The sequence below is a fragment of the Streptomyces sp. Y2F8-2 genome (genome assembly GCF_014905555.1).
Lineage (GTDB): Bacteria > Actinomycetota > Actinomycetes > Streptomycetales > Streptomycetaceae > Streptomyces > Streptomyces cynarae.
Genome location: NZ_BNGS01000016.1, coordinates 57,177 through 111,281 on the forward strand (window position 1 = coordinate 57,177; position 54,105 = coordinate 111,281).

58 protein-coding genes, 1 rRNA gene and 1 riboswitch (1 of these 60 cut by a window edge) are annotated in these 54,105 nt (G+C 71.0%); of the genes, 22 read left to right on the forward strand and 37 right to left on the reverse strand.

What is annotated here, in order from left to right; genetic code table 11:
• On the reverse strand, positions 1-532 hold the 5' end (the start) of the coding sequence (locus SY2F82_RS37090) for a thiolase family protein (protein ID WP_200423494.1). It extends 638 nt beyond the left edge of the window; 532 of the gene's 1,170 nt are visible here — the first part of the coding sequence; it begins with the start codon at positions 530-532; its stop codon lies off the left edge, out of view.
• 115 nt (positions 533-647) lie between these two features.
• Between SY2F82_RS37090 and SY2F82_RS37095 the strand changes: the two genes are divergently transcribed.
• On the forward strand, positions 648-1,118 hold the full coding sequence (locus SY2F82_RS37095) for a helix-turn-helix domain-containing protein (RefSeq protein WP_200423495.1): 471 nt from the start codon (positions 648-650) through the stop codon (positions 1,116-1,118).
• Between the two features lie 6 nt (positions 1,119-1,124).
• On the opposite strand, the gene SY2F82_RS37100 is transcribed toward SY2F82_RS37095, so the two are convergent.
• Genes SY2F82_RS37100 through SY2F82_RS37110 form a run of 3 tightly spaced genes read right to left on the reverse strand, consistent with a single transcriptional unit; the run spans position 1,125 to position 4,035 of the window.
• A complete protein-coding gene (locus SY2F82_RS37100; protein WP_200423496.1) occupies positions 1,125-1,847 on the reverse strand; it encodes a cupin domain-containing protein in 723 nt (240 codons plus the stop codon).
• Entirely contained in the window at positions 1,841-2,770 is a 930-nt protein-coding gene (locus tag SY2F82_RS37105; RefSeq protein WP_200423497.1) for a PmoA family protein, read from the reverse strand. Before SY2F82_RS37105 ends, SY2F82_RS37100 begins: the two co-directional genes overlap by 7 nt.
• Positions 2,767-4,035 carry a Gfo/Idh/MocA family protein gene (locus SY2F82_RS37110; RefSeq protein ID WP_200423498.1) on the reverse strand — a complete coding sequence of 423 codons (1,269 nt, stop codon included), beginning with the start codon at positions 4,033-4,035 and terminating at the stop codon, positions 2,767-2,769. The genes SY2F82_RS37105 and SY2F82_RS37110 overlap by 4 nt, the downstream gene beginning before the upstream one ends.
• A gap of 352 nt (positions 4,036-4,387) precedes the next feature.
• Here SY2F82_RS37110 and SY2F82_RS37115 point away from each other — a divergent pair, with 352 nt between their 5' ends.
• From SY2F82_RS37115 to SY2F82_RS37125, 3 genes are all read left to right on the forward strand, one after another.
• Positions 4,388-5,263: an undecaprenyl-diphosphate phosphatase gene (locus tag SY2F82_RS37115; protein ID WP_200423499.1), complete on the forward strand. Its 876-nt coding sequence runs from the start codon at positions 4,388-4,390 to the stop codon at positions 5,261-5,263.
• A 96-nt stretch (positions 5,264-5,359) separates the two neighbouring features.
• On the forward strand, positions 5,360-6,064 hold the full coding sequence (locus SY2F82_RS37120; protein WP_200423500.1) for a hypothetical protein: 705 nt from the start codon (positions 5,360-5,362) through the stop codon (positions 6,062-6,064).
• Positions 6,065-6,206: 142 nt separating this feature from the next.
• Entirely contained in the window at positions 6,207-6,386 is a 180-nt protein-coding gene (locus tag SY2F82_RS37125) for a hypothetical protein (RefSeq protein ID WP_200423501.1), read from the forward strand.
• 42 nt (positions 6,387-6,428) lie between these two features.
• Here the strand turns inward: SY2F82_RS37125 and SY2F82_RS37130 are convergent, their stop codons facing one another.
• Complete coding sequence (locus tag SY2F82_RS37130) at positions 6,429-7,169, reverse strand: glucose 1-dehydrogenase (protein ID WP_200423502.1); 741 nt, start codon at positions 7,167-7,169, stop codon at positions 6,429-6,431.
• Positions 7,170-7,451: 282 nt separating this feature from the next.
• On the opposite strand from SY2F82_RS37130, the gene SY2F82_RS37135 reads away from it, so the two are divergent.
• The 3 genes from SY2F82_RS37135 to lnt all read left to right on the forward strand — a co-directional run bounded on the left by SY2F82_RS37135 (position 7,452) and on the right by lnt (position 10,364).
• Complete coding sequence (locus SY2F82_RS37135) at positions 7,452-8,090, forward strand: hypothetical protein (RefSeq protein ID WP_200423503.1); 639 nt, start codon at positions 7,452-7,454, stop codon at positions 8,088-8,090.
• A 95-nt stretch (positions 8,091-8,185) separates the two neighbouring features.
• The gene (locus SY2F82_RS37140) at positions 8,186-8,662 is read left to right on the forward strand and encodes a nuclear transport factor 2 family protein (protein ID WP_200423504.1); all 477 of its coding nucleotides are present in this window, start codon (positions 8,186-8,188) and stop codon (positions 8,660-8,662) included.
• 103 nt (positions 8,663-8,765) lie between these two features.
• On the forward strand, positions 8,766-10,364 hold the full coding sequence (gene lnt / locus SY2F82_RS37145) for an apolipoprotein N-acyltransferase (protein ID WP_374707242.1): 1,599 nt from the start codon (positions 8,766-8,768) through the stop codon (positions 10,362-10,364).
• Here lnt and SY2F82_RS37150 read toward each other — a convergent pair.
• Together SY2F82_RS37150 and SY2F82_RS37155 are read right to left on the reverse strand one after the other, a co-directional pair.
• Positions 10,282-11,193, reverse strand: a complete 912-nt coding sequence (locus SY2F82_RS37150; protein WP_200423505.1) for a Gfo/Idh/MocA family protein — start codon at positions 11,191-11,193, stop codon at positions 10,282-10,284. The two genes, lnt and SY2F82_RS37150, sit on opposite strands and share 83 nt — an antisense overlap.
• A gap of 9 nt (positions 11,194-11,202) precedes the next feature.
• Positions 11,203-12,387: an FAD-dependent monooxygenase gene (locus SY2F82_RS37155; protein WP_200423506.1), complete on the reverse strand. Its 1,185-nt coding sequence runs from the start codon at positions 12,385-12,387 to the stop codon at positions 11,203-11,205.
• Positions 12,388-12,492: 105 nt separating this feature from the next.
• Between SY2F82_RS37155 and SY2F82_RS37160 the strand changes: the two genes are divergently transcribed.
• The 3 genes from SY2F82_RS37160 to SY2F82_RS37170 all read left to right on the forward strand — a co-directional run bounded on the left by SY2F82_RS37160 (position 12,493) and on the right by SY2F82_RS37170 (position 14,219).
• Complete coding sequence (locus SY2F82_RS37160; protein ID WP_200423507.1) at positions 12,493-13,083, forward strand: TetR/AcrR family transcriptional regulator; 591 nt, start codon at positions 12,493-12,495, stop codon at positions 13,081-13,083.
• Positions 13,084-13,144: 61 nt separating this feature from the next.
• Positions 13,145-13,657: a DinB family protein gene (locus SY2F82_RS37165; protein ID WP_200423508.1), complete on the forward strand. Its 513-nt coding sequence runs from the start codon at positions 13,145-13,147 to the stop codon at positions 13,655-13,657.
• A 112-nt stretch (positions 13,658-13,769) separates the two neighbouring features.
• Complete coding sequence (locus SY2F82_RS37170; RefSeq protein WP_200423509.1) at positions 13,770-14,219, forward strand: hypothetical protein; 450 nt, start codon at positions 13,770-13,772, stop codon at positions 14,217-14,219.
• Between the two features lie 79 nt (positions 14,220-14,298).
• Here SY2F82_RS37170 and SY2F82_RS37175 read toward each other — a convergent pair whose 3' ends face one another.
• The 9 genes from SY2F82_RS37175 to SY2F82_RS37215 all read right to left on the reverse strand — a co-directional run bounded on the left by SY2F82_RS37175 (position 14,299) and on the right by SY2F82_RS37215 (position 22,829).
• Positions 14,299-14,892 carry a hypothetical protein gene (locus SY2F82_RS37175; RefSeq protein ID WP_236042036.1) on the reverse strand — a complete coding sequence of 198 codons (594 nt, stop codon included), beginning with the start codon at positions 14,890-14,892 and terminating at the stop codon, positions 14,299-14,301.
• 167 nt (positions 14,893-15,059) lie between these two features.
• The gene (ung, locus tag SY2F82_RS37180; RefSeq protein ID WP_200423510.1) at positions 15,060-15,743 is read right to left on the reverse strand and encodes a uracil-DNA glycosylase; all 684 of its coding nucleotides are present in this window, start codon (positions 15,741-15,743) and stop codon (positions 15,060-15,062) included.
• 91 nt (positions 15,744-15,834) lie between these two features.
• Entirely contained in the window at positions 15,835-17,418 is a 1,584-nt protein-coding gene (locus tag SY2F82_RS37185; protein WP_200423511.1) for an ABC transporter substrate-binding protein, read from the reverse strand.
• Positions 17,419-17,618: 200 nt separating this feature from the next.
• Positions 17,619-18,377, reverse strand: coding sequence for an SDR family oxidoreductase (locus SY2F82_RS37190; protein ID WP_200423512.1), 759 nt, complete (start codon positions 18,375-18,377; stop codon positions 17,619-17,621).
• 17 nt (positions 18,378-18,394) lie between these two features.
• Positions 18,395-19,156, reverse strand: coding sequence for a 3-oxoacyl-ACP reductase FabG (gene fabG, locus SY2F82_RS37195; RefSeq protein WP_200423513.1), 762 nt, complete (start codon positions 19,154-19,156; stop codon positions 18,395-18,397).
• A gap of 170 nt (positions 19,157-19,326) precedes the next feature.
• Positions 19,327-19,710 (reverse strand): DUF3037 domain-containing protein, encoded by a 384-nt coding sequence (locus SY2F82_RS37200; protein ID WP_200423514.1) that lies wholly within the window; start codon positions 19,708-19,710, stop codon positions 19,327-19,329.
• Entirely contained in the window at positions 19,707-20,480 is a 774-nt protein-coding gene (locus tag SY2F82_RS37205; RefSeq protein WP_200423515.1) for a HipA family kinase, read from the reverse strand. The genes SY2F82_RS37200 and SY2F82_RS37205 overlap by 4 nt, the downstream gene beginning before the upstream one ends.
• Before the next feature lie 43 nt (positions 20,481-20,523).
• The gene (locus SY2F82_RS37210; RefSeq protein ID WP_200423516.1) at positions 20,524-22,362 is read right to left on the reverse strand and encodes an MFS transporter; all 1,839 of its coding nucleotides are present in this window, start codon (positions 22,360-22,362) and stop codon (positions 20,524-20,526) included.
• Complete coding sequence (locus SY2F82_RS37215; protein ID WP_200423517.1) at positions 22,362-22,829, reverse strand: MarR family winged helix-turn-helix transcriptional regulator; 468 nt, start codon at positions 22,827-22,829, stop codon at positions 22,362-22,364. Before SY2F82_RS37215 ends, SY2F82_RS37210 begins: the two co-directional genes overlap by 1 nt.
• Positions 22,830-22,958: 129 nt before the next feature.
• On the opposite strand from SY2F82_RS37215, the gene SY2F82_RS37220 reads away from it, so the two are divergent.
• Together SY2F82_RS37220 and SY2F82_RS37225 are read left to right on the forward strand one after the other, a co-directional pair.
• Positions 22,959-23,183, forward strand: coding sequence for a hypothetical protein (locus SY2F82_RS37220; protein WP_200423518.1), 225 nt, complete (start codon positions 22,959-22,961; stop codon positions 23,181-23,183).
• Between the two features lie 188 nt (positions 23,184-23,371).
• Positions 23,372-23,869 (forward strand): Rieske (2Fe-2S) protein, encoded by a 498-nt coding sequence (locus tag SY2F82_RS37225; protein ID WP_200423519.1) that lies wholly within the window; start codon positions 23,372-23,374, stop codon positions 23,867-23,869.
• A gap of 6 nt (positions 23,870-23,875) precedes the next feature.
• Here the strand turns inward: SY2F82_RS37225 and SY2F82_RS37230 are convergent, their stop codons facing one another.
• Positions 23,876-24,526 carry a cysteine hydrolase gene (locus tag SY2F82_RS37230; RefSeq protein WP_200423520.1) on the reverse strand — a complete coding sequence of 217 codons (651 nt, stop codon included), beginning with the start codon at positions 24,524-24,526 and terminating at the stop codon, positions 23,876-23,878.
• Positions 24,527-24,660: 134 nt separating this feature from the next.
• Here SY2F82_RS37230 and SY2F82_RS37235 point away from each other — a divergent pair, with 134 nt between their 5' ends.
• Positions 24,661-25,128 (forward strand): pyridoxamine 5'-phosphate oxidase family protein, encoded by a 468-nt coding sequence (locus SY2F82_RS37235; protein ID WP_200423521.1) that lies wholly within the window; start codon positions 24,661-24,663, stop codon positions 25,126-25,128.
• A 6-nt stretch (positions 25,129-25,134) separates the two neighbouring features.
• On the opposite strand, the gene SY2F82_RS37240 is transcribed toward SY2F82_RS37235, so the two are convergent.
• Entirely contained in the window at positions 25,135-26,052 is a 918-nt protein-coding gene (locus SY2F82_RS37240; RefSeq protein ID WP_200423522.1) for a LysR family transcriptional regulator, read from the reverse strand.
• 74 nt (positions 26,053-26,126) lie between these two features.
• Between SY2F82_RS37240 and SY2F82_RS37245 the strand changes: the two genes are divergently transcribed.
• A complete protein-coding gene (locus tag SY2F82_RS37245) occupies positions 26,127-27,074 on the forward strand; it encodes a DMT family transporter (protein ID WP_200423523.1) in 948 nt (315 codons plus the stop codon).
• A gap of 211 nt (positions 27,075-27,285) precedes the next feature.
• Here the strand turns inward: SY2F82_RS37245 and SY2F82_RS37250 are convergent, their stop codons facing one another.
• Complete coding sequence (locus tag SY2F82_RS37250; protein WP_200423524.1) at positions 27,286-28,617, reverse strand: aminotransferase class I/II-fold pyridoxal phosphate-dependent enzyme; 1,332 nt, start codon at positions 28,615-28,617, stop codon at positions 27,286-27,288.
• A 51-nt stretch (positions 28,618-28,668) separates the two neighbouring features.
• Between SY2F82_RS37250 and SY2F82_RS37255 the strand changes: the two genes are divergently transcribed.
• Entirely contained in the window at positions 28,669-29,352 is a 684-nt protein-coding gene (locus tag SY2F82_RS37255) for a pyridoxamine 5'-phosphate oxidase family protein (protein WP_200423525.1), read from the forward strand.
• Positions 29,352-29,999, forward strand: coding sequence for an FMN-binding negative transcriptional regulator (locus tag SY2F82_RS37260; protein ID WP_200423526.1), 648 nt, complete (start codon positions 29,352-29,354; stop codon positions 29,997-29,999). The genes SY2F82_RS37255 and SY2F82_RS37260 overlap by 1 nt, the downstream gene beginning before the upstream one ends.
• 54 nt (positions 30,000-30,053) lie before the next feature.
• On the opposite strand, the gene SY2F82_RS37265 is transcribed toward SY2F82_RS37260, so the two are convergent.
• The 3 genes from SY2F82_RS37265 to SY2F82_RS37275 all read right to left on the reverse strand — a co-directional run bounded on the left by SY2F82_RS37265 (position 30,054) and on the right by SY2F82_RS37275 (position 32,782).
• Positions 30,054-31,007 (reverse strand): DMT family transporter, encoded by a 954-nt coding sequence (locus tag SY2F82_RS37265; RefSeq protein ID WP_200423527.1) that lies wholly within the window; start codon positions 31,005-31,007, stop codon positions 30,054-30,056.
• 181 nt (positions 31,008-31,188) lie between these two features.
• A complete protein-coding gene (locus tag SY2F82_RS37270) occupies positions 31,189-32,193 on the reverse strand; it encodes a DMT family transporter (RefSeq protein ID WP_200423528.1) in 1,005 nt (334 codons plus the stop codon).
• 46 nt (positions 32,194-32,239) lie between these two features.
• Positions 32,240-32,782 (reverse strand): Clp protease N-terminal domain-containing protein, encoded by a 543-nt coding sequence (locus SY2F82_RS37275; protein ID WP_236042037.1) that lies wholly within the window; start codon positions 32,780-32,782, stop codon positions 32,240-32,242.
• Between the two features lie 271 nt (positions 32,783-33,053).
• Between SY2F82_RS37275 and SY2F82_RS37280 the strand changes: the two genes are divergently transcribed.
• Positions 33,054-33,482 (forward strand): SRPBCC family protein, encoded by a 429-nt coding sequence (locus SY2F82_RS37280; protein WP_200423530.1) that lies wholly within the window; start codon positions 33,054-33,056, stop codon positions 33,480-33,482.
• 70 nt (positions 33,483-33,552) lie between these two features.
• Here the strand turns inward: SY2F82_RS37280 and SY2F82_RS37285 are convergent, their stop codons facing one another.
• The gene (locus SY2F82_RS37285; RefSeq protein ID WP_200423531.1) at positions 33,553-34,215 is read right to left on the reverse strand and encodes a PadR family transcriptional regulator; all 663 of its coding nucleotides are present in this window, start codon (positions 34,213-34,215) and stop codon (positions 33,553-33,555) included.
• Between the two features lie 269 nt (positions 34,216-34,484).
• Between SY2F82_RS37285 and SY2F82_RS37290 the strand changes: the two genes are divergently transcribed.
• Both SY2F82_RS37290 and SY2F82_RS37295 read left to right on the forward strand, forming a co-directional pair.
• Positions 34,485-34,817 carry an SMI1/KNR4 family protein gene (locus SY2F82_RS37290; RefSeq protein WP_200423532.1) on the forward strand — a complete coding sequence of 111 codons (333 nt, stop codon included), beginning with the start codon at positions 34,485-34,487 and terminating at the stop codon, positions 34,815-34,817.
• A gap of 9 nt (positions 34,818-34,826) precedes the next feature.
• Positions 34,827-35,636, forward strand: a complete 810-nt coding sequence (locus SY2F82_RS37295) for a PhzF family phenazine biosynthesis protein (RefSeq protein WP_200423533.1) — start codon at positions 34,827-34,829, stop codon at positions 35,634-35,636.
• Positions 35,637-35,685: 49 nt separating this feature from the next.
• On the opposite strand, the gene SY2F82_RS37300 is transcribed toward SY2F82_RS37295, so the two are convergent.
• Together SY2F82_RS37300 and SY2F82_RS37305 are read right to left on the reverse strand one after the other, a co-directional pair.
• The gene (locus SY2F82_RS37300; RefSeq protein WP_200423534.1) at positions 35,686-36,486 is read right to left on the reverse strand and encodes a CPBP family intramembrane glutamic endopeptidase; all 801 of its coding nucleotides are present in this window, start codon (positions 36,484-36,486) and stop codon (positions 35,686-35,688) included.
• Between the two features lie 148 nt (positions 36,487-36,634).
• Complete coding sequence (locus SY2F82_RS37305; RefSeq protein ID WP_200423535.1) at positions 36,635-38,152, reverse strand: glutamate-cysteine ligase family protein; 1,518 nt, start codon at positions 38,150-38,152, stop codon at positions 36,635-36,637.
• A gap of 544 nt (positions 38,153-38,696) precedes the next feature.
• On the opposite strand from SY2F82_RS37305, the gene SY2F82_RS37310 reads away from it, so the two are divergent.
• Both SY2F82_RS37310 and SY2F82_RS37315 read left to right on the forward strand, forming a co-directional pair.
• Entirely contained in the window at positions 38,697-39,281 is a 585-nt protein-coding gene (locus SY2F82_RS37310) for a hypothetical protein (protein ID WP_200423536.1), read from the forward strand.
• Positions 39,282-39,684: 403 nt separating this feature from the next.
• Positions 39,685-39,891 carry a DUF5999 family protein gene (locus SY2F82_RS37315; RefSeq protein ID WP_200423537.1) on the forward strand — a complete coding sequence of 69 codons (207 nt, stop codon included), beginning with the start codon at positions 39,685-39,687 and terminating at the stop codon, positions 39,889-39,891.
• Positions 39,892-39,981: 90 nt separating this feature from the next.
• Here SY2F82_RS37315 and gcvP read toward each other — a convergent pair whose 3' ends face one another.
• Positions 39,982-42,867 carry an aminomethyl-transferring glycine dehydrogenase gene (gene gcvP / locus SY2F82_RS37320; RefSeq protein WP_200423538.1) on the reverse strand — a complete coding sequence of 962 codons (2,886 nt, stop codon included), beginning with the start codon at positions 42,865-42,867 and terminating at the stop codon, positions 39,982-39,984.
• A 177-nt stretch (positions 42,868-43,044) separates the two neighbouring features.
• Positions 43,045-43,140, reverse strand: a riboswitch (glycine riboswitch).
• A gap of 126 nt (positions 43,141-43,266) precedes the next feature.
• On the opposite strand from gcvP, the gene SY2F82_RS37325 reads away from it, so the two are divergent.
• Positions 43,267-43,635: a PRC-barrel domain-containing protein gene (locus SY2F82_RS37325; protein WP_200423539.1), complete on the forward strand. Its 369-nt coding sequence runs from the start codon at positions 43,267-43,269 to the stop codon at positions 43,633-43,635.
• A gap of 37 nt (positions 43,636-43,672) precedes the next feature.
• Here SY2F82_RS37325 and SY2F82_RS37330 read toward each other — a convergent pair whose 3' ends face one another.
• From SY2F82_RS37330 to rrf, 11 genes are all read right to left on the reverse strand, one after another.
• Positions 43,673-45,058, reverse strand: coding sequence for a DNA polymerase IV (locus SY2F82_RS37330; RefSeq protein WP_200423540.1), 1,386 nt, complete (start codon positions 45,056-45,058; stop codon positions 43,673-43,675).
• A 54-nt stretch (positions 45,059-45,112) separates the two neighbouring features.
• Complete coding sequence (locus tag SY2F82_RS37335; protein WP_200423541.1) at positions 45,113-45,748, reverse strand: MerR family transcriptional regulator; 636 nt, start codon at positions 45,746-45,748, stop codon at positions 45,113-45,115.
• A gap of 392 nt (positions 45,749-46,140) precedes the next feature.
• The gene (locus SY2F82_RS37340) at positions 46,141-46,614 is read right to left on the reverse strand and encodes a bifunctional nuclease family protein (RefSeq protein WP_004002801.1); all 474 of its coding nucleotides are present in this window, start codon (positions 46,612-46,614) and stop codon (positions 46,141-46,143) included.
• Positions 46,615-46,697: 83 nt separating this feature from the next.
• Positions 46,698-47,453 carry a MerR family transcriptional regulator gene (locus SY2F82_RS37345; RefSeq protein WP_200423542.1) on the reverse strand — a complete coding sequence of 252 codons (756 nt, stop codon included), beginning with the start codon at positions 47,451-47,453 and terminating at the stop codon, positions 46,698-46,700.
• Positions 47,454-47,472: 19 nt separating this feature from the next.
• A complete protein-coding gene (locus SY2F82_RS37350; RefSeq protein WP_200423543.1) occupies positions 47,473-48,345 on the reverse strand; it encodes an FHA domain-containing protein in 873 nt (290 codons plus the stop codon).
• A 61-nt stretch (positions 48,346-48,406) separates the two neighbouring features.
• Positions 48,407-49,288: a DUF881 domain-containing protein gene (locus SY2F82_RS37355; RefSeq protein ID WP_200423544.1), complete on the reverse strand. Its 882-nt coding sequence runs from the start codon at positions 49,286-49,288 to the stop codon at positions 48,407-48,409.
• A gap of 5 nt (positions 49,289-49,293) precedes the next feature.
• Entirely contained in the window at positions 49,294-49,626 is a 333-nt protein-coding gene (locus tag SY2F82_RS37360) for a small basic family protein (protein WP_019708255.1), read from the reverse strand.
• A complete protein-coding gene (locus SY2F82_RS37365; protein WP_236042039.1) occupies positions 49,623-50,519 on the reverse strand; it encodes a DUF881 domain-containing protein in 897 nt (298 codons plus the stop codon). The genes SY2F82_RS37360 and SY2F82_RS37365 overlap by 4 nt, the downstream gene beginning before the upstream one ends.
• A gap of 108 nt (positions 50,520-50,627) precedes the next feature.
• Positions 50,628-53,123 (reverse strand): mannose-1-phosphate guanyltransferase, encoded by a 2,496-nt coding sequence (locus tag SY2F82_RS37370; RefSeq protein WP_103840191.1) that lies wholly within the window; start codon positions 53,121-53,123, stop codon positions 50,628-50,630.
• Between the two features lie 105 nt (positions 53,124-53,228).
• Positions 53,229-53,846, reverse strand: a complete 618-nt coding sequence (locus tag SY2F82_RS37375) for a CDP-alcohol phosphatidyltransferase family protein (protein ID WP_200423546.1) — start codon at positions 53,844-53,846, stop codon at positions 53,229-53,231.
• 160 nt (positions 53,847-54,006) lie between these two features.
• Positions 54,007-54,105: ribosomal RNA gene (gene rrf, locus SY2F82_RS37380) — 5S ribosomal RNA — on the reverse strand; the annotation flags it as partial.

A 54,105-nucleotide genomic window follows, 5' to 3' on the forward strand; every position in this document is an offset into this window, starting at 1 on the left:
GCGAGGAGACGGCGAAGGCGTCCATCTGCTCACGGTCGATCGAATACTTGGCGGCGATCAGCTCGGCGCTGATGCCCTGCGGTACCAGGCCCTCCGGGTAGCGCTCGGCGACACCGGGCCCGAAGGGGTCCTTGCCGGGGGGCACGTTGGACCACATCGGTACGCGGCTCATGGACTCCACACCGCAGGCCACGACGATGTCGTACGCGCCCGACATCACGCCCTGCGCCGCGAAGTGCACGGCCTGCTGGGAGGAGCCGCACTGGCGGTCGACGGTGGTCGCAGGCACCGTCTCCGGGAACCCCGCGGACAGGACGGCGTACCGGGTGGTGTTCATGGCCTGCTCGCCGACCTGGTCGACGGTGCCGCCGATGACGTCGTCGATGAGCGCCGGGTCGATGCCGGAGCGCTCGACGAGGGTGCGCAAGGTGTGCGCGAGGAGTTCCACGGGGTGGACGTGGGCGAGGGCGCCGTTGGGCTTCCCCTTGCCCACCGGGGTGCGTACGGCTTCGACGATGACGGCGTCACGCATGGTGCGGGCCTCCTTGCCCGGCGGCTGCCGGTGCGGTGATTACCGGTGAGTAGGAAATCTGGACCCACCATAACGCGCAGAGTTGGAAAAACAAACCCTCGCCTAGACTGGCCTCATGGCCGCCACCAAAGACCCGCGCCCCTGCTCGATCGCCGACACCCTGGCCCTGGTCGGCGAGAAGTACTCCCTGCTCGTCCTGCGCGAGGTGTGCCTCGGCAACGGGCGGTTCGACCAGCTCGTGCGCAACATCGGCGCGCCGCGCGACATCCTGGCCGCGCGGCTGAAGCGGCTGGTGGAGGCGGAGATCCTGACGAAGAGGCTCTACAGCGAGCGCCCGCAGCGCTTCGAGTACCGGGCCACGGCGGCGGGTCTGGAACTGGAGCCGGTCCTGATGACCCTGAAGGAATGGGGCGACCGCCATCTCAGGAAAGACGGCGATCGCCCCATGGTGGTCGAACACATCTGCGGCAACGAACTCGTCCCGGTCGTCACCTGCTCCGTCTGTGGCGAGGAAGTGCGCCACGAGGACCTGACGGCGCACCCGCAGACGCCGGGCTGGACGGTGTCCGGCCCGGCGGCCGCGTAGGCCTGCCTACACGGTCCCCTTGTAGACGTCGAGCCGTCCGCACATCCCGAACTTCCCGTACGCGGACGGCTGCTCGGACCGTACGACCGCGTCCGCGAGGTGGGAGGCGTCGCCGCGCTCCAGGCGGTCGAGCTGGTCGCCGGTCACCGCCGCGGCGGCCCGGGCGCCGCGCTCCCACCGCTCGCGCCACTCGGCCAGCCGCGGCCGCACCAGCGCGGCGGCGGCCCGGTGGAAGGCGGCGAGCGGCTCGGGGCCGTCCGCGTCGCGCAGCGCCCGGTAGCCCTCGAGGGCCAGGTCGCGACGCGCCCTGGCGATCCGCTCCTGCTCCTCCTCGGGAGCGTCACCGGGGATCGCGGTCGCGGCGGCGTACGTGTCCGGGTCGGTCAGGTACTGCGGGGGCAGGGTCAGGACTGCGTCGCCCGCCTCGGGCAGCCCGTTGTTCTGCATGAGGACGGTGATCCGCAGGTCGTCCTCGTTGACCAGCCGGTGGATGGTGCCCGGCGTGAACCAGGCGACCGTGCCGGGCTCGAGCGGTGTGACCTCGAACCCGGACGTCGTCAGCGTCTGCACCGCGCCGCGCCCGCCGGTGACGACATACGCCTCCGAGCAGGTCAGGTGCATGTGCGGGGTCCCGCCGCACACGCCGTCGGCCGCCGGCCAGTCGTAGACGGACAGGTGGGAGACGGCGACGGCGCCCGGCAGCCCCGTGAACTCCGCTGCGCTCACCACGGATGCTCCTCGAGGTACTTGGTCACCTCTTCACGCTCCCACGCCCCGTCCGCGACCACGACCCGGTAGCGGCGGCGCAGGGTGTCGCCCGGGGCCAGTTCCAGCTCGTCGTAGAACGCCCAGGAGGGAGCGACGGCGGCGAAGGGGTCGTTGCGGACGAACCAGTGGGCGGGATGGGCGCCCCGCTCACCCAGGTGGTCGTTCTCGGGCGCGTGCGCGAAGACGAGAGTGGCGTGCCCGTCGGTGCCGTCGTGCTCGCCCGAGTACGCGAGCCAGGGGGCCTGCTGCCCCATCAGAGCGGGGCCCTCCCCGTCGGGCGCGACGACCCGTCCGTCACGGAAGGCGCGCGGACCGCGCCAGAAGAGACCCGTGTAGCCGGCCATCTCCCGGCCGGCCGTCGTCGGGCTGCCGAACAGCAGCGGCTCGTCACGGCGGTTGGTGATCGCGGACGTCCAGGTCAGCGCCCAGCTCCGGGAGGCGACGTCGACGTCGTGCACCTCGATGCGGCGCTCCTCCTCGGCCCACAGCTCGCCGGTGTACGGGTGCCAGGTGAGCCGCTCGGCGATCACCGCGCGGTCGCCGTCCGCGTCGACCTCGTCGAAGGCGACGTGCGCCATCGAGCCGATGCGTTCGGGCAACTCCAGGTAGCCCTCACCGTGCACGTAGGTGTTGCCGCCCCACAGGTTCTGCCCCGACAGATGGGAGGCGGTCAGCTGCAGGCCCTTGTGCCAGCGGTGGTCGTTGGGCCGGTAGTCGGTGACGACGTCGCCGGCGAGCGTACGGACCGGGTGCAGATACGGCTTGGGCGCCTCCCAGGCCGCCTCGGGGCCGTACACGTAGGAGAAGAGTTCGACGCCGGTGGTCGGTTCCGTCAGGGTGATGCGGTCGCCGTGCGCGTGCACGATGCGCAGGGTCGCGGTCATGCGGACACCTCCTCGCTCGACGCCGCCGAGGACGCCTGAGCCACCACGGGCGCCCAGCCGGGAGCGCCTCCGTGCAGGGCCGTGTAGTACGGGTCGCCGGGGCCGATCTCCCCGGCGCGGACGGTCGTGTCGGTGAACGCGGACTTGTACAGCGCTGTGATCAGCTCCAGGCTGGTCCGCCCGTCGGTGCCGCTGCTGCGTGGCCGCTCGCCCGCGCGCATGCTCGCGACCAGCTCGCGCAGCTGCTCCAGGTGCGAGCTCGGCACGTCCTCGCCGAAGTCGCCCCAGGCCGCGGCCTCCTCCTCCGGCACGTCGGGGGCCGGGGTGATGCGCCAGTTGTCGTTGCTGTGGCCGTACAGGTGCTTGAGTTCCACGGTGGCGCGCTCGCAGTCGATGCGGATGCGGCTGACCTCGTCCGGGCTGAGCACGCTGTTCACGATGGTGGCGAGGGCGCCGTTCTGGAACCGCACGAGCGCCGTCGAGACGTCCTCCGTTTCCACGTCGTGCACCAGCCGCCCGGCCATGGCCCGCACCTCGCTCCACGGTCCGAGCAGGTCGAGCAGGAGGTCCATCTGGTGGATGCCGTGGCCCATGGCGGGTCCGCCGCCCTCGGTGTGCCAGCGGCCGCGCCACGGCACGGCGTAGTACGCGGCGTTGCGGTACCAGGTGGTCTGGCAGTGCGCGACCAGCGGTCGGCCCAGGGCCTGCTCGGTGAGCAGCCGCCGCACGTGCCGGGAGCCGGAGCCGAAGCGGTGCTGGAAGACGATCGCCGCGTACGGGCCGCCGTCCGTGCCCTCCTCCGCCTCGACGGCGTCGAAGTCGGCCAGCGTGGGCACCGGCGGCTTCTCGCACCACGCCCAGGCGCCCGCCCGCAGCGCGGCGACGGTCTGCTCCCGGTGCAGGGTGGGCGGCGTGCAGATGCTGACCAGGTCCGGCCGCTGCTCCTCCAGCATGCGGTGGAGGTCGGTGTACGCGTGCGGGATGCCGCCCTCGGCGCAGAAGCGCTCGACCGCGTCGGCGTCGATGTCGACGGCAGCGACGATCTCGGTCTCGCCCTCCTCGGCGAGACGGGCCAGCGCGGCGATATGGGAACGTGCGATGCCGCCCGTGCCCACGATCGCGGCCTTGATGCGGCGGCCTGCGTACGGCGACACCGGGCGGTCCGCGCGCGGCTTCGGGATCACCGCGCGGTGAGGCTCCGGATCGGGCGTGCTCTGAGGACTTGTGGCATCGTCGGTGGCGGACGCGTTGTGGTCTGTGGGCATGAACGTGATCAGCGCTCCATCGGACGTGACGTCTGACGTTGGCCAACGCGTGGTGACTCCCGAGGACCCGGGGGGCAGCAAGCGCTTTCCCTGCGCTTGAACGTAAGCGGCGCCCAAGTGGCGGGTCAACACCACGGACGTGTGACGTTCGACCAGGAGACGAGGTCCGGGCGCGGCGGCCCGCCGAGCCGCCCCAAGCGCAGGCAAAGCCCCGGTGAAGGAACCGTCATGCCGCGACGCTACGCTGCCCTCCACCACACCCGTTCACCGGCCGCGCCCAGGGCCTGGGGCATGCCCCGGCTCTCTGCGCCCGTCGGCACGCCCACGATCAGCTCTTGGACCACATCACGTCATGTCTTGGCTTGAATCCCTCATCCTCGGACTCGTCCAGGGGCTGACCGAGTTCCTTCCCGTCTCCTCCAGCGCGCATCTGCGACTGACCGCGGCCTTCGCGGGCTGGGAGGACCCGGGGGCCGCCTTCACGGCGATCACGCAGATCGGCACGGAGTCCGCGGTGCTGATCTACTTCCGCAAGGACATCGCGAACATTCTCTCCGCCTGGTTCCGGTCCCTGTTCGACAAGACGATGCGGCAGCACCCGGACGCACGGATGGGCTGGCTGGTGATCGTGGGTTCCATACCCATCGGTGTGCTCGGAGTGACCCTCAAGGACCAGATCGAGGGCCCGTTCCGCGATCTTCGCGTGACGGCGACGATGCTGATCGTCATGGGCGTGATCCTCGGCATCGCGGACCGCCTGGCGGCACGCGACGAGACCGGCGGCCGGCACCGGGCGCCGAAGCAGCGCAAGACACTTCAGGACCTCAGCATCAGGGACGGCCTGACGTACGGCGTCTGCCAGGCGATGGCCCTGATCCCCGGAGTCTCCCGCTCCGGCGCCACGATCAGCGGCGGCCTCTTCCTCGGCTACCGTCGCGAGGCCGCCGCCCGCTATTCGTTCCTCCTGGCCATTCCGGCCGTCCTGGCCTCGGGCGCGTTCGAGCTCAAGGACGCGGCGGAGGCAGGGCATGTCAGCTGGGGGCCGACGCTGTTCGCGACGGTGATCGCCTTCGTGTCGGGGTATGCGGTCATCGCCTGGTTCATGAAGTTCATCTCGTCGAAGTCGTTCATGCCGTTCGTCTGGTACCGCATCGCGCTGGGCATCGCGATCATCGCGCTGGTGGCCGCGGGGGTCCTGAGCCCGCATGCCGCGGAGTCCGCGGGCTGAAAAGGGGCACGTGCACAGCCTGGCGTGCACGGGGCAGTTCACGCCACTGTTCGTCCGTGGCCGATCTACGGTGGCCTGGCATGGCAGAGTCATGCCATGTCCTCCTCGATGTCCGGCCGACGCGGCACGGTGGCCGTCACGGCACTGCTCCTGCTCGCCACCCTGTCCCTCGAGGCCTGCGGTCAGCAGCGGGCCACGAGCTCGACGGCCGGAGCCGCCCCCAGCACGTCCCGTAGTTCCGCCCCGGACGCCGTGAGCACGTCCCGTAGTTCCGCCCCCAACACCCCGAACACGCCTCGGAGTTCGGCGCCGGTCGCCACGAGCATCCCGCCAGGTGCCGTCTCCGCCACAGGGGGAGCCCCGGCGTACGTGGAGCCGGGGGCAGGCGACGGCGCTCCGCACTACAACGAGAACAACGGCTATCGCCGGCCGCGCGCCATGTCCCCCGCCGACGCCAAGGACGCGCAGCGGGAGGCCGATCGCATCGAGCCGGTACTCAAGAGGCTGTGGGAGGAGAGGAAGTGGGACCCCGCGACGGTGCGCGCGGCACTTCTCCGGCTCGGCTACAAGGAGGAACGGACCGGGCCGAAGGGGGAACGCCTCGGCGGGTCACTGACCGTCCGGGCGATGGACTCACGCTACACGGACGGTCATTACGTCACGCCTGAGGGTGCGCTGGTCGGCCTTCGCGTCCATGACGACGCCTGCGTCACCGCGTTCGTGCAGAAGACCAACTACCAGGTGAGCACCAACGGCCCCTACGTGGAGACCGGATGTTTCGAGCCGCCCTTCGCCCACTGAGCCGGCCGGACGGCCACTCAGCCGGCGCCAAAGCGACAAGATCCCCCAATTCCCCAGCTCGGAAAGGACCGTGACCAACCACATACCGCACGCGTAGCCGTGCGGTAGCGCGCTGTCAGTCCCTGCCCCTAGGCTTGTTCGCATGTCCCCCGAATCCATGAGCCCTGGTTCCATGCGCTCTGCCGAGGACTTGAACGAGCGGATCCGCGCGCTGTGGATGCGTGCGGGCGGTTCCCTGTCGGCCGAGGAGCGCGCGGAGTACGAGCTGTTGGTCGTCGAGTGGGCGGCGGCGATACGCGGCGAGGTCATAGAGGCGGCCTGACGCGAGCCGCCGCCGCGCGGAGACGGAACGGCGGTCGACAGGTCACCGCCCGCCGGCCACCCTCAGCACGGCGCCCGTCGTGTACGAGGACTCCGGGGACATCAGCCAGGCGATCGCCGCGGCGATCTCCTCGGCGCTGCCGGCCCGGCGCAGCGGGATCGCCGCCGCCATCCGCCGGGGCCGGTCCGGGTCGCCCATCGCCGCGTGGATCTCGGTGTCGACCAGTCCGGGTGCCACCGCGTTGACGCGGATGCCGTCCGGTCCCAGTTCCTTGGAGAGGCCCATCGTCAGGGTGTCCACCGCGGCCTTGGACGCCGCGTAGTGGACGTACTCACCGGGACTTCCCAGCGTCGCCGCCCCCGACGACACGTTGACGATGACACCGCTCCCGCGTGCCGCCATCTCCCGCGCGGCGCGGCGCGAACACAGCAGCGTACCGAGGAGGTTGACCTCCACCACCCGGCGCAGAACGTCGGTGTCCGTGTCCGCGAGCCGGCCCAGCGGTCCCGTCATCCCGGCGTTGTTCACCAGACCCGTCACCGGTCCCAGGGCGTCGGCGGCCGTATCGAAGAGCCGGTCGACAGCGGCCTCGTCGGACGTGTCCACGCACACGGTGACACACCGCGCCCCCGCCGCCCGTACGGCCTCGGCGGTCCGCTCCGCGGCCTCGGCGTCGCGCAGGTAGCCGAGCACCACGTCGTGCCCGTCCGCCGCGAGCCGCACGCAGGTGGCGGCACCGATCCCGCGGCTGCCGCCCGTGACCACCGTCACCGGACGCGTCATCTGTGGTCTCCCCCTCCCGAGCCCCAACGGAGTGGATCATCCTACGCTCGTACCCGTACGCCCGAGCCCTACCTGTCTGGCGGTCAGTTCTGCGCACGCGCCTCGCCTTTGACGGAGAAACAGACAGAGAGCCATCGGTATGCGCCTGGTGCGGCGTTTACACCCGACCGGCCCCGTCGGATCACACCTTGCGCTCGTCCGATATGACAGTTATGTGCCGTGTCTATACGTTCATCGCAGTTCGGCTGCCCGGCCGGCGTCTCTGCGACAGAAGGAAATGACATGCCCACGCGTACCTTCGCCGTGGCCGCCGCCCTAGTAGGCGCGACCGCCCTCGCCACCACCGGCCTCACCTATGCATCGGCAGCCGGACCCGACCGGCCCGCCCCGGCCGCCAAGCCGGCCGCCAAACCGGCCGTCGCGCACGTTCACCGTGCGGCTCCGCCCGCCCGGCATCCGGCCGCCCCCGCCGCACCGGCTCCCCAGGGCAAGACGGACGAGAAGCGGGACGAGGGCCGCGACGGCGGCCATGAGCACGGTGGGGGCCACGGCCACAGGCACGAGGGCAGGATCCACTTCAACGAGCGGACGTACTCCGCGGCCGAGGAGGGCTGCATCGTCGCCGCGAGCGGACTCGGCTCCAGCAGCTTCAGCGTCTTCAACGACAGCGACAAGACCGTCGAGGTCTTCCGCGGGTTCACCTGTGACAACGGAGCCCCGGTCGCCGTCGTCGGCCCGCACGGCGACACCTTCGGGGTGGTGACCCGCACCGCTCACGAGGGCTACGGCGAGCAGGAGGACCACGAGGGCTTCGGCGGATTCGGCGGTTACGGGGGCTCCGGCGGCTTCGGGGGCCTGTTCCCGGACGACGGTGTCGTGGGCAGCTTCCGGGTGATCGGCCACCACGACGACGAGTGGTGACGACACCCCCCGCGATACCCGCCTGGCGGGCCCGCGCCCGAACCCGCCCCTGCACACCTCTTGGCTACGCCTCCCCCGTCCCCAAAACTGAGCCGATGACCCAGCGCGTGGAGCTCGCGACCGTGATGGACCGGCTGGCCGTCGACGGACTCGTCACCGAGTACGCGGCGGCCGTGGACGACGGGGACTGGGAGGCGTACCGGGGATTGTTCACGGGCGACGGGCGCGCCGACTACCGCTCGGCCGGCGGGATCGAGGGTGATGCCCGGCAGGTCGCCGGGTGGCTCGAGGAGACCATGCGGCTGTTCCCCATGCGCCAGCACCTGATCGTCAACCGGCGCATCCGGTTCGGCGTGCTGGAGCGGGACATCGGCGACACGGCCGGGGTGTGGGCCGACTACGTCAACCCGATGCGGTTCGCGAGCGGGGACGGCGACGGCGGGACGCCCGAGCCGGACTTCGTCTGCGGCGGGCGCTACGCGTTCACGTTCCTGCGCACGGACGACGGCTGGCGGCTGCGCGCGGTGGTCGTCCAGGAGAAGTGGCGCCGCGCCCCGCGCCCGTCCACCTGAGCGGTAGCGCTGAGCAGTACCGCCCACGCCTCCGGGCGGGCCCCACGCGCCGCACACCGAGGCCCCCTGTCCAAGATTCCTCCGGGGCGCGCACACTGGAGACATGATCTGGGGAGGGAAGCACCGCATCCGGAGGCTCGACGACTGGCTCGCCTCCCGGTGGTGGCGCGGTGCCGCGGCCGTGATCGCCGGTGCACTGCCGGTGCTCACCTTCCCGGCGCCGTCCTGGTGGTGGTTCGCGTACGTCTGCCTGGTCCCGTGGATCCTGCTCGTGCGCACGGCCCCGACCGGCAAGCGGGCCGCGTACGACGGCTGGCTCGGCGGCTTCGGCTTCATGACGGCCGTGCACCACTGGCTGCTGCCGAACCTGAACGTGTTCACGTTCGTCATCGCGGCACTGCTCGGAGCGCTGTGGGCGCCCTGGGGCTGGCTGGTGCGGCGGTTCCTGGCCGGGGTGCCCTCGCCGGGGCGGGTCTGCGCCGCCCTGGTCGTCCTGCCGTCGGGCTGGCTGATGGTGGAGCTGGTCCGCTCCTGGCAGGGGCTCGGCGGCCCCTGGGGGCTGCTGGGGTCGAGCCAGTGGCAGGTGGAGCCCGCACTGCGGCTCGCCTCCATCGGCGGGGTGTGGCTTCTGAGCTTCCTCGTCGTGGCCGTCAACGTCGCCCTGGCGCTGCTGATGTCCGTGCGCGCGTCGCGCGTGCCGGCCCTGGCAGGGCTCGTCGCGACGGCCGCTGTGACCTCGGCGGCCTGGGCCTGGTCGCCGCGGCCCGATGTCGACGGACGGGTGCGGATCGCGGTCGTGCAGCCCGGCATCGTAGATGGCACCGACAGCGGCATGAAACGCTTCGACCTTCAGGAGCGGCTCACCCGCGAACTCGCCGGGCAGGATGTGGACCTGGTCGTCTGGGGCGAGAGCAGCGTCGGCTTCGACCTCGGGCAGCGGCCCGACCTGGCTCGCCGGGTCGCGGCGCTGTCCCGTCAGGTGAAGGCCGACGTCCTCGTCAACGTCGACGCCCGCCGCTCCGACCACCCCGGCATCTACAAGAGTTCCGTGCTCATCGGCCCGGACGGCCCGACCGGCGACCGCTACGACAAGATGCGGCTCGTCCCGTTCGGCGAGTACATACCGGCGCGGTCGCTTCTCGGCTGGGCCACCTCGGTCGGCAAGGCGGCCGGTGAGGACCGCAGGCGCGGCACCGAGCAGGTGGTGATGAACGTGGGGCACGGGCTGCGCGTCGGCCCGATGGTCTGCTTCGAGTCCGCCTTCCCGGACATGAGCCGGCACCTCGCCGAGGACGGCGCCGACGTGCTGCTCGCCCAGTCGTCGACGTCGACCTTCCAGCACAGCTGGGCGCCGGAGCAGCACGCCTCGCTGGCCGCGCTGCGCGCCGCCGAGACCGGTCGCCCGATGGTGCACGCCACGCTGACCGGGGTCTCCGCCGTCTACGGTCCGAGCGGCGAGCGGATCGGCTCCTGGCTCGGCACCGACCGGAGCACGTCGGCGGTCTATGAGGTGCCGACCGCCCACGGCGTCACCCCGTACGTCCGCTTCGGCGACTGGCCGGTGCACGGCGCCCTGCTGGTGATCGCCGGGCTCGGTGTGACCGAGGGGCTCCGGGCGCTCAGGGCGCGACGGCGCGCTCCCGCACCGCGGTCACAACCCGCTCGCACAACTCGTGTGTCGCCAGTGCGTCCCTGGCGCTGAGCACCTTGCCGGCGCGGACGGCGTCGAGGAAGGCGAGCGCGGCTTGCTCGATGCCGCGCTGCCGGGCCACCGGCACCCAGTCGCCGCGCCGACGCACGGTCGGCTGGCCCTTGTGGTCGACGATCTCCGCGAGGTTGAGCACCTGCCGCTTGGAGTCCTGCCCGGAGACCTCCAGGATCTCCTCGGCGGAACCGCTCAGCCGGTTCATCACGCCGAGCGCGGTGAATCCGTCACCGGACAGCTGGAGCACCACGTGGTGCAGCAGTCCGCCCTCGACACGGCCCCGCACGGTCACGTCGTCGACCGTGCCGGGCACGAGGAACCGCAGTGTGTCGACGACGTGGACGAAGTCGTCGAGGATCATCTTGCGCGGCTCCTCGGGCAGTCCGACCCGGTTCTTCTGCATCAGGACGAGGTCACGCGGGTGGTCGGCGCACTGCACGTATCCGGGTGCGTAACGCCGGTTGAACCCGACCGCGAGGCTGACGTTCCGCTCCTCCGCGAGCCGTACCAGCCGCTCGGAGTCGGCGAGTTCGTAGGCGAGCGGCTTGTCGACGTACGTCGGTATCCCCGCCTTGAGGAGCCGGGTGACGACCTCGGGGTGAGTGGTGGTGGGCGTGTGCACGAACGCCGCGTCGAGGTCCTGTGCGAGCAGCGCGTCCAGATCGGCGTGCCTCTGCCCGTGCGGGAGGTGGAGGCTGTCGCCGACGCGGTGGAGGGTGGCGGGGGTGCGTGTCTGGAGGTGCAGGTCGACCCCGGGTTGCAGGGCGAGCACCGGCAGATAGGCCTTCTGCGCGATGTCGCCGAGTCCGATGCAGCCGACCTTCACGGGGTGCTCCTAGGAATTGCCGACGGGTGCCTGGTCCGAAGCATACGGCGGCTGCGGTGGCCGCCAGTCGGCGATGCCTTCGAAGCCGCGCAGGAGCAGCGCGGGTGATGCCTTCGACAGCGCGGCGATCGCGGCGTCGCGTACGGCGATCCCGACGCGGCCGCGCATCATGTTCAGGCGGGCGGCCCGGACGGCCTGGCGGGTGAGGGCGGTCGTCCGGGGCAGCCGGGCGGCCGTGTACGCGGCGAGGTCGTCGCAGTGGTGGGCGAGCACGATCGCGTCCTCGATGGCCTGGTTGCCGCCCTGACCCAGCGTCGGCGGCATGGCGTGCGCGGCATCGCCGAGAAGGGCGACCCTGCCGCGGTGGTGGGCGGGCAGCGGCTCGGCGAGGTGGTGGACGTCGTGGCGCAGCACGTCCTCGGGGCGGGCGGCGGCGAGGACGGCCGGGATCGGGTCGTGCCAGTCGCCGAACCGCCGCAGGAGTTCGGCCTTCTCGTCGTCGGACGCGCGCTGCCCGGCGGGCACGACGGCCGCCGCGTAGGCGTAGACCCGGCCGTCCTTGAGCGGATGGGTGCCCCAGATGCGGCCTCGGCCCCAGGTCTCGTGGGAGGCGAACGCGGGTCCGGGCACGGGGACCATGACGCGCCAGGTGGTGAATCCGGAGTAGACGGGCCCCGGGTGGTGCGGGAACAGTGTCCGTCGTACGCCGGAGTGGATGCCGTCGGCGGCCACGACCAGTTCTGCCTCCAGGTCTCCGTCCAAGGTGGCGACCCGGGCCGGGCGCTCGATGTCGCCGGGGTCGGCGAGGCGAGCGGCGGCGGCCGTGCGGATGGCGTCCGGCGGCAGCAGGGCGGCCAGGCTGTCGATGAGGATGGCCCGGGGCAGCAGGACGAGCGGTCCGCCGAAGCGCTCGGCCGCGGCAGCGGCGCTGGTCCGGGTGAGCCAGCGTCCGCCGGGGGTGCGCAGCCCGCCGTCCCCCTGCCAGGCGGCGAGGTCGCGGAGCGCGTGGCCGATGCCGATGACGTCCAGTGCACGCAGGGCGTTCGGAGCGAGGGAGATGGCCGCGCCGACCGGCTCGAGCGAAGGAGCGCGCTCCAGCACGGTGACCCGGAGCCCGCGCAGGTGCAGGGCCGCGGCCGCGGTGAGGCCACCGATGCCGCCGCCGATCACGATCGCACGCGACTGCTGTGCCATGGCTGCTCCTCACGTCCCACGATGCTCCGACCAGGACACTACAGGCGTAGTGCAAGCGCGTGTCGAGCGTACTACAGGAGTAGTGCGCCGGGTAGGTTGACCTTCATGTCCGCACGCACCACGGGCGCCCCTCGCGCCGACCTCGTCGCCGACACCGCGCTCGCCCTGCTCGCCGAGCGCGGGATGCGGGGACTGACCCACCGCGCCGTCGACGAGGCGGCGGAGCTGCCCCAGGGCTCGACCTCGAACCTCGCCCGGACCCGGCTGGCGCTCCTGGAACTGGCGGTGCGCCGCCTCGCGGAGCGGGAGGCCCGGGTGCTCGCCCCGGAGGAGATGCCCGATCCCGAGGACGAACTCGGCGCGCTGGTGGACGGCCTGGCCCTGGCGGCCCACCGTTCCCTGACCCGCAACCGGGATCTCACGCTCGCCCGGTACGAACTGGCCCTGGAGGCCACCCGGCGACCCGAGTTGCGGCGGTACTTCGACGCGGCCGGAGCCCGCTTCCGCGACCAGCTCGCCGCTCTGCTGACGGCTCTGGGCTCGGCCGACCCGGCCCGGCACATGCTGTCGCTGGTGGCCTGGCTGGACGGGCTGATGTTCTCGTGCGCGGCCGGGACCTTCACCGCCGAGGTGCCGACCCTGGAAGAGGTCCGCGCCGGGCTGCGGGAACTGCTCGACGGGATGCTCGGCGGCTGACCCGGCCGGCCCGGCGGAAATGCGATGGTGGGAGGCGCTCGGGCCGGGTGAGGATGGGGGCATGACTGCCGAACGCCGGGAACCCGCCCTGAACGCCGACGAACGCACCATGCTGGAAGGCTGGCTCGACTACCACCGCCACACGCTCGCATGGAAGTGCGAGGGCCTGACCGACGCCCAGCTCAGGACCGCCTCGGTGGAGCCGTCCGAGCTCTCGTTGATGGGGCTCGTACGGCACATGGCGGAGGTGGAGCGGGGCTGGTTCCGCAAGGTCCTGGTGGGCGACGATCCGGGGCCGATCTACTACAGCGACGAGGACAAGGACGGAGAGTTCCACCTCACCGAGGCCGACACCTGGCAGGAGGCGTACACCACCTGGCAGACCGAGGTCGAGATCGCCCGGCGCAATGCGGCCGGCTTCGGCCTGGACGACCTCTCGCGGGGCACCAGCAGGTTCACCGAGGAACGCTTCAGCCTGCGCTGGATCTACACCCACATGATCGAGGAGTACGCCCGCCACAACGGCCACGCCGACCTGATCCGCGAGCGGATCGACGGCGCCACCGGCGACTGACGTCACCCCGGGCGGGCGCGGGGCACTCCGTACGGGGCCTCGGATCACCCGTGCGGGGCATCCTGCGCCCGTCCGCTCCCCAAAGCGGCGCCGACACAGCAGAGTTGCGCGCGTGCACCGAACGACGACGACCGCAACGCTCCTGGTCTCCGTGGCCGTCTCGGCCCTCGCCGGCTGTGTGACCGTCCAGCGACCGCCGAATCCCGGCCAACCGCCCGCGTCCTCGCGTCCCTCATCGCCGCGTCCCGACGGCAGCGGGGAACCACGCGTCGTCCAGGCGCCGGCGCGGGAGGCGCTGGAGATGGTCGGCCCCTCCCCCCGCCCGTCGCCGCCCCCGGCCGCCCCGGACCGCGCGGCCCGCCCGGCGCCGACCGCGCCGCACCGCACCGCGGCGGCCCCGCCCCCGCAGCAGACCCGCCCAACCCCCCACGTCGAGGTACCGCCGGCCGTCTCCAACGCGTTCCCCAAGGACACGGGCGTGTGCGCGCTCGGCCGCAGGTACGGGGGATGGAAGCCGGACAGCCCCGAGGCGACCATCTGCCGGGACACATACGGGCGTTGAGCCCCGGGCCCCTGCCGCCGAATTCCCACCTGCCGCGCGGCCGCCCTCCGAGTGGACGACGGGAGTGTGGCGGCAGGGCCTACGGCCGCTGCCTCGGCGGCCCCGGAGTGCCGTCTCCCGGGCCGTCCCTGGGAGCGGGTCCGGGTCTGCCGGACGGCGGTTCCTCCGCCTCCTCCGCCGCGAGCCGTCGCTCCAGGCGGCCGATCGCCGCTCTGATGCCCTCGCCGTAGCCGTCGTCGCCGAGAGCGCCGACCGCGGCCCGGGCCAGGCGCAGATGGGCTCGGGCGGCCTCGCGGCGGCCGAGCTTGACGTAGTCGGCGGCCAGGTTCAGCTGGAGCGAGGGGTACAACGCGTGTGCCGCGAGAGCGCCCTCGTGGTCGGCGAGGCGCTCCTCGGTCAGCTCCTCGGCGGCCGACAGCGCTCTGAGGTCCCAGGCGAGCTCGTCGGCCGGGTCGTCCTGGGTGTCCGCCATGTAGTGCGCCAGAGTGCAGCGGTGCAGGGGGTCGCCGTCCTCGCCGATCTCCGCCCACAGCCCCAGGAAGCGGTCCCGGGCCTCCTCCCGGTCGCCGGCGTGGTGCAGCATGACGACCTGTCCGATGCGGGTCATGACGGCGTCCGGCGCCGCCTGTTCCTGTCGCTTCGCCACCGCGCCCTCCATGGTCGTCACCGTCATCACGACGCTAACCGCCACCACGGACAATGAGGCTCAGGCAGCTCCGTACGGCACTGGGCCAAGCCGGTGACGACAGGGCCGACCGACGAAGGCCACCGGCCGCACGCGCAGGACCCCCGCCGTGTCCTCCGCGGACGCGCGGCCGTGCGGCCTCGCCTCTCCGGGTGTCAGCCCAGGTTCGGGATCGTCCAGTCGATCGGCTCGTGTCCCTGCCGGGCCACCGCCTCGTTGATCTGGGTGAACGGACGGGAGCCGAAGAACTTCTTCGCCGACAGCGGCGAGGGGTGCGCGCCCTTGACCACCGCATGCCGCGTCTCGTCGATCAGCGGCAGCTTCTTCTGCGCGTAGTTGCCCCACAGCACGAACACCGCCGGGTCCGGCCGCCCGGCCACGGCACGGATCACCGCGTCGGTGAACTTCTCCCAGCCCCTGCCCTTGTGCGAGTTCGCCTCGCCGCCGCGCACCGTCAGCACCGCGTTCAGCAGCAGCACGCCCTGCTGGGCCCACGGCATCAGATAGCCGTTGTCCGGGATCGGCGTGCCCAGCTCCTCGTGCATCTCCTTGTAGATGTTGCGCAGCGAGGGCGGGATCTTGACACCGGGCCGGACGGAGAAGCACAGGCCGTGCCCCTGGCCCTCGCCGTGGTACGGGTCCTGGCCGAGGACGAGCACCTTCACCTTCTCGTACGGCGTGGCGTCGAGCGCGGCGAAGACCTCCTCGCGCGGAGGGTAGACGGGACCCTTGGCACGCTCGTCCTCGACGAACTCCACGAGCTCCTTGAAGTAGGGCTGCTGCAGTTCGTCGCCCAGAACGCCCCGCCAGGACTCCGGCAGCATGGCGATGTCGGTCACGTCAACTTCCTCCGATGTGCGGTCACTTCCAGGTACGGAACCTACAGGCGACCACTGACAGCCGGCGTGCGGCCCCCGCCCCGGGGCCGCGTTACCAGCTGGTTTTCCGGTACAGCTCCCACATCATCATGATCGTCGACGGGTCCAGCGCCCGCTCCCCGCCGGAGATGTCCTCGCTCGCCGCCAGGAACTGCTTGCCCTGCCACAGCGGCAGCAGCCGGGCGTCGTTCACCAGGATCTGCTGGGCCTGCTGGAACTCCTTGACCACGTTGGCGCGGTCGCTCTCGCGCCGCGACTGCGGCAGCAGCACCTTGCTGATCTCCGGCGACGGATAGGGCGTGCCCAGCGCGTTCTGCTCGCCGACGAACGGCGCGATGTAGTTGTCGGGGTCCGGGAAGTCGGGGAACCACCCCCGGCCGAACACCGGGTACTCGCCCTTCTGGTACCCGTCCACATACGTCTTCCAGGGGCGGCTCTTGAGGGTGACCTGGAACAGGCCGGAATTCTCGAGCTGCTGCTTGAGCGCCTGGAACTCCGGGCCCGTCTCGGAGCCGTACCGGTCGGTGGTGTACCACAGGGTCAGCGGGACCCGCTGGGTGATGCCCGCCGCGGTGAGGATCTTGCGGGCCTTGGCGGTGCTGGGGTCCCCGTAGTCGTCGAAGAAGGGCGTGGTGTGCCCGGTCAGTCCGGCCGGGACCATGGAGTAGAGGGGTTCGACGGTGTCCTTGTAGACGTTGTGGGCGATCGCGGCCCGGTCCACCACCTGGGCGACGGCCTTGCGGACGGCGAGCTTGCCGGCCCAGGGGTCCTTCGGGTTGAACACCAGGTAGCTGATCTCGATGCCGGGGTTCTCGACGAGCTGGATGCCGCCCGAGGACTCGTGGCGCTGGAGGGTCACGATGTCGGAGGAGGCGAGCCCCCGGTAGGTGATGTCGATCTTGTGGTTCTTGAGGGCGTCGACCATGCCGGCGGAGTCCTGGAAGTACCGGATGGTGACGGCGTCGTTCTTGCGGTCGGCGTAGCCCTCGTAGCGGCCGTTCCGGGCGAGCCGGGCCTCCTTGCCCTCCTCGTAGGACCGCAGCGTGTACGGCCCCGACCCGGTGATCCCGCCGTCCTCGCGCACCCGCGTGGCGGGGTAGTCGGCCGGGTCGACGATCGACATGGCCGGGGTCGCGAGGACGAACGGGAAGGTGGCGTCCGGTTCATTCAGGTGGAAGACGACCTCACGCTCGCCTCGCACCTCGACCCGCTCGAGGCTGCCGAGCAGGCCCGCCGGGCCGCCGGACACATTGATCCGCTTGATCCGGTCGATCGAGTACTTCACGGATTGGGCGTCGAGCTTGTCCCCGTTGGAGAACGTCAGCCCCTTGCGCAGCACGCAGCGGTAGACCAGGTTCGTCCGGTCGGTGAACCCGCAGCTCTCGGCGGCGTCGGGTCCCGGCAGAACGGCGCCGTCGGGGTAGTTCAGCAGGGTCTGGTAGACGTTGCGGAACAGCTCCCAGGAGCTGTCCCAGGACGCGGCGGGATCGAGGGTGCTCGGCGCGCTGGTGGTGCCCACGACGATCGGCCCCTTGTCGTCGGAGGACTGCGAGGAGAACGCACCGCAGCCGGCCACCAGGGACAGGGACGTGATCGCCGCCAGCCGACGCAGACGGTTCCGGTTGAACACGCGCACACTCCTCGATCTGCCGTACCAGGGGTCGGCGGCAGACCATACCGCAGCACCCCGCCGACCGGACCGGTTCGGCGACGGCTGTGACCAGGGCGTTTTATGACGACGTTGTCATCGCTCCGGATGCCTCCCGTATATCGACACGGGCGCCCCTTATGTCAAGGGACGCCCGTATCGCCGGCCCATGTCGAGGGCCGGTTCCGTCAGACCGCGGCGTTCAGATAGTGACCACCGTCGAGGACGAGCGTCTGGCCGGTGATCCAGTCGGACTGGTCCGAGGTCAGGAACGCGGCGGCGCCGCCGATGTCGGAGGGCACGCCGAGCCGGCCCAGGGGGTAGGACGCGGCGGCCTCCTCCTCGCGGCCCTCGTACAGGGCCTGCGCGAACTTGGTCTTCACCACGGCCGGCGCGATGGTGTTGACCCGCACCCTGGGTGCGAACTCGTGCGCGAGCTGCAGGGTCAGGTTGATCATCGCGGCCTTGCTGATGCCGTACGCGCCGATGAACGGCGAGGCGTTCAGACCCGCCACGGACGCTATGTTGACGATGGCGCCGCCGTTGTCCTTCTGCCAGGCGTGCCAGGTCTTCTGGGAGAAGCCGAGCGCGGAGACGACGTTGGTCTCGTACACCTTGCGGGCCACGTTCAGGTCGAGGTCGGCGATGGGGCCGAACACCGGGTTGGTCCCGGCGTTGTTGACCAGGAAGTCGACCCGGCCGAAGGCCTCCATGGTGCGTTCCACGGCGATGGCCTGGTGGTCCTCGTCGTGCGCCTTGCCGGCGACGGCGATGACGCGGTCGGCGCCGAGCTTCTCGGCGGCCTCCTTCAGGGCCTCCTCGGTGCGTCCGGTGATGCAGACGCGGTCGCCGCGGGCGACGAACGCCTCGGCGATGCCGTAGCCGATGCCGCGGCTGGCGCCCGTGATGAGGGCGACCTTGCCGGAGAGTGCGGGCAGTTCAGTCATGTGTGTGTCCCCCGGCCCTAGTCGAGCGGTCCGCCGGCGACGTACAGCACCTGGCCGGAGACGAATCCGGCGGCCTCGCCCGTGAAGAAGGCGATCGCGTTGGCGATGTCCTCGGGCTCGCCCACGCGGGCCACGGGGATCTGGGTGGCGGCCGCCGCCTTGAAGTCCTCGAAGCCCATGCCGACGCGGTCGGCGGTGGCCTTGGTCATCTCGGTGGCGATGAAGCCCGGAGCGACGGCGTTGGCGGTGATGCCGAACTTGCCGAGCTCCTTGGCCAGGGTCTTGGTGAAGCCCTGCAGACCTGCCTTGGCGGCGGAGTAGTTGACCTGACCGCGGTTGCCGAGGGCGGAGGACGAGGAGAGGTTGACGATCCGGCCGAAGCCGGCGTCGACCATGTGCTTCTGGCAGGCCCGGGACATCAGGAAGGCGCCGCGCAGGTGGACGTTCATGACGGTGTCCCAGTCGGAGACGCTCATCTTGAACAGCAGGTTGTCGCGCAGCACGCCCGCGTTGTTGACGAGGATGGTCGGCGCGCCCAGCTCCTCGGCGATCCGCGCGACGGCCGCCTCGACCTGGGACTCGTCCGAGACGTCGCAGCCGACGGCGATGGCCTTGCCACCGGCGGCGGTGATCTTCTCGACGGTGTCCTTGCACGCGGCCTCGTCGAGATCGATCACCGCGACGGCACGGCCCTCGGCGGCCAGTCGTACGGCGGTGGCGGCGCCGATGCCGCGCGCGGCGCCGGTGACGACGGCGACCCGCTGATCGGTGGTGGACATTGATGGTTCTCCTCGCCCTTGGAAAGCCTGGACACCTTCGGAACGTCTGCTGAAGAGCGTCTGCGGCTCACGGTACGCCCTCAGTGAGCGACCGCTTAGTACCTTCAGCAGACGTGACGCTAGAAGCCCTGGCACCCGGTGTCAACGGCACACCCGGCGCGTGTGATCCATTACCTCACCAGGAGGCCCAGCAACCGCTCCGCCTCGGCCGCCGGGTCGGCGGTCAGTCCGGTGTGCACGGGCCCGGGCTGCACGACCGTGGAACGGGGCGCGATCAGCCAGCGGAAGCGCCGCCCGGCGTCGTCGTGCGCCGCCTGCCCGGCCGCGGCGCCGCCCGCGCACACACCCTCGACGGCACTGAGTGCGGCCCGCACGCCCGCCACGTCCGCGTCCGGGTCGAGTGCCAGCAGTTTCCGCTCGTCGAGGTGCGTACGGGCGGCGACGAACGACTTGGCGCGGCAGTAGACCAGCACGCCCGCGTTGATGCACTCGCCGCGCTCGACCCGCGGTACGACCCGCAGCAGCGCGTACTCGAAGACGTCCCGCTCGCTCACTTGTCCCCCTGACGGGTCTGAAGGCCCTGGATGCGTTCGTGGATGACGGCGGCGCGGGCGAGCAGCGGCCGTGCGTAGGCCCGCCGCACCTCCTCCGGGGTGTCGAAGCCGGGCTCGCCGGTCAGCCACTCGTCCGGGACATGGGCGGTCACCTCGGCCAGCAGTTCCTCGGTGACGAGGGGCGCGAGGTCGGCGGCGGCACCCGTGACGTCCGGCGCGAAGGGGGCGAGCGCGTGGTCGGAGGCATCGTAGGGGCGCGCGGCGGAGGTCTCGGCGCCGGGCCAGTTGTGGTGCCAGATCATGGTCGCGCCGTGGTCGATGAGCCACAGGTCGCCCTGCCACATCAGCAGGTTGGGGTTGCGCCAGGAGCGGTCCACGTTGCCCACCAGCGCGTCGAACCAGACGATCCTCCCGGCCTCCTTCGGCTCGACCCCGAACGCGAGCGGGTCGAAGCCGATCGCACCGCTCAGGAAGTCCATGCCGAGATTGAGTCCGCCGCTCGCCTTCAGCAGCTCCTGCACCTCCTGGTCGGGCTCACCCAGACCCAGCACCGGGTCGAGGCCGAGGGTCACCAGGCCGGGTACCCGCAGGCCGAGCCGGCGGGCGAGTTCGCCGCAGACGACCTCGGCGACGAGCGTCTTTCGGCCCTGCCCGGCGCCGCTGAACTTCATGACGTAGGTTCCGAGATCATCGGCCTCGACGAGCCCCGGCAGCGAACCGCCCTCACGCAGAGGCGTGATGTAGCGGGTCACTGTCAGTTCTGTAAGCATTTCCCCAGGCTATCGGGTCCAATGGACTGTTGATCACGGTCCGTTACGAAGACGCGTTGTGCCGACGCCGTGCAGTCTCCCGCGGTTCGGCCGTCGCGGCCGGCCGGCCCGGGGCAGGGTTGTCGTACGCGGCACGAGGGCCGCCGCGCATCGCCGAGGCGAGGGCCGAGACCAGGGCCATGCCCGCCGCGACGCTGAAGACGATGGTCAGCCCGTGGTGGAACGGCCCGGAGACGAGCTGCGGGAAGAAGGTGTGGCCGGTCAGGATGGCGCGCTGGGCCGCGGAGAGGTGGGCGAGGGTGCCGCCCGAGGAGAGCAGGTGCTCGACGGGGTTGTTGCCGAGGAAAGTGGCGAACAGCGTGCTCACCGGTGGCAGCGATGCCGCGTGCGCTGCCGCGTCGGTGGGCACGCCGTGTGCCGTCAGTCCGCTCCTGAGCGCTGCGGGCAGCGATGAGGCCAGGCCGGAGATCATCAGGGAGAAGAACACGCCGATGGACAGGGCGGTCCCCGAGTTCTGGAAGGTGGAGCGCATGCCCGAGGCGACGCCCCGGTACTCCGGCGGCACGCTGCCCATGATCGAGGACGTGTTCGGCGAGGAGAACATGCCCTGGCCCAGTCCGTTGAGCAGCAGCAGTGCCGCGAACAGCCCGTAGTCGAAGTCGACCGGCAGGGTGAGCAGTCCGAGGAAGGAGCCCGCGACGACGACCAGGCCGACCGTGGAGAACACGCGGGCGCCGAACTTGTCCGAGAGATAACCGGATACGGGGCCCGCGATCAGGAAGCCCAGCGTCAGCGGCAGCATGAAGATGCCCGCCCACAGCGGGGTGTCCTCGAACGCGTAGCCGTGCAGGGGCAGCCATATGCCCTGCAACCAGATGATGAGCATGAACTGCAGCCCACCGCGCGCGATCGCGGTCAACAGCGCGGCCAGGTTGCCCGCGGCGAAAGCCCGCACCTTGAACAGGGCCAGATGGAACATGGGCTCGGCGACCCGCGTCTCGACATAGCAGAAGAGCAGCAGCAGGACCCCGCCGCCGATCAGCCCGGCCAGCACCCACGGGTTGCCCCAGCCGGTGGCGCTGGAGCCGTAGGGCTGGATGCCGTACGTGATGCCGGCGAGCAGGATCCCGGCGCCGCCCGCGAACGTGATGTTGCCCAGCCAGTCGATGCGCCCGCGGCGGCCCGTCGCGGTCTCGCGCAGGCTCAGGTACGACCAGACCGTGCCGGCCACGCTGACCGGCACGCTCACCCAGAACACCGCACGCCAGTCGACGGCGGCGAGCAGACCGCCGGCGAGAAGCCCGAGGAACTGGCCGGCGAGCGCGGTGATCTGGTTGATCCCGAGGGCCGTTCCCCGCTGCCGGGCGGGAAAGGCGTCGGTGAGGATGGCGGCCGAGTTCGCGGTGAGCATGGAACCGCCGAACGCCTGCACGATGCGCCACAGGATCAGCCACAGAGCACCGGCCCCGGCCCGGAACGGATCGAGGGACAGCGCGATCGACGCGCAGGCGAAGACCAGGAAGCCGAGGTTGTAGATCCTGACGCGGCCGTACATGTCGCCGAGCCGGCCGAGGACGACGACGAGTACCGCGGACACCAGCAGATAGCCCAGGATCATCCAGAGCAGATAGCCGATGTTGCCCGGCGCCAGCGGGTCGAGTCCGATCCCACGGAAGATGGCGGGCAGCGAGATGATCACGATGGAGGCGTCCATCGTCGCGATCAGCACACCGAGCGTGGTGTTGGACAGCGCGACCCACTTGTAGCCGGGTCCCACCGGGGCGTCCTTCCGGCGCGCGGACCGCAGGGCGCTCAGCCCGGACGCGCCGCGCCCTTGCGCTTGGTCCGCGTTCCGGTCTCGGCCTCGAGGGGCGCGCGCCATCACAGTTCCTCCGCGAGTCGATCGAGGAGCGGGAGCGCCGATGCGAGCGTCGCGCGTTCCTCCGCGGTGAACTCGTCCAGGACGGCCGTCAGGCGCTGGACGGACTCGGAGCGCCGCTCCGCGAGCACGGCACGTCCCTCGTCGGTGACGGCCACGACGGCCCGCCGCCCGTCCTCCGCGTCCGGCGCGCGGCTGACGAGCCCGCGCTGTTCGAGGACGGCGAGCGTGCTCGCCATCGCCTGCGGACGTACGCGCTCCAGTTCAGCCAGGGATCCCGGGGAGTCGGGACCGTCGGCGGCGAGCCGCGCGAGCACCGACACACCGGAGAGCGTCACGTCCCCCACGGCGTGCGCCTGCCGCAGTCGCCGGGTGATACGGCCGACGGCGAGCCGAAGGTCGGACGCCAGTCGGGCGGTGTCGCTCGGACCACGGGTGTGCTCGCGACCTGCTTCTCCATCCACCTTCATGGGTACTAACACTAGGTTTAGCAGTTGCGCCTGATCAACCAATTGTTAGTAATGGTGAGTGGATCAGCTCGTGGCCGATGCCGGTGCGGGGGTGCGCCGTGGCCTCAGGGACAGGACACGTTCGGCGTGATGTTCCTCGTGGAGGTCGATGCGCCGGGCGGCGAGCAGGTGGCGCAGGCTGATGATGCCCTCCACCCGGGGCCGCTCGCCCCGCGTGACGACGAGCAGACGGGTGACGTCGTGCCGGTGAGAGCACTGACCGCCGCCGCGGACGACCTGGGACTGGACCTCATGGACGAAACCAGCCGCCTGGCCGGCGGCCTCGTCGACAACCCGCTCAACCCCGCCCCATAGAGGCAGTCCCGGCGCACGCGGGGGCGGCCGGAAGGGGTCGTCTGTCCATCTGACAGCGGAACGACAGGCGTGTTTTACGCCTAGCTCATCCCGAACAGGTCAGGATCTCGACGGGGTCTGAACGGTCGGTGCCCGCAGACCGTACCTCCGTACAGATTTACAGAACGTCCGTGGAAGGGAACGTCAGCATGACCAGCGAATCGCTTCAGCCCGTCTCGGCGCCTGCCCGCCGCACCGTCATGACGGCGGCCGGCGTGACGGGGCTCGCCGTCGCGCTGACCGCGTGCGGAGGATCGGACGACAAGTCGTCGTCGAGCACGTCCGGTTCACAGGACAACAGCAACACCGCGAGCACCACGACCACGGGCGGGGGCGGCTCCGCCGCGGCGGGTTCCGGCGGCGCGGCCCTGGCGAAGACCTCGGACATCCCCGAGGGCGGCGGCAAGGTCTTCGCCGACCAGGGCGTGGTGGTGACCCAGCCGTCGGCGGGCACGTTCAAGGCGTTCTCCTCCAAGTGCACCCACGCGGGCTGCGCGGTGAAGGACATCTCGAACGGTGTGATCAGCTGCCCGTGCCACGGCAGTCAGTTCTCCGCGACCGACGGCAGCGTGAAGAAGGGCCCGGCGACCCAGCCCCTGTCCGCCGCGAAGATCACCGTCTCCGGCGACGAGATCAAGCTGGCCTGACGTCCGCTAATCGCCGACCGCTGGACGCGGTGGTGCGAGGCAGGTCAGCAGCTCGTCGGTGGTCGTGATGGCGGCCACCAGGGAGAGGGTGTTGCGGATCATCGCGGGGGTGTAGTCGGTGGGCACCCCCGCGATGGCGTCAGCGGGCACGACGGCGGTGTAGCCGCGGTTGACGGCGTCGAACACCGTGTTGGGGATCGCCACGTTGGCCGAGACGCCGGTGACGATCAGGGTGCGGCAGCCCAGGTTGCGCAGCAGTGCGTCGACCTCGGTGCCCGCGAGGGGCGACAGTCCGTGCAGCCGACGGACGACGAGGTCCTCTTCCCGCACCTCGATGGGCGCCGCGACCCGTACCGCCCTGGTGCCGGTCAGCTGCTGGACGGGCAGCCGTTCGGCGGCGCGGAAGAGGCGGGCGTTGCGGCTCGCACCGCGGCCGTCCGGGCGGCGTTCGGCGATCGCGTGGATCACCTGTACCCCGCCCTCGTGGGCGGCGGCGACCAGCCGGGCGACGTTGGCGAGCGCCCCGGAGGAGCACGCCTCGCGGGCCAGTTCGGGCAGCGCGCCGTCCGGGCCGAGGACACCGTGCTGACACTCGACGGTGAGCAGCACCGTGGCCGGAAGGTCCAGGAGGTCCCTGAGGTGTTCGCGCGACGGCATGGCTCCCCCAGTCGTCGACGTCCGAGGCGGCGAGGCTAACGACCATTGCGGACGGACGGAAGACCGCCCATTCTTTTCTGACGTGATGTCAGAGGATCTCTCTGACACGACGTGGGAGAAGAAGAGGGGGCCGCATGACCGTCACCACGCAGCGCCGGGGCCGGAAGATCATGATGACACCGGGTGAGCTGGACGAGTTCCTCGCCGGCCAGCGCACCTGCCGGGTGGCGACCGTGTCCGCCGACGGCGCTCCGCACGTCAGCGCCCTGTGGTACGTCTGGGACGGCACCTCGCTGTGGCTGTACTCGGTCGTACGCAGCAAGCGGTGGGCGGATCTGCGTCGCGATCGACGGATCGCCGTCGTGGTGGACACGGGCGAGGAGTACGACCAGTTGCGGGGCGCCGAGCTGTCCGGCACGGCGGAGTTCGTCGGCGAGACACCGCGCACCGGGGAGCTGTGCGCGGAACTCGACGTGCCGGAGATGCTGTTCGCCCGCAAGAACTTCGGCCTGGAGGAGATGCCGCACGACGGCCGCCACGCCTGGATCCGGCTGACCCCGACGAAGATCGTCTCCTGGGACTTCCGCAAGCTGGGCGGGTAGGCTTCCCTACCCGCTCACCCGGGCCGTCACGGCCTCGCCTGCGGCGCGCAACGCCTCCACCGCCGCCCGGATCGAGGGGCGGCGGTCGGCGTCGGCCCGCCACACCACATAGACGTGCCGTCGCACCTGCTGCCGAACGGGCACGGTCACCACTCCCCCGGGAACCGGGTCGCGCCCGAGGCGCGGTGCGATGCACACCCCGAGCCCGGCGGCGACCAGCCCGAGCTGGGTGTGCGTCTCCCCGGCGCGGTGGCCGACGCACGGCTCGATGCCCTTGGAACGCAGGGTGAACATGAGCCACTCATGGCAGAACTCGCCGTCGCCCCACGTGATCCACTCATCCTCGGCGAACTCCTCCAGGCCGACCTCCGCCCGGTTCGCGAGCCGGTGCCCGGCCGGCATCGCCACATCCGCCGGATCGTCCAGGATCGCCGCCTTCACCAAGCCGTCCGGCAGCGGCATCGGCTTGTTGTACCAGTCGAGGACGACCGCGAGGTCCAGGTCGCCGCGCACCACGCCCGCCACCCCGTCCTCGGGTTCCAGCTCGCTCGAGCGCAGCCGCAGCGCGGGATGGTCGGCGCGCAGCGCGGCCAGCGCGGTGGGGAACAGTCCGCGGGCGGCCGTGGGGAAGGCCGACAGGCGCAGTTCACCCGCCACCTGCCCGCGCTGTGCCTCCAGGTCGGCCTGGGCGAGTTCGACCTGCGACAGGATCCGCGCCGCGTGCTCGGCGAGCAGCCGGCCCGCGTCCGTGAGCCGCACCCCGCGCCCGTTCCTGGCCAGCAGTCGCTGCCCCACCTCACGCTCCAGTTTGGCCATCTGCTGGGAGACGGCCGAGGTGGTCACGTGCAGTCCCTCGGCGGCGCCGCTGACCGAGCCGTGCCGGGCGAGGGCGTCGAGGGTGCGCAGACGCTCGAGGTTCAACATGTAAGCAATTCTACGAGATACCGAGTGCGAAATCTCGATTGTGCTACGAGATCGTCTGGGTCATCGTGGGGACCATGAGCACCGTCTCCACTCCCCGAACCGTCACCGCCCCCACCACCGCCCCTCGCCGCCGGGCCGCCCTCGACTGGCGGATCCGCTTCGGTGCCCTCTCGCTGATCTGGGGTTTCAGCTTCCTGTTCATCAAGGTCGGCACGGAGGCGTACGCCCCGTTCCAGGTCACGCTCGGCCGACTGGTCTTCGGCACGGCGGTGCTCGCCGTCGCCATGGCGGTCAAGCGCGAGCGCCTGCCGCGCTCCGCCCGCACCTGGGGACATCTGGCGGTCGCGGGGTTCCTCCTCAACGCGCTGCCGTTCTCTCTCTTCGCCTACGCGGAGCTCACGATCCCGTCCACGCTCGCCGGGATATGCAACGCGACCTCGCCGCTGTGGGGCATGGCCCTGTCCCTGGTGGCGCTCTCGGAGGACCGGCCGACGCGGCGCCGGGTGGCAGGGCTCGGCATCGGCTTCCTCGGCGTGCTGACGGTGCTCGGCGCCTGGCAGGGCTTCCACGGCCTGGACCTGACGGGCACGGCGCTGGCCCTGCTCGCCTCGCTGAGCTACCCGGTGGGCTGGATCTACGTCCGCCGCACCCTGGCCGGTTCCGCCCACTCCCACCTGTCGCTGACGGGCGGCCAGTTGCTGCTGGCCACGCTGCAACTGGCCGTCGTCACGCCGGTCTTCACCACCCTGCCCACGCACGTCGCGGTCCTGCCCCTGCTGGCCATCGCCGCGCTGGGCGCGCTCGGCACGGGTGTGGCGATGCTGGTCCAGTACGGCCTGGTCGCCGAGGTCGGCCCCACGACGGCGCAGATGGTCACGTACTTCGTCCCGGTCGTCGCCATCGCCGCGGGCGTGGCGGTCCTCGGCGAGTCGCTGACCTGGTCGACACCGGTCGGCGCACTGATCGTCCTGGCGGGCGCGGCACTGACCCAGTCCCGCCCCAAGGTCGAGACCGGGAGCTAGGTGTGCTGTTCGGGCAGGTTGGTGACGCGGCTGGCAACGTTTGCCCGTCAAGGAGCGGCGTCCGGTGCCTGCTCTGGGGGTACCCCCTGCTCGAAGAGCTTGGGGGAGTGCCGGCCGGAAGTCCTCGTACTGGACGCACTCGGGCTTTCGGCCGGTGCGCCGAGAGGGCCTGCCGGGCGTCGCGACGGGGCGGACGTCGCCTGTTGCGGCACTAGACATAGCTCCGCCCTGGGCCCGGCCCCAGGGCGGAGGCCACCGCGTCCGCCAGGGGCCCGGTGTCGTCCGCGGTCAGGGTCGAGACGGTGATCCGGATGCCGGGCGGCGCGCTCAGCCGGAAGCGGGCGCCGGGCGCGACGGCCCAGCCGGCGTGCAGCAGCCGGGCTACCGCGCCGGTCTCGTCGGGCACCGGCACCCACACGTTCATGCCGGTGACGCCGTGGGCCGTGACACCGCGCTCGGCGAGCGCGTCGATCAGCGCGCAGCGGCGCCGGCCGTACTCCGCGGCGACCGCCCGCGCGTCCACCGTGTCGTCCGTCCACAGACGGACCACCGCACGCTGCACGAACCGGCTCACCCACCCGGGCCCGAGCCGCTGCCGCCCGCGCACGCGGTCGACGGTGACGGTGTCCCCGGTGAGCACCGCGAGCCGCAGGTCGGGGCCGTACGCCTTGGCGACCGAGCGGACCAGGGCCCAGTGCCGGGTGGCCCCGGCGAGGGGGTGGAGGGGCACGTCGACGATCCCGTGGCCGTGGTCGTCCTCGATCAGCAGAGTCCCCGGATGCTCCCGCAGCACGGCTCGCAGGGCACGCGCGCGGGGGGCGCTCACCGCCGCGCCGGTCGGGTTCTGCGCCCGATCCGTGACGATGAGGGCACGCGCACCGGCCTCCAGGGCCGCCCGTACGGCGTCGGGCAGGGGCCCCTCGTCGTCGACGCCGACAGGGACCGTGCGCAGTCCGAGCGCCGGCACCAGGTCGAGGGTCCTGCCCCAGCCGGGATCCTCGACGGCGACGGCGTCCCCGGTCTTCAGATGGGCGGCGAGCACCCGTTCGACAGCGTCGAGCGATCCGGAGACGACGGCGAGCGGGCCGTCCGGCACCCCGTCGGCGTCCAGCGCGGCCCGCGAGAGCCGCGCCAGCTCCGGTTCCACGGCGACGTCGCCGTACAGCACCGGTGCGCGGTCGCCCTCGGCGGCGGCCGCCGCGAACGCCTTCGCCAGTGAGGGCAGCAGGGCCGGATCCGGGTTGCCGCTCGACACGTCGCGTACGCCTTCGGGCACGTCCACACGGATGTGGTCCCGGCCCGTCGTGGCCGGCGCCGGCCGTACCCGGCTGCCGCGGCGTCCGGCGGTCTCGATGACGCCGCGCTCCCGGAGGATGCGGTAGGCGGCCGCGACGGTGTTGGGATTGACGCCCAACTCGACGGCCAACTCCCGTTGCGGCGGGAGCAGTTCGCCTGGCTCCAGCTCGCCGGTACCGACCGCATGCTCGACGCCGGCCGCAATCTCCGCTGCGCGCCGTCCTGTGAACCGATATCCTCCTAGCACAAAGCAGATTATGCACTAGTGCAATGGAGGGCGCACATGCAGGGGGCGCACATGCAGGGGAACCGACAGACGACACCGCGGCCCGCCGTCTACACCCCGACCGACCGCACCGTCCCCACGCGCTCCGCGGGCCGTGCGTCGTACGACAAGGAACTGGTGCACGCGATACTCGACGAGGGCTACGTCTGCCATCTCGGCTTCGTCCGCGACGGCGCGCCGGTCGTGCTGCCCACGCTGTACGGCCGGGTCGGCGAGCGGCTGTACGTCCACGGTTCGACCGGCTCACGTCCGCTGCGGATGACCGGCGAGGCCGACCCCGGGCTTCCGGTCTGCCTGACGGTGACGCACGTCGACGGCCTGGTCCTGGCCCGCTCGGCCTTCCACCACTCGATCAACTACCGCTCCGTGGTGGTGCACGGCATCGCCCACCAGGTCACGGACCCCGAGGAGAAGCGCACGGCCCTGGACGCGCTGGTCGACCACGTCGTGCCGGGCCGCTCACGCGACTCCCGGCCCGCCGACAAGAAGGAGCTGGCCGCCACCGCCGTGATCCGCCTCGACCTGGACGAGGTCTCCGCCAAGCTCCGCACCGGCGGCGTGAACGACGAGCCCGAGGACCTCTCACTCCCCCACTGGGCCGGCGTGGTCCCGGTCCGCAGGGAGTACGGCACCCCGCTCCCGGACGCCGGCCTGGCACCCGGCACCGGCCTGCCGGACTACCTGGCGGCCCTGTGATGCTGATCCGTCCCTGGGACGCGCCCCGCGACGACACGGAGTGGCAACGCTGGCTCGCCGCCCATGACTTCGGGCAACTCGCCGTGAACGGACCGCCGGGCGAGCCGCCTTACGTGCAGCCGCTGCACTTCGCGTACGACGCCGGGCGCGGCGAGGCCGTCACCCACCTCGCCCGCCCCAACCCGCTCTGGACCGCTCTGGAGGCGAACCCCCGGGTACTGCTCAGCGTGGTCGACGACTACGTGTATGTGCCCGGCCCTTGGCAGGCCCCGGCCGGCGCCCCGTCCGAGCACGGCGTGCCGACGAGTTTCTACGCGGCCGTCCAGCTCCGGTGCATCGCCCATGTGGTGGACGACGCGCCCGGCAAGGCGGAGCTGCTGAACCGCCAGATGGGCCACTTCCAGCCGGAGGGCGGCTCCGCACGGGCGGCGGCGGGCGAGGCGCCGTACGGCCGCATGCTGTCCGGGATCCGCGGTCTGCGGCTCGAAGTGACCGATGTCCGGGCGAAGTTCAAGTACGCGAGCCACAAGGCGGAAGAGGTGCAGGACCGGATCGTGGCGGGCCTCGAGGCGCGGGGCGGCGTGCGGGACACGGCGGCCCGGGAGCACCAGTTGCGCAGGCGGGGAGTGTGGTCCCCGGACCGGTGAGGTGCCGGTGCGGGGTCCTGCACGGCCTCGTGGAACCCGCACCCCTCAGTCCCGTCACACCGGGACCGCTTCGTCCTCCGCCGCCCGCGCCTGCCGCGCCTCCGCGAGCGCGAGCCCCGCGACCGAACCGAGCATCAGTGCCGTGCCGGCGAGCGTCGCCGCCGTGAGTCGCTCACCGAGCAGGGCGATGGCCAGGACCGCCGCGCCGACCGGCTCGAGCAGCATGATCACGGACACGGTGGCGGACCGTACGACTGCCGCGCCCGCGAAGTACAGGGCGTAGGCCAGGGCCGTGGGCACCGCCGCGATGTACGCCAACAGCCCCACGAGCACGGCGGGGTGGGCGGCGTGCGGCAGCAGCCCCTCGTCCAGTGCGAGCGGCAGCAGGCACAGACTGGTGACCGCGAACGCCGGCACGGTCGTTGCGGGCCCGTCGACCGCGCCGCCGCGCCCCCACCACCGGGTGAGCAGCGTCATGACGCTGTAGCCGGCCGCCGACACGACCCCGAGCACCACACCCCACGGGCGCACGGTCGCGCCACCGCCGCCGAGCACGAGCACCCCCAGTCCGGCGAGCGCCCCGGCGACGGCGGTCACACCGCCGCCGCCGAGCCGTTCCCCCAGGGTGATACGGGCGCCGAGGGCGATCAGGACGGGCCCGGCGCCGAGAGTGACGACGGTCGCCACCGCGAGCCCGGTGGCGGAAACGGCCGCGAAGTAGGCGGTTTGGAAGACGGCGAGTCCCAGCCCGGTGACACAGGCCCGCAGCGCCCTGCGGCCGAACGGCCCGGGTGCGGCGGCGCGGGCGGCACGCGGGCGCATCAGGCGGGCGGCGACCAGCAGCACGAGCCCGGACGCGCAGCGCCAGAAGGACAGGGCGACAGGGCCCATGTCACTGGCCCGGTAGACCAGGGATCCGGCCGCGCCCGCGGTCCCCCAGGCGGTACCGGCGACGATCAGATAGAGAAGGCCTCGCCCGACGGGCAGGCCGGAGGCGACATTCGACACGAGTTGTCTCCGCAGAGGTGCAGAAGTTCGGCAGGGGACCCGTCATGCGCCGGGTCCGTGGACTTCTTCTGCGGGCAGCACACCGCTGCGCCCGGCGCTTGGCCGAGCGCGGTTTCCGGAGGGCCCGCCTCAGGCGGCCGGAGGCGGAAGAACGAGTGCGTCCGAATGCATGATCCGTACCCTAGGCGGCAGCTTCGCGGGCCGACAACTCACTTTCCTCGCCGGCGCTCGCGACCGGCTCCGCGGAGCCCTGCGCGGGCGCCGAGGACTGGGCGATGAACGCGCCCACCAGGACCACCGCACCGCCGATGATCTGCGGCGCCGAGAGGTGCTCGCCGAGCAGCACCCAGGCCAGCACGGTGGCGATGACCGCTTCGAGGCAGGCCACCACGCCCGCGACCTGGGGCGAGAGCCGACGCACGGCCAGCACGCCGGTGACATAGGCGAGGACCGTGGCGATCAGCACGATCCAGGCAAGGAGGAGGACGGCCGGGACACGCGTGCCGTTCATGTCCGCGGTGCCGGTGAGCACCGGCCAGTCCATGGTCCAGGGACGGCCCACGACGGTGAGCACGGCGGCCCCGACGAGCAGTCCGTACGCGATGACGCCGAGCGGGTCGGGGGCCTGGTCGCCCGCCTCGCTGCCCTGGTCGGACAGGACGAAGTAGCCGACCTGGCAGCAGGCGGCGCCGAGCGCGAGCAGTATCCCGAGCGGGTCGAAGCCCAGCCCCGACCACACCTCGACGACGCAGGCGAGCCCGCCGACCGCGAGGACCACACCGACCGCCGCGGCACGCGCCACCGACCGCCGCTGCACGAAGCGCACCCAACCGAGGACGAGCGCGGGCGCCAGGTACTCGATGAGCAGGGCGACACCGACGGGTATCCGGGACAGCGCGGCGAAGTAGCAGGCCTGGACGCCGGCGACGGCGAGCAGTCCGAACCCCGCCAGCAGGGCGGGTCGGCGGCGCACCAGGGCGCGGTGGCGTACGGCGAGCGGCAGCATCACGAGCGCCGCGCCCGTGACCCGCAGCCACACCACGTGGAGAGGGTCGAGCCCCGCCTGGATCAGCGGCTTGGCCGCGACACCCGACCCACCGAAGGCGACCGCCGACGCGAGCGCGAGCCCCAACCCGACGCCTCTGCCACGGTTGCTCTGACTGCCCTGAGACACATGCACCGGCACATGATGGCAGGAGACGACATGAGCGTCATCATCGATAGCTCCTGTCTCAGCGACTGGACGCAACCACTCCCGCCGCCTCGATCCGGTCCGCCAGCGCCCTTACGTCGACGCCCGCGCGGCCGAGAACCTCGACGGCGCGTGACTCGGGGGCCGCGACCATCGCCGCGAGCAGGTCGAGCCCGCGGGCGCATACGTCACCGCGTCCGGCAGCGCGCCCGTACGCCGCCGCGAGGGCGGTGGCCGCGGCGGGCGACCAGCCGTCCGGCTCCTTCAGCACCGGCACCGCGCCCGAGCCCTCGACGGTGGTCTGCCAGCGCAGGCCGTAGCCGATGGCGCGCTGGACGAGGTAACCGAGCAGCCGGGCGACCTGCGGCCCGTCGAAGACGACGCGCACCTCGGGGTCGGACTCCAGCAGCGTGTGCAGCAGATGGGCGGTGTCGATCCCCCGGTCCCCGTCACGCAGCGCCCTCCTGCGGGCGCCGGAAAGCACCGCTGCCAGCTCCGAGGTGACCCTGGCATCGAGGTGGGACTGGTGCGTGCCGCGTTCGGCGGCCGGTCGCTGGACGTGACGGGGTGGCACGTCCTCCACCCCATCAGTCCCAGCGGTCCGAGTCATCCTCGGCGGGCAGCATTCGTGCGTCCGACACAGGTTGCGCATGGCTGACCCGGTTCTCCTCCTTACGGATGACATCGCGCCCCTTCCGCTCGGGGGCCGCGCATCGCCCTGCCTGCGGCCGGCGCGGGATCGACGCCCGCCATTTCTGACTGTTCATCAGTATTGAATGTTGCAGACCCTGCGGCTACGTTCCGCGACACCACAGCTGCGCCCGGCGCAGCAGCCGACGCGAAGGGGTGGTCGCATGGCCGGAGTCAGCGCGGAAGCTCGCATCGAGGCCCCCGCCGAGAAGGTGTGGGCCGCGCTCACGGACTGGTCGGCGTACGGCGAGTGGAACGCGACCCACACCGGCTTTCCGAAGGGTGGTCCCGAAACCCTCGCGGTGGGCGGGACATTCGAGGAGAACATGAAGCTCATGGGCTTCCCGGCCGAGGTCGTCTGGACCATCGACGAACTGCGTCCGGGGCGCGTGCTGTCCATCCGCGGCAAGGGCCCGATGGCCGTGGATCTCGCCACCCGTTACACGCTGACGCCCGACGGCGAGGCCACCTCTTTGCGTATCGACGGGGAGTTCACCGGTGCGGCGGTGTCCCTCATGGCGGGCAAGCTGAAGGACTCTGCGACGGCCGCGCTGAACGAGTCGCTGCGCAGGCTGGGCGCACTGGTGTCCTGACGGTACGCACGCCGGCGCCAAGGCGCCCCGCGGACGCGGTGCCGCGGGGCGCCCTCACCTCACCGCGTCGTCAGTGCTCGTCGGCGAGGATCAGGTACAGCTTCTTGCGGGCCTCGTTGATGACCGCGAGGGCCTTGTCGCGCTGGTCCTTGTCACCGGTCTTCCAGACCTGGCCGAACGCCTCCATCAGACCGACTCCGGCCTGCCGGATCTCGTGCAGCGCCTCCCAGTCGACACCGCGCGAGGCCTCCTCCCAGGGGGCGTCCGGACCCTCGTCGGCCGCGGCGCGACCCGGCTCGGTGAGCGAGAAGAGCTTCTTGCCGCCCTCGCTCTCACTGGCGATCAGACCCTCGTCCTCCAGCAGTTGGAGGGTCGGGTAGACCGAGCCCGGGCTGGGCTTCCACGCCCCGCCGCTGCGCTCGGCGATCTCCTGGATCATCTCGTAGCCGTGCATGGGCCGGTCCTTGAGCAGGGCCAGGATCGACGCGCGTACGTCACCGCGTCGCGCCCTGCCCCGCGGTCCGCCCCGGCCGCGCCCGCCCCACGGTCCGCCCGGGCCGAAGAAGCCCGGGCCGAAGAAGCCCGGTCCGCCGAAGCCGGGGCCGCCGGGTCCGCCCGGCCCGAAGGGACCGAAGGCTCCACGGCGACCATCGAAGCCGCCCCTCATGTGGTGCCCGGGACCGCCGTGGTGTCCGTGTCGTTCGTATCCGAAGTCCTGTCCATGGGAACGCATGGCAATCACTCCATTCCATCGTTGATCTGTCGCGATGCTTCAACGATATATCGGGACTGTTCACAGGACAAGGCCCTGCCGAAGCTCGGTTCCCGGTGTCGTCGAACTCTGACCGCCTGGCCAATCGAACGTCGACGGATGCGAGTTGGTGTTGTGATCGAAGATTGATCGCCCCGGTCAGAGGCCCTGCTGCGGAAGCCGGCAGCCGACGGTCGCGTAGCGGGAGGCGCGGCGGGCCGGAGCGCGGACGTCCTTGTTACGGTCGCTGGATGGCGAACTGGGACGAGGACGGCGTCCGCGCACGGATACGGGAGAGGGCCGCACGGGACCCGGAGCGGGAGCGTTTCGGGGCGCGCACGCATCGGTACGCGCTGGCGCCGCAGCTGCCGCAGAGGGAGATCCGGGCGTTCGAGGAATCCCACGGCACGGCTCTCCCGGTGGAGTACCGGTCCTTCGTCGCGGAGGTGGGCAACGGCCCGGCCGGGCCCGGGCACGGCCTGATGCCGTTGACCGTCCCACGCGGCGGCCGCCGACCGCCGGCCGCCGACACCAGTCCAGCCGCCCCGAATTGGCCTTGGCCCGCCCTGCCGATGGGCCTCTAGCGTCGGCCCATGCGGATTCGTATCGTCGACGCCTTCGCCGACCGCCCCTTCGCCGGCAACCCGGCCGGTGTCCTCCTCCTCGACTCGTTCCCGGACGACGACTGGCTCCAGAACGTGGCCCGCGAGGTCAACCACGCCGAGACCGCCTTCGCGCACCGTCTGCCCGAGGGAGGCGAGGCGGACTGGGCGCTGCGCTGGTTCACCCCCACCACCGAGGTCGCCCTCTGCGGCCACGCGACCCTGGCCACCGCCCACGTCCTGCACACCACGGGCGCGCACGAGGGCCCCGTACGATTCGCCACCCGCAGCGGCGTCCTCCGCGCCGCGCCGCACGAGGACGGTTCGGTCACCCTGGACTTCCCCACCGCGCCGCTCACCCACGTCGAGATCCCCGACGGCGTGGCCGAGGCCCTCGGCGCCCAGCCCCGCACCGCGGTCGACACCGGGCCGGGGGTCGGTGACCTGGTCCTCGAGCTCGCCGACGAGAAGACGGTCCTCGGCCTCACCCCGGATCTCCGGGCCCTCGCTCGCCACTCACGACGCGGCATCATCGCCACCGCTCGCGCCGAGGATCCCTCCCGCGGGTACGACTTCGTCTCGCGCTGCTTCTTCCCCAACGTCGGCATCGACGAGGACCCGGTCACCGGCAGCGCCCACACCGCCCTCGCCCCCTACTGGTCCGAGCGCCTCGGCCGCCCCGACCTCACCGGGCTGCAGGCCTCCCCGCGCTCCGGCCGCGTCCGCACCGAACTCCGCGGCGACCGCACCCTGCTCACCGGCCACGCGGTCACCGTCATCGAGGGCGAACTGCTCGCATAACGGCACACCAGGGGCCCGCGACGCCCTCGTGCGCCCCTGTCCGGCCCGTTCACGCCGTCGGCAGCCAGCCCACCTTCCCCGCCAGCAGCGCGTACCCCACGAACGCCCCGATGTCGAGCAGTGAGTGGGCCACCACCAGGGGGCCGACCCGCCCCCAGCGCCGGTAGAGGTAGACGAAGACCACGCCCATCACCATGTTGCCGAAGCACCCGCCGATGCCCTGGTACAGGTGGTAGGAGCCGCGCAGCACCGAGCTGGCCACCAGGGCGGTGCCGGGGGTCCAGCCCAGCTGGCCCAGCCGGCGCAGCAGATAGCCGACGACGATGACCTCTTCGAGGACGGCGTTCTGCACCGCCGACAGGATCAGAACGGGGAACTTCCACCACACGTTCGGCAGCGCCTCGGGCACCACCGTCAGGTTGGCGCCCAGCCCCCGGGCTGCCAGGTAGAAGGCGACGCCCGTGGAGCCGATCACCGCCGCGATCGCCGCCCCGCGCCCGAGGTCCGGCCACGGCCTCCTCCTGTCGAAGCCGAGCGTGCGCAGCGACGCGCCCTCCCGCAGCAGGAAGTGCGCGACCAGCGCCACCGGGACCAGCGCGGTGGCGATCCCGAAGAGCTGCCAGGCGAGATCGAGCCAGGGGCGGCCGGGCGCGGCCGAGGCGTTCATGGTGGCCGCCTGGTCCTTGAGCCCGCCGGGTTTGGTGACCGACCCGACAAAGCTGATCAGCGCGGAGACCCCGCTCGCCCCGAGCGAGAGCCCCAGCACCAGCAGCGTCTCGGCACGGAAAATCCGTCGTGTCGGTCCTTCCGCCGTAAAGGAATCGGCCACCGACCCTGCCTCCACCCGCACTCCGCCTCCAGTTGAGCGATCCCGCCTCGTCCCCATCTTCTGCCATACGGCTGTGTACGGGCACGGGGCTCAACAGGGAGGGGCTGCTCGTCAGGGGAGACGGACCGAGATGACCGTGCGGCCGGTCAGCCCGGCCGCACGGGATCACTCACCTCACGCCCGCCGGTTCCGGTAACCCGACCGGCCAGGTGTGGACCGGCTCTCCGGCGTGCATCAGCTCGCGGTACCGCACAGTCGTCGCGGCCAGCGCGGCGTCCCGGTCCAGCCCCCGCTCCAGGGCCCGGTGGAACATGGCCGCCTGCCAGCTCGCGCCGTTGACCCGCCGCCGGCACCGTTCCTCGATCACTCCCAGGTAGAAGTCCCGGTCGGCGGGTTCGACTCCCCATGCGTCCAGTCCCGCCTCGGCGAGCGGCAGCAGTTCGTCGCGCACCAGGTCCACGGCCGCCACCTCGGTGGTCCCGCCGTACCGGCCGCGCTTGGGCCACTGCAGGCGTGCCTCGACGCCATACCGGCAGGCCGTGTCGAAGTTGGCGGCGGCGGCCTCGAACGGCAGCCGTGTCCACACCGGCCGGGTTTCCTCGGCGAGGGCGCGGACCACGCCGTAGTAGAAGGCCGCGTTGGCGATCACATCGGTCACGGTGGGTCCCGCGGGCAGCACCCGGTTCTCCACCCGCAGATGCGGGACGCCGTCCGCGATGCCGTAGACGGGTCGGTTCCAGCGGTAGATGGTGCCGTTGTGCAGGACCAGTTCCGCGAGCTTCGGGACGCCTCCCTCGTCCAGGACGCGCAGGGGTTCCTCTTCGTCGCAGATCGGCAGCAGCGCCGGGAAGTAGCGCAGATTCTCCTCGAACAGGTCCTGGGCCGAGGTGATCCAGCGCTCCCCGAACCAGGTCCGCGGCCGCACACCCTGCGCCTGGAGTTCCGGCGGCCGGGTGTCGGTGGACTGCTGGAACAGCGGCGGCCGGGACTCGCGCCACAGCTCACGTCCGAACAGGAACGGAGAGTTGGCGCCGAGCGCGACCTGCACCGCCGCGACCGCCTGGGCCGCGTTCCACAGGTCCGCGAAGCGGTTCGGGGTGACCTGGAGGTGCAGCTGGACCGAGGTGCAGGCGGCCTCGGGCGTGATGGACCGCGCGCTGCACTCGAGCCGTTCGACACCCTCGATGTCGAGCCGGAAGTCCTCGCCGCGCGCGGCCACGATCTGGTCGTTGAGCAGGGTGTAGCGGTCGACCGCGGAGAGGTTGGAGGAGACCAGGTCGTCGCGGTCGAGCGTCGGAAGGATGCCGATCATCAGGATCGAGGCATCCAGCTCGTTCGCTTTCCGGTCGGCATAGGCGAGCGAGATCCGCAGCTCCTCGGCGAGCCGGTCGAAAACCCGGTCTCCCAACCTGTGTGGAGCTATGTTGACCTCGAGGTTGAACATGGCGAGTTCTGTTTGGAAATCTCGGCTCGCAATCCTTTCCAGAACCTGGGCGTTCATCATTCTCGGAGTCCCGTCCTGCCCGACGAGATTCAACTCGATCTCCAGGCCCATCAGGTTCTTGGGGCCATCGAACCGCTTCTCCTCCAGCAGTCGCGCAAGTCCCGTCAGGCACTGCCTGAGCTTGTCGCGGTAGTGCTGGCGATCGGACAGGTCGAACGGCCCTGCCACGACCTTCTCTCCCATCGAAGCGTCCCTCCTGAGATGGGCAGGCCGACGTTACGGCCGCTGCTGTCCGGGGTCACGGGGGATGATGCCCAGGCAACGCGATCGATAACGTCCCTGTTGCGACCGTCACCCGCTACGCTGGAGGCGGCGCACGCCCGGGCACATTCACGAGGCATGGAGCAGGACGCAGTTTCACAGTGCAACCGTGTCGTGAAAAACGCCGACGAGAATCAGCCGACCGCCACGGACAAGTATTCCGAGGTCGCCGCGCCGATGCCTGCGCAGGACCGGGACGAACCCCGCTTTATCGCCGACCGGATATCACCTTGCCGACATAAGCGCGTCGTTCCGATGAAACAGCGCATGAACACGCGTCGTATAAACTTTGCGCACGGGGCAGAGAGTTGGCGCTCACGGTTCGGGCCCTGTCGTCAAAGCGCCGCCATTCGTCCGGGCTCGGTCACCCCCCTTCCCTCCCTCTGACCCCGAGAGCTGACAGCGCCGTCCGCCCGCCCACCGCGCCCTCGCGCCCCTTTGCCTGTCGAATGAGAGGCGACCCACCATGCAGCTGCATGTCCCTCAGGCTCCCGCGCCCGCTCTCCGCTCCGTCCTCACGGCACTCGGTTCCCCCACCGCGGTCCGGGAGGCTCCCACTCCCTCCCTGCGCACGGCCCAGGGACCCGCGACCCCCGAACTTCCGCTGCCGGTCCATGTCCTGGACCGGATCACCCCGGCCGGCGCGGCCACCCGGCTCGCCGGGTGGCGATTCCTCATCCGCTCCGGGGGCCGCGCCGTGGCCGCCGCCGAGACCATGCTGACGCCCGACGGCTGGGCCTTCTCGCACTTCTTCGAGGGCCCGTACGTCGCCGCCACCGAGCGCGCCGTGCTCCAGGCGGAGACCTCGCTGACCGAGCCCTACCAGGCCCGGCTGCTGTCCGTGCCGGAGCTGTACATGCTCACCCTGTGGCTGCACGGCGACTGCACCGCCGACGGCGCGACGGGCCATCCCGCCGCGAACGACCTCCTGGTGCCGCTCGCCCCCGCGCCGCCCGGCATCGCGGCGCACCGCCCGCACCGCGTCGCCGACCTCCTGCCGATCCTGACCCTCCGGATCACCCGCACGCCGCTGCTCGGCCAGCCGGCATAGCTTCCGGGTCTCCTCTCACCGTGCCCCGCCGCCGGAGACGGCCGCGGGGCACGTCGCATGTTCGGCCCATCGAACACCTCCCGCTCCCCTCGCTCGTCCGTGCACCATCACGCTCGTACGAGGGGCGACGTGCGGGTCGGTCCCGTACGGACTAGCCCCTTCCGGCCACCCCGAACCATCCGAAGTGACCCTGCGGTCGAGCTGAACCGTCCGGGCGGGGCATGCGTCATGAACCTGTGAGGAGCGGTGCTGCGAAATCCCTGCGGATCGACGCCCGTGGGGCAACACTGGGTTCCGACCGACGTATCACCGACGGGGGGCGGCGATGAGCGACACCACGAGCCGCAGGACAGACACGACAGCCATCTCACACATACCGACAGAGCGAAAGATCCCCACCACCATGTGCCAGCACCAGCCACCGTGCCCGACCGCCGAATCCGCCGACCGGGAGTCCGCCCGTCTCGTGGCGCACCACCCGGAGCAGGGATGGAGCCTGCTGTGCAACGGCGTGCTCCTGTTCGAGGACACCGGTGAGCTTCTGCCGGACGGCCAGATCATCGCCCCGCACCGCCCGCTGGGCATCGACCAGGTGATGACAGCCGCCTGAGCGCGCACCAGGGCATCCGCTGCCCTGACACACGAGGGGCCGGCCGGAGACACACGCTCCGCACCGGCCCCGACGCAGGTCCGAGGGTGATCACTCCTCGTAGGCGTCCAGCGGCGGGCAGGAGCAGACCAGGTTCCGGTCGCCGAAGGCCTGGTCGATGCGGCGCACCGGCGGCCAGTACTTGTCCGCGGCCGACACACCGGCCGGGAAGACGGCCTCCTGACGCGTGTAGGCGTGCTTCCACTCCCCGCCCAGCGCCGCCGCCGTGTGCGGCGCGTTGCTCAGCGGGTTGTCCTCCGCCGGCCACTCGCCCGAGCCGACCTTCTCGATCTCCGCACGGATCGCGATCATCGCGTCGCAGAACCGGTCCAGCTCTGCCAGGTCCTCCGACTCGGTGGGCTCGATCATCAGCGTGCCGGCCACCGGGAACGACATCGTCGGCGCGTGGAAGCCGTAGTCGATGAGCCGCTTGGCGACGTCGTCCACGGTCACGCCGGTCGCCTTGGTCAGCGGCCGCAGGTCGATGATGCACTCGTGTGCGACCAGACCTCCGGGGCCGGTGTAGAGGACCGGGTAGTGCGGCTCCAGACGCTTGGCGATGTAGTTCGCGGACAGCACGGCCACCTGCGTGGCGCGCTTGAGGCCCTCGCCGCCCATCAGCCGGACGTACGCCCAGGAGATCGGCAGGATGCCCGCGGAGCCCCAGGGGGCGGCCGAGATCGGGCCCACGCCCGTCTGCGGACCGGCCTCGGGCTGCAGCGGGTGGTTCGGCAGATACGGCGCCAGGTGCTCGCGGACCGCCACCGGGCCGACGCCCGGGCCACCGCCGCCGTGCGGGATGCAGAACGTCTTGTGCAGGTTCAGGTGCGAGACGTCGCCGCCGAAGTGGCCCGGCTTGGCGAGGCCGACCAGCGCGTTGAGGTTGGCACCGTCGACGTAGACCTGTCCGCCCGCCTCGTGCACGGCCGCGCAGATGTCGGCGACGTGCTCCTCGAACACTCCGTGCGTGGACGGGTACGTGATCATCAGCACCGACAGCTCGTCGCGGTACTGCTCGATCTTGGCCCGCAGGTCCTCCACGTCGATCTCGCCGTCCTCGGCGGTCTTCACCACGACGACCTTCATCCCGGCCATGACGGCGCTGGCGGCGTTGGTGCCGTGCGCGGAGGAGGGGATGAGGCAGACGGTACGCCGGTCGTCGCCGTTGGCGCGGTGGTAGCCGCGCACGGCCAGCAGGCCTGCCAGCTCCCCCTGGGAGCCGGCGTTGGGCTGGAGGGAGACCTTGTCGTAGCCGGTGACCTCGGCGAGACGTTCCTCAAGCTCGTGGATGAGCGTGAGGTAGCCCTGGGCCTGCTCGGCGGGCGCGAACGGGTGCAGCTGACCGAACTCGGGCCAGGTGACCGGCTCCATCTCGGTGGTCGCGTTGAGCTTCATGGTGCAGGAGCCCAGCGGGATCATGCCGCGGTCGAGCGCGTAGTCACGGTCGGCCAGCCTGCGCAGGTAGCGCAGCATCGCGGTCTCGGAGCGGTGCTGGTGGAAGACCGGATGGGCGAGGTAGTCGTCGCTGCGCAGCAGGGCCTGCGGGAGCGCGTCCTCGATGGTGGCGTCCAGCGCGTCGATGTCGCCCCCGACGCCGAACGCGGTCCACACCGCGCGCAGCTGGGCCCGGCCGGTGGTCTCGTCGCAGGCGGCCGAGACGTGGTCGGCGTCGACGAGGCGCAGGTTGACGCCGTGCTCCCGGGCGGCGGCGACGACGTCGGCGGCCCGCCCCGGGACCCGGGCGGTGACGGTGTCGAAGTAGGCGCCGTGGACGACCTCGACCCCGCCGGCCGTCAGGCCCGCGGCGAGGACCGCCGTGTACCGGTGGGTGCGCCGGGCGATGTTCCGCAGGCCCTCGGGCCCGTGGTACACGGCGTACATGCCGGCCATCACGGCGAGCAGTACCTGAGCGGTGCAGATGTTGCTGGTCGCCTTCTCGCGACGGATGTGCTGCTCGCGCGTCTGAAGGGCGAGCCGGTACGCCTTGTGGCCGTCGGCGTCCACGGAGACTCCCACGAGCCTGCCGGGCAGGCTGCGGGCGAACTTCTCGTTCACCGCCATGTAGCCCGCGTGCGGGCCGCCGAAGCCCATCGGGACGCCGAAGCGCTGGGTGGTCCCGACGGCGATGTCGGCGCCGAGCTCGCCGGGCGACTTCAGCAGGGTCAGTGCGAGCAGGTCGGCGGCGACGGTGACGAGGGCGCCCAGCTGGTGGGCCTGGTCGATGAGGGGCTTGATGTCGCGTACGGCACCGGAGGCGCCCGGGTACTGAATCAGTACGCCGTTGATCTCCCGCTCGGCGACCTCGGCCGGGATGCCGGCACTGAGGTCGGCGACGACGACCTCGACACCGGTGGGCTCGGCGCGGGTCTGGATCACGGCGATGGTCTGCGGCAGCGCGTCCGCGTCTACCAGGAACAGGCCCTTCTTGTTCCTGCCCATGCGCCGGGACAGCGCCATGGCCTCGGCGGCGGCAGTGCCCTCGTCGAGCAGGGAGGCGCCGGAGGTCGGCAGACCGGTGAGGTCGGCGACCATGGTCTGGAAGTTGAGCAGGGCCTCCAGCCGGCCCTGGGAGATCTCCGGCTGGTAGGGCGTGTACGCGGTGTACCAGGCGGGGTTCTCCATCACGTTCCGCAGGATCACCGGGGGCGTGAAGGTCCCGTAGTAGCCGAGACCGATCATGGAGTCCAGGACCTGGTTGCGGTCGGCGAGGGAGCGCAGCTCGGCCAGCACCTCTGACTCGGTGCGCGCGCCCGGCAGGTCCAGGGCGTCGGCGTTCTTGATCACATCGGGCACCGCGGCGGCGGTCAGCTCGTCGAGCGAGCCGTAGCCGACGTGCGCGAGCATCTTGGCCCGCGCCTCCTGGTCGGGCCCGATGTGGCGGTGCTCGAACGGAGTGCCCTGTTCGAGCTCGGAGAGCGGGATGCGCTGGGCGGTCATTGCGGAGGCCTCCTGGTCTGACGCGACCTTTGAGGGGCACCACGGCGCGGGTACCCCGACGGCCTCCCCCTCTGTCATCTCGACCTGAGAGCTTCACCGGTCCGCCCGAAGGCTCGCCGGCTTTCACCGTCGGTGAGAGCGGAAGCCGTCGACACCCGCCCTGCTTTCCAGAGTGACCTCGTCCGTGCGGTACCTGGGCCTGAGAGATTCCGGGGAGGATTTGCTCCTTCGGCGCCTCCGGATCGCTCCGGAGGACTCTCCCGCACGGGGTCAACGGCCGCTTGCCAGACTACCAGCGAGGACGAGTCGGCAGCCTGCGCGGGAATCTTCAAGTGGCCGCCTTCCCGAATGTGCTCTTTCGTAGTGCTTACGGATGGGTTGCGACCAATTGGAGGGACCGTGCAGACCGACATCGATCCGCGGAATCTGATCGGCCGCAAGGCGTTCGACCGCAATGGCCACAAGATCGGCACGATCGACGAGGTGTACCTGGACGACGCGACGGGTGTACCGGAGTGGGCGGCGATACGGACCGGCCTGTTCGGCAGGGACGCGTTCGTCCCCCTGGAGCCCAGCGAACTGGTCGAGGGCGCGCTGTACGTCCCCTTCGAACGCGCCCTGATCAAGGAGGCCCCCGACTTCGGCGTCGGCCGCCACCTGTCCCCCGAACAGGAACTGCAGCTCTACCACCACTACGGCCTGGACGTCTCGGCACCGCCGCCGCCGGACCGTGACTTCGGCCGCTTGGCGGGGTCGGACGAGACGTGACACGTCAGGGGCAGACATCCGTGCCTGTTCACCGGTGTCAGACGCCCGTGCCCGTGGGGGCCGGGCGCTCCGCGATGTCGGGGACGTCGAGCACCAGGGGCAGCGGGTCCGCCGGCTCCAGCTGAGGGTCGTCGACGCTGAACGTGCGGACCCGGCCCGGCCCCGACTGCGGTGTCTCGAACCGCACGGTCACCCTGCCCAGTCCGCTGCCCTGCACCCATCCCGGCCCGTACTCGGGATGACGGACGTCGTGCCCCGCGAGCCAGACCCGCTCGGGTGGCGCCGCCGGCTCTTCGGCGAGGGGCTCCTCCGCCTCCGGGCGCTCCTCCGTCGTGGCCTCCCCCGCCGCCAGGTGGGCCTGGGCGAACAGGTCCTCCTGTGTGTAGTCGGCGAGTCCGCTGACCCCCACCCCCAGGAGCCGCACCCCGCCGGTCGTGTCCACGGGCTCCAGCAGCCGCGCCGCCGCCTCCCGCACCACCGCGGGATCGTCCGTGGGCCCCCTCAGGGTCTCGGACCGGGTCAGGGTGGAGAAGTCGTACCTCCGCACCTTCAGCACGATGGTCCGCCCCGACAACCCGGCGTCCCGCAGTCTGCGCACACACCGGTCCGCCAGCCGCTGCACCTCCAGGCCGATCCGCAGCCGGTCGTGGATGTCGACGTCGTACGTGTCCTCGACGGACACCGACTTGGCCTCCCGCTCGGCCACCACCGGCCGCTCGTCGTGCGCCAGCGCCATCGCGTACAGCGCCTGCCCGTGCGCCTTGCCGAGCAGCCGTACGAGCTCGTCCTCGCCCGCCTCTGCGATCTCGTCGATCGTGGTGATCCCGGCCCGCCGCAGGTGGTCACCGGTCGCCGGACCGACCCCCGGGAGCGTGCGCACCGGCATCGGACCGAGCAGTGCGCGCTCGGTACCCGGCCGTATCAGCACCAGGCCGTCCGGCTTGGCCTGCTCCGAGGCGATCTTGGCGAGCATCTTGGAGGCGGCGAGCCCCACGGACCCCGTCAGCCCGGTGGCGGCCCGGATGTCCGCGCGCAGCTTCACACCGACCCGTCGCGCCGACTCCTCGTCCCAGGCCGCTCCCCCGGCCTCCAGATCCACGAACGCCTCATCCAGGCTCAACGGCTCCACCAGCGGCGACAGGCCCCGCAGCAGGGACATCACCTGCTCGCTGATCCTGCGGTAGATCCCGAAGCGCGGCACCAGATAAGCGGCGTTGGGCGCGAGCCGGCGTGCCTGGGCCATGGGCATCGCCGAGTGCACCCCGAAGACCCGTGCCTCGTACGACGCCGTGGCCACCACTCCGCGCGGCCCCAGCCCGCCCACAATCACGGCCTTCCCGCGCAGGCTCGGCTTGGCTGCCTGCTCCACCGAGGCGTAGAAGGCATCCATGTCGAGGTGCAGGATGGTCGGCGCGGTTCTCACATTTCCGATGCTGCCCTACACCACTGACAATGCGGCCCTGCCGCGGCCTGCCTCTCAGACGGCCCGGTTGCGCCGCCGCGCCAGCTCGTCCGCCGGGTTGTGGCCCACGATCGTCTCGCCCGTGTCGACACGTTCACCGTGCAACTGCGACAGCGCGTTCTCCACGTCCCGCCACACGACGCCCACGGCGATGCCGAAGATGCCCTGCCCGCCCTGGAGCAGGGCGTGGACCTCGTCCGGGGACGTGCACTCGTAGACCGTCGCGCCGTCGCTCATCAGCGTCATCCGCTCCAGGTCGCGAAAACCCCGCTCCCTGAGGTGCTGGACCGCGGTACGGATGTTCTGCAGGGACACCCCGGTGTCGAGGAAACGCTTGACGATCTTCAGGACGACGACGTCGCGGAAGCTGTACAGCCGCTGCGTCCCCGACCCGTAGGCGGGACGCACGCTGGGTTCGACCAGACCGGTCCTCGCCCAGTAGTCCAGCTGCCGGTAGGTGATGCCCGCGGCGGCGCACGCCGTGGGGCCGCGATAGCCGATGTCCTCGGAAGCCGCCCCTCCGCCGCCCGGCACGGGCGTCGGCCGCTGAGGGGCGGAGCCGGCCGCGTTGCCGTGAAGCCGGTACGGACCGCTCTCCCCCAGACTGCGTCCAGGGGCACCCCCAGCCGTACCGCCGCCGCTGCTTCTCACGCCGACCTCCGTCCTTGACCTGCCTTCTCGACGGTAGGCAGTCACCACGGGTGCGTCAACGATCGCCACACTCGGCACGCCGAGTGATAATCACCCTAGGAGTGGTTTCCCGTGCCCTTCCGCGGGGAAAGGCTAGCCGAATGCTCTAGCGAGCCCCTCGAGGGCCGCGGACCCGGCCGCCTGCCTCTCTGTCACACCGCCCGACGGCCGGACGTGTCCTGGCTCCCGGCACACCCGCCTTCGTGTCCTGGGCCGCCCCCTTCAGCGCAGTGCGCAAGCCCACACCGCGGTCGGCATGCTCCGGCCCGTGCCCCGTAAAGGGACGCCGCAGACACACGACGAGCAAGCCGCGGGCGCCGCGTCGCCCGTCGGCCCAACCCCCTCAGGGACCGTCACTGGCTGCTGGTCCCGAAGTCCTCCGGTGAGATCTGGTCGAGGAACTCGCGGAACTTCTCGACCTCGTCCTCCTGCTCGTCCGGGATGGCGATCCCCGCGTCGTCCAGCACGCCGTCACTGCCGTAGATCGGCGTACCGGTGCGCAGCGCGAGCGCTATGGCGTCGGACGGGCGGGCGCTCACTTCGACACCGCTGGCGAAGACCAGCTCCGCGTAGAAGACGCCTTCACGCAGATCCGTGATGCGCACTTCCGTGAGCTCCTGCCCGACGGCCTCCAGCACGTCCTTGAACAGGTCGTGCGTCAGAGGTCGCGCGGGGGCCATGCCCTGCTGGGCGAACGCGATGGCCGTCGCCTCCCCGGGGCCGATCCAGATGGGGAGGTAGCGGTCGCCTCCCACTTCACGCAGGAGCACGATCGGCTGGTTGGAGGGCATCTCGACCCGGACACCTACGACATCGAGCTCGTTCACACAGCAACCCTAGGCCGTGCTCGGGATGTTTGGGTAGTCGGGCACAGAACGCCTGGCCGATCCGCCCACGGCGAACGCCCGGATCAGGGCAGCCGCACGCCCAGCGCGGACTGCACCAGCGCCGCGTGCAGTTTCACCGCGAGCCCCGCGAGCTCCTTCGTACGGGCCTCGGCATGCGCCCTGGTCTGTGGATTGCGGTGGCGGCGCAGCGGGGCGACGACCTGGTCCACCAAGCCGGCCTCGCGGTCCGCGGCCGCCTTCACCGCGCGCAGATGGCGTGGCTCGATGCCGTGCCGGCCCAGTTCCACCACGAGAGTGGCCACGGTGATCGCCTCGGCGTCGTACGTGCCGTCCGGCAGCGGCGCGAGCAGCCCGTACGACTCCCACTCCTGAAGCTGCTCGGCACCGATCCCGGCGGCCGTCAGCAACTCCTCGCGCCCGATCCGGGCGGGCGCGGGGCACTCGGGCTCGCCCAGGAGGTCTCCGAGCAACTCGCCCTCGGCGGTCTCCCCCGGCCGGCCCAGGGACGGCAGCCGCACCTCCTCGCCCCGCTCCAGGGCGTCCAGGTGCTCGCGGATCACCTTCAGCGGCAGATAGTGGTCCCGCTGCATCCTCAGCACCTGGCCGAGCCGCTCGACGTCACGCGCGCTGAACTTCCGGTACCCCGAAGGGGTCCGCTGCGGCTCGATGAGCCCCTCGGACTCCAGGAAACGGATCTTGGAGATGGTGACTTCGGGGAACTCCTCGCGCAGCACGTTCAGCACCGTGCCGATGCTCATCAGCCGGCCGTCCGCGGCGGCGGTGCCGCTGTCGGCACCGCCGCTCGGTGTGTGAAGCATGGACCCTTCCCCGCGCGGGTCAGATGCCCCGCTGGTTCGCGTAGAAGACCAGCCTGTACTTGCCGATCTGCACCTCGTCGCCGTTGTGGAGCGCGACCTGGTCGATGCGCTCCCGGTTGACGTACGTGCCGTTGAGGCTGCCGACGTCGGCGACCGTGAACGTGCCGTCCGAACCCCGGCGGAACTCGACGTGGCGGCGCGAGACGGTCACGTCGTCCAGGAAGATGTCGCTCTGCGGATGGCGCCCCGCCGTGGTCAGGTCGCTGTCCAGCAGGAAGCGGCTGCCCGAGTTCGGGCCCCGGCGCACCACCAGGAGCGCCGAGCCGAACGGCAGTGCCTCCACGGCGGCCTGCGCCTCGGGAGAAAGCGTCGGTACCGGCGTCTGGCCGGTGGCCTCCGCGTCGTAGGCCTCCAGGCCCGAGATGGAGATCGTGGACGTCGTCTCCGACGCACGCTCCGGGACCGCCCCGGCCCGCAGCGGCGCACCGCAGTTGGAGCAGAAGCGGCTGTTCTCCGCGTTGCGGTGACCGCACCGCGTACACACCAGGGCCGACATGTCCCGGAAACCTATGTCGCCGGACGCGGCAGGGTCAACAGACGGCGCGCCCTGACCTCCGGAAATGTGACCACCCGGACCACTGACCTGATCGCGGAACAGCGGCCGCTGGCCCTCCGCGTCTCCCGGCTGTGCGCGATGGCGGGCAGTCGCGTTGTCGCTGCCCTCTCGCGCGCTCTTGCCGAACAACTTCGCAAACAACTTCACGGGCGATTCCCCTTGACCGAAACAGACCCGCCCGTGGGGCAGGACGAACCCTGACTGCATACACCGGCCGACCCGGACACCTTCACAACGTCCGTTTCCACCAGACAGTTTCCACCACGCACCACCCAATCGGTGCGCCGACCCCCCGCAACCTCATGCCCCTGCCGGACGGCCTCCATGCACCCCCGGTTCACGGGGAGGACGACCGAGCGTAGTCAGGCCGCTTCGCCGCTCGCAAGGCGTCCACGATGATCTTCGTGGAACGCTCCACGATGACCGTGGCCTGCTCCTTCTCGAGAGTCTGCACCACGCCTCCGGGGATGTTGAGCGCCGGTTCGAGGTCCTGCGGTTTGCCGATGACCTTGAAACGATAGGGCTGGGTGATCTTGTTCCCGTCGACGCTGACACCTTTCCCGGCGTCCGCCAGGTAGGTGCCGGCGACGACCCGTACGCCGTTCACCTCTATCGCCTCCGCGCCGGCCGCGCGCAGCTCCTGGATCGCGTCGAGCAACATGTCCGCCTGGACCGACCCCTTCGTGTCCTGGATCGTCATCGTGATCCCGGGCCCTTCGGCGGCCACCGTGCCCGCAAGAATGCCGAGCTGTTTCTCCTTCTCGGCGGTCTGCTTGCGGGCCTCCTCGGCCCGGTCCGAGCTGTTCTCCAACTCGGCCCGCTGATCCTCGAGACCCTGCTTCTCGTCCTGAAGACGCTGCGTACGGTCGTCGAGTTCATCGAGGATGCGCACAAGATCCTCTTGGCGCGCGCCGCGCAGGGCACCGCTGCCGTCGCTGTTGGAGGCGACCTGGACGGCCAGGCCGAAGCCGAGTCCGAACAGCAGCACGGCCACGATGAGTTGGGCACGGCTCACGCGCGGCGGCCACAATCCCTGCACGAGACGCTGACGGCCGGTCAGCCCGGTGGCCCGCTCGTCGTCCGTCGTACCCGATGCCTCGGGGGCCGCAGCCGGCACCTCCTCGGCGGGCAGTTCCCTGCGCAGCCGGTGCTCGGGGGCCTGCGGCGGCTCGGTCGTCTCGTCCTCGTTCTCGTTCGCGTTCTCGATCTCGTTGCTCATCGGCCTCACGCCCGGAACACATGCCGGCGGATCGCCGCCGCGTTGGAGAAGATGCGGATGCCGAGGACGACCACCACACCGGTGGACAGCTGCGCGCCGACGCCCAACTTGTCGCCCAGGAACACGATCAGCGCCGCCACCACCACGTTGGACAGGAACGACACCACGAAGACCTTGTCGTCGAAGATGCCGTCGAGCATGGCCCGCAGACCACCGAACACGGCGTCGAGCGCCGCCACGACGGCGATCGGAAGGTAAGGCTCGACGACCGCCGGGACCTCGGGCCGGACCAACAGGCCGACCACCACTCCGACGACGAGGCCCAGTACCGCGATCACGATGTGCCCTTCTCTGTACTCGGTTGCGCTGTTCGTACGATCACACTGGGGGCGGCGGGCAGCCGGAGGTCACTCTCGGTGGAGATGCCGGTCCGGATCCCGTAGTTCTCCTGCAGCGCGTGCAGGTAGAGCCCGTCGGCACTGTTCTGGAACCGTGTGCTGAGCCGCTGCCCGTCCCCCACCGCGAGCACCGTGTACGGCGGCACCAGCGGTCTGTTGTCCACCAGTATCGCGTCACCCGCGGCCCTGATCGCCGACAGGGCCGTCAGCCGCTGCCCGTTGATCGCGATCGCCTCGGCACCCGACTCCCACAGACCGTTGACGACGCGCTGCATGTCCCGGTCGCGTACGCGCCCGGTGTCGGAGAAACCCGAGGTCTCACGCGGGTTGCCGCCGCCACCCGTGGTGGCTTCCTTGGCGTCGTCCACGACGAGCTTCACCCCAGGACCGTGCACCGCGACGGCTCCCGAGAGAATCCCGACCAGGTCGGCCGGGTCGCCGCCCCCGTCCTGCCGCAGGGCCGCGCGCTGCCGTGCGCTCACGTCGTCGCGCAGCTTGTCGACCTTGCCCTCGAGCTTGTCCGCGGCGGCGGTCTCCCGCTGGATGCGGTCGATGAGTTCCTGACGCTCCTTGGCGACCGTCGGCGCGGCGATCCGCGCCTGCGCGGCGCCCACGGTCACCACCAGCGCGGCGAGCACGAGACCTGCTGCGAGACCGAGCCTGGCCCGCACCGTCCTGGGCATGCCCGCAGCGCCCTCGGCTCTCTTCCGCGCGGCGGCCTCGGCGTATCCGTCGTCGAGGCTGTGGTCCATGACGTTGGTGAGCAACGACATGGAGGCGTCCGGGCGCGAGGGGCGCGTCGATGTGCTCCGAACGGGGGGCGGCTGCGGCATGCCGCACATCGTCGCACGTCGCGCGCGCTACCTCCGAATGGCCCCACACGCGTGCCGGACAGGCCCACTTGCGGGACACTTGTCCGGCACGCGCGCGTGCCGCGTGTTTCACCGTCCGGCGCTGTCCACGACGGTAGACCACTCGTCCAGCAGGGCCTGCGCGGAGGCGTCGTCGGGCCCTTCGGCCCACAGGTGGGTGACGGCCTCGGCCGGGTCCGGCAGCACCAGCACCCAGCGCCCGTCGGTCTCCACGACCCTTACGCCGTCGGTCGTGTCCACGAACCGGTCGCCTGCGGCCTCCACGACCCGGCGCATCACCAGTCCCTTGACGGCCCACGGAGTCGCGAGATCGCGCTTGAGGACGTGCGCCCGCGGAATCCGCGCGTCGATCTGGCTGAGAGTGAGCTGCGTCCGCGCCACCAGCCCGATCAGCCGTACGAACGCCGCCGTGCCGTCGAAGACGCTGCTGAACTCCGGCACGATGAACCCGCCACGGCCGTCGCCGCCGAAGATCGTCGACTCGTCGCGGCCCACGCGGGTGAGGTCGTCGGGCGAGGTGGTCGTCCACTCGACCTGCGTCCCGTGGTACGCCGCCACCTGCTCGGCGATCCTCGTCGTCGTCACCGGCAGCGCCACCCGCCCGCTGCGCCGCTCGGCGGCCACGAGATCGAGCATCACCAGCAGCGCCCGGTCGTCCTCGACGATCCGCCCCTTCTCGTCGACGAGCGACAGCCGCTCACCGACGGGGTCGAACCTGACGCCGAACGCGGCCCCCGACGACGCGACGATCTCACCGAGCCGTACCAGTCCGGCCCGCCGCGCTTCGGCGGACTCGGTGGGCCGGGACTCGTCCAGTCCGGGGTTGATCGTCAGGGAGTCCACGCCGAGCTTGCCGAGCAGGCTGGGGAGAACCAGCCCGGCACTGCCGTTCGAGGCATCCACGACGACCTTGAGGCCCGACTCGGCGATCCCCGTGGTGTCGACGCTCCGCAGCAGCGAACCGGTGTACGAGTCGAAGACGCTGGACGGGAAGTACAGGTCCCCGATCTCACCCGGGAAGGCCCGCCGGTACTCCTGCCGCGCGAACACCCGGTCCAGTTTGCGCTGACCGGCCTGGGACAGGTCGGCGCCCTGCCCGTCGAAGAACATGATGTCGACGGAGTCCGGCACGCCGGGCGACGTCCGGATCATGATGCCGCCGGCGCTGCCTCGCGCGGTCTGCTGCCGCGCCACGGGCAGCGGTACGTTCTCCAGGTCCCGTACGTCGATGGCGCTGGCCTGGAGCGCCGAGATGACCGCCCGCTTCAGCGCACGCGCGCCACGGGAGTGGTCACGTGCCGTGGTGACCGTCGAACCCTTCTTGAGGGTGGTGGCATACGCGCCGGCCAGCCGTACGGCCAGCTCCGGTGTGATCTCCACGTTCAGGATGCCGGACACACCGCGGGCACCGAAAAGGTGTGCCTGTCCGCGGGACTCCCAGATGACCGAGGTGTTGACGAAGGCGCCGGCCTCGATGGTCTTGAACGGGTACACCCGTACGTTGCCCTGGACGATGGACTCCTCGCCGATGAGGCACTCATCGCCGATCACCGCCCCGTCCTCGATCCGGGCCGCGCGCATGATGTCGGTGTTCTTGCCGACCACACAGCCCCGCAGATTGCTGTGCTGGCCGATGTACACGTTGTCGTGGACGACGGCCTTGTGCAGAAACGCCCCGCTCTTCACGACCACGTTCGAGCCGACGACGGTGTGTTCCCGTATTTCGGCACCGGCCTCCACCTTGGCGTAGTCACCGATGTAGAGCGGCCCCCGCAGCACGGCGTCGGGGTGTACCTCCGCGCCCTCCGCGACCCAGACGCCCGGGGAGATCTCGAAGCCGTCGATCTCGACGTCGACCTTGCCCTCCAGGACGTCGGCCTGGGCCTTCACATAGCTCTCGTGGGTGCCGACGTCCTCCCAGTAGCCCTCGGCGACATAGCCGTAGATCGGCTTGCCCTCCTTCATCAGCTGTGGGAAGACATCGCCGGACCAGTCGACCGGAACGTCGGGTTCGACGTAGTCGAAGACCTCGGGCTCCATCACGTAGATGCCCGTGTTCACGGTGTCGGAGAAGACCTGGCCCCAGGTCGGCTTCTCCAGGAAGCGCTCGACCTTTCCCTCGTCGTCGACGATGGTGATGCCGAATTCCAGCGGGTTGGGTACACGCGTCAGACAGACGGTGACCAGGGCGCCCTTTTCCTTGTGGAAATTGATCAGATCGGTGAGGTCGAAGTCGGTCAGGGCATCACCGGAGATCACCAGGAACGCGTCGTCCTTGAGTGCTTCCTCGGCGTTCTTGACGCTCCCGGCGGTACCGAGTGGCTTCTCCTCGTTGGCATATGTGAGCTCCATACCGAGCTCTTCGCCGTCACCGAAGTAGTTCTTGACGAGTGAGGCCAGGAACTGCACGGTTACGACGGTCTCGTTGAGCCCATGCCTTTTGAGCAGCCGCAGCACGTGCTCCATGATCGGCCGGTTGGCCACCGGCAGGAGCGGCTTGGGCATGCTCGAGGTCATGGGGCGAAGGCGCGTGCCTTCGCCTCCGGCCATCACGACGGCCTTCATGTCGGAAGCGTCCTCCTCCAAGAGACGACGGTCCAGCCGACTTCACCCGTCTAGATTGTCCCGCAGTTTCCCTGGGCGGGCCATCGAGCCGCGCGCGGCGGGCAATCAGTGGGCTGAATCGGCCACGGCGTCCGCCCTGACAAGTCGGCGGACTTGGACCACGTAGAGGACTCCTGCCCACCAATAGAGCGTTGTACCCCATCCGGCGAACGCCCATCCGAAAATAGCAGCGAGTGACGCGATCCATCCACTTCCGTCACTGAGGAGCAGCAGCGGGAAGGCGTACATCAGGTTGAAGGTGGCGGCCTTCCCTAGGAAGTTCACCTGAGGCGGCGGATAGCCGTGACGCCTGAGGATGCCCACCATCACCAGCAGAACCAACTCTCGCGCCACGAGTACACCGGTCAGCCAGAGAGGCAGAATGCCGCGCCAGGTGAGACCGAGCAGGGTCGAGGCGATGTAGAGCCGGTCGGCGGCGGGGTCGAGGAGCCGGCCGAGGCTGCTGATCTGGTTCCAGCGCCGGGCGAGCTTGCCGTCGAGATAGTCGCTGACGCCACTCAGCACCAGCACCAGCAGGGCCCAGCCGTCGCTCTTCGGCCCGCCGAACTCGGGCCTGAGGATCAGCCACAGGAAGACGGGCACGCCGACCAGCCGCGCCATGCTGAGGATGTTCGGGATGGTGAGGACGCGGTCCGTCTGGACACGGGTCTCCTGGACCTCCACCCGGGGGCCTCCTGCGGGAACGAACCAACGATGCTCCCTGACCTTACCCGGCGGGTTCGCGCCGGGGTGCGGAGGGGTTCCCTTGCGGCCCTGCCCAGGAGCCGACCCTGGAACGCAGAAAACCCCCGTGCCGAATAGCACGGGGGTTTTCTCAAGAATTGTTCGGCGGTGTCCTACTCTCCCACAGGGTCCCCCCTGCAGTACCATCGGCGCTGTAAGGCTTAGCTTCCGGGTTCGGAATGTAACCGGGCGTTTCCCT

Bases quoted from the DNA above. Each gene is read 5' to 3' on its own strand.
- SY2F82_RS37355 (WP_200423544.1), bottom strand. From the start codon at position 49,288: ATGAGCAACGAGATCGAGAACGCGAACGAGAACGAGGACGAGACGACC.
- SY2F82_RS37295 (WP_200423533.1), top strand. From the start codon at position 34,827: ATGCGGATTCGTATCGTCGACGCCTTCGCCGACCGCCCCTTCGCCGGC.
- SY2F82_RS37175 (WP_236042036.1), bottom strand. From the start codon at position 14,892: ATGACGGTGACGACCATGGAGGGCGCGGTGGCGAAGCGACAGGAACAG.
- SY2F82_RS37220 (WP_200423518.1), top strand. From the start codon at position 22,959: ATGTTCCTCGTGGAGGTCGATGCGCCGGGCGGCGAGCAGGTGGCGCAG.
- fabG (WP_200423513.1), bottom strand. From the start codon at position 19,156: ATGTCCACCACCGATCAGCGGGTCGCCGTCGTCACCGGCGCCGCGCGC.
- SY2F82_RS37225 (WP_200423519.1), top strand. From the start codon at position 23,372: ATGACCAGCGAATCGCTTCAGCCCGTCTCGGCGCCTGCCCGCCGCACC.
- SY2F82_RS37370 (WP_103840191.1), bottom strand. From the start codon at position 53,123: ATGAAGGCCGTCGTGATGGCCGGAGGCGAAGGCACGCGCCTTCGCCCC.
- SY2F82_RS37280 (WP_200423530.1), top strand. From the start codon at position 33,054: ATGGCCGGAGTCAGCGCGGAAGCTCGCATCGAGGCCCCCGCCGAGAAG.
- SY2F82_RS37190 (WP_200423512.1), bottom strand. From the start codon at position 18,377: ATGACTGAACTGCCCGCACTCTCCGGCAAGGTCGCCCTCATCACGGGC.
- SY2F82_RS37235 (WP_200423521.1), top strand. From the start codon at position 24,661: ATGACCGTCACCACGCAGCGCCGGGGCCGGAAGATCATGATGACACCG.
- SY2F82_RS37135 (WP_200423503.1), top strand. From the start codon at position 7,452: ATGCCCACGCGTACCTTCGCCGTGGCCGCCGCCCTAGTAGGCGCGACC.
- SY2F82_RS37105 (WP_200423497.1), bottom strand. From the start codon at position 2,770: ATGACCGCGACCCTGCGCATCGTGCACGCGCACGGCGACCGCATCACC.
- SY2F82_RS37140 (WP_200423504.1), top strand. From the start codon at position 8,186: ATGACCCAGCGCGTGGAGCTCGCGACCGTGATGGACCGGCTGGCCGTC.
- SY2F82_RS37110 (WP_200423498.1), bottom strand. From the start codon at position 4,035: ATGCCCACAGACCACAACGCGTCCGCCACCGACGATGCCACAAGTCCT.
- SY2F82_RS37120 (WP_200423500.1), top strand. From the start codon at position 5,360: ATGTCCTCCTCGATGTCCGGCCGACGCGGCACGGTGGCCGTCACGGCA.
- SY2F82_RS37345 (WP_200423542.1), bottom strand. From the start codon at position 47,453: ATGCTTCACACACCGAGCGGCGGTGCCGACAGCGGCACCGCCGCCGCG.
- SY2F82_RS37215 (WP_200423517.1), bottom strand. From the start codon at position 22,829: ATGAAGGTGGATGGAGAAGCAGGTCGCGAGCACACCCGTGGTCCGAGC.
- SY2F82_RS37115 (WP_200423499.1), top strand. From the start codon at position 4,388: ATGTCTTGGCTTGAATCCCTCATCCTCGGACTCGTCCAGGGGCTGACC.
- SY2F82_RS37260 (WP_200423526.1), top strand. From the start codon at position 29,352: ATGCTGATCCGTCCCTGGGACGCGCCCCGCGACGACACGGAGTGGCAA.
- SY2F82_RS37365 (WP_236042039.1), bottom strand. From the start codon at position 50,519: ATGCCGCAGCCGCCCCCCGTTCGGAGCACATCGACGCGCCCCTCGCGC.
- SY2F82_RS37310 (WP_200423536.1), top strand. From the start codon at position 38,697: ATGCAGCTGCATGTCCCTCAGGCTCCCGCGCCCGCTCTCCGCTCCGTC.
- SY2F82_RS37205 (WP_200423515.1), bottom strand. From the start codon at position 20,480: ATGCTTACAGAACTGACAGTGACCCGCTACATCACGCCTCTGCGTGAG.
- SY2F82_RS37255 (WP_200423525.1), top strand. From the start codon at position 28,669: ATGCAGGGGAACCGACAGACGACACCGCGGCCCGCCGTCTACACCCCG.
- SY2F82_RS37290 (WP_200423532.1), top strand. From the start codon at position 34,485: ATGGCGAACTGGGACGAGGACGGCGTCCGCGCACGGATACGGGAGAGG.
- gcvP (WP_200423538.1), bottom strand. From the start codon at position 42,867: ATGACCGCCCAGCGCATCCCGCTCTCCGAGCTCGAACAGGGCACTCCG.
- SY2F82_RS37230 (WP_200423520.1), bottom strand. From the start codon at position 24,526: ATGCCGTCGCGCGAACACCTCAGGGACCTCCTGGACCTTCCGGCCACG.
- SY2F82_RS37305 (WP_200423535.1), bottom strand. From the start codon at position 38,152: ATGGGAGAGAAGGTCGTGGCAGGGCCGTTCGACCTGTCCGATCGCCAG.
- SY2F82_RS37130 (WP_200423502.1), bottom strand. From the start codon at position 7,169: ATGACGCGTCCGGTGACGGTGGTCACGGGCGGCAGCCGCGGGATCGGT.
- SY2F82_RS37155 (WP_200423506.1), bottom strand. From the start codon at position 12,387: ATGGCACAGCAGTCGCGTGCGATCGTGATCGGCGGCGGCATCGGTGGC.
- SY2F82_RS37210 (WP_200423516.1), bottom strand. From the start codon at position 22,362: ATGGCGCGCGCCCCTCGAGGCCGAGACCGGAACGCGGACCAAGCGCAA.
- SY2F82_RS37165 (WP_200423508.1), top strand. From the start codon at position 13,145: ATGACTGCCGAACGCCGGGAACCCGCCCTGAACGCCGACGAACGCACC.
- SY2F82_RS37125 (WP_200423501.1), top strand. From the start codon at position 6,207: ATGTCCCCCGAATCCATGAGCCCTGGTTCCATGCGCTCTGCCGAGGAC.
- SY2F82_RS37160 (WP_200423507.1), top strand. From the start codon at position 12,493: ATGTCCGCACGCACCACGGGCGCCCCTCGCGCCGACCTCGTCGCCGAC.
- SY2F82_RS37240 (WP_200423522.1), bottom strand. From the start codon at position 26,052: ATGTTGAACCTCGAGCGTCTGCGCACCCTCGACGCCCTCGCCCGGCAC.
- SY2F82_RS37245 (WP_200423523.1), top strand. From the start codon at position 26,127: ATGAGCACCGTCTCCACTCCCCGAACCGTCACCGCCCCCACCACCGCC.
- lnt (WP_374707242.1), top strand. From the start codon at position 8,766: ATGATCTGGGGAGGGAAGCACCGCATCCGGAGGCTCGACGACTGGCTC.
- SY2F82_RS37315 (WP_200423537.1), top strand. From the start codon at position 39,685: ATGTGCCAGCACCAGCCACCGTGCCCGACCGCCGAATCCGCCGACCGG.
- SY2F82_RS37285 (WP_200423531.1), bottom strand. From the start codon at position 34,215: ATGCGTTCCCATGGACAGGACTTCGGATACGAACGACACGGACACCAC.
- SY2F82_RS37095 (WP_200423495.1), top strand. From the start codon at position 648: ATGGCCGCCACCAAAGACCCGCGCCCCTGCTCGATCGCCGACACCCTG.